The sequence below is a fragment of the Micromonospora sp. NPDC005257 genome (genome assembly GCF_042872445.1).
In the GTDB taxonomy this organism is placed as follows: Bacteria; Actinomycetota; Actinomycetes; order Mycobacteriales; family Micromonosporaceae; genus Micromonospora.
Genome location: NZ_JBIAKL010000004.1, coordinates 56,315 through 113,204, shown reverse-complemented (window position 1 = coordinate 113,204; position 56,890 = coordinate 56,315). Strand labels below are relative to the sequence as shown.

At 70.0% G+C, this 56,890-nt stretch carries 50 protein-coding genes and 3 pseudogenes (2 of these 53 cut by a window edge); 17 read left to right on the top strand and 36 right to left on the bottom strand.

The features are described from left to right. The 7 genes from ACFYO8_RS10225 to ACFYO8_RS10195 all read right to left on the bottom strand — a co-directional run. On the bottom strand, window positions 1-586 hold the 5' portion of the coding sequence (locus tag ACFYO8_RS10225; protein WP_387257013.1) for a type II secretion system F family protein. 287 nt of this gene lie to the left of the window's left edge; the window shows 586 of its 873 coding nt (coding positions 1-586); it begins with the start codon at window positions 584-586; the stop codon falls past the left edge of the window. Beyond that, window positions 586-1,434, bottom strand: coding sequence for a type II secretion system F family protein (locus tag ACFYO8_RS10220; protein ID WP_387257012.1), 849 nt, complete (start codon window positions 1,432-1,434; stop codon window positions 586-588). The genes ACFYO8_RS10225 and ACFYO8_RS10220 overlap by 1 nt, the downstream gene beginning before the upstream one ends. 2 nt (window positions 1,435-1,436) lie before the next feature. After that, entirely contained in the window at window positions 1,437-2,747 is a 1,311-nt protein-coding gene (locus ACFYO8_RS10215; RefSeq protein WP_387257011.1) for a CpaF family protein, read from the bottom strand. Continuing rightward, complete coding sequence (locus ACFYO8_RS10210; RefSeq protein WP_387257010.1) at window positions 2,744-3,478, bottom strand: MinD/ParA family protein; 735 nt, start codon at window positions 3,476-3,478, stop codon at window positions 2,744-2,746. The genes ACFYO8_RS10215 and ACFYO8_RS10210 overlap by 4 nt, the downstream gene beginning before the upstream one ends. Window positions 3,479-3,498: 20 nt before the next feature. Then, window positions 3,499-4,074 carry an SAF domain-containing protein gene (locus tag ACFYO8_RS10205; RefSeq protein WP_387257192.1) on the bottom strand — a complete coding sequence of 192 codons (576 nt, stop codon included), beginning with the start codon at window positions 4,072-4,074 and terminating at the stop codon, window positions 3,499-3,501. 101 nt (window positions 4,075-4,175) lie between these two features. Then, a complete protein-coding gene (locus ACFYO8_RS10200) occupies window positions 4,176-5,042 on the bottom strand; it encodes a hypothetical protein (protein WP_387257009.1) in 867 nt (288 codons plus the stop codon). Further along, entirely contained in the window at window positions 5,036-5,572 is a 537-nt protein-coding gene (locus ACFYO8_RS10195) for a hypothetical protein (RefSeq protein ID WP_387257006.1), read from the bottom strand. Before ACFYO8_RS10195 ends, ACFYO8_RS10200 begins: the two co-directional genes overlap by 7 nt. Before the next feature lie 342 nt (window positions 5,573-5,914). Between ACFYO8_RS10195 and ACFYO8_RS10190 the strand changes: the two genes are divergently transcribed. From ACFYO8_RS10190 to ACFYO8_RS10180, 3 genes are all read left to right on the top strand, one after another. Next, window positions 5,915-6,274 carry a hypothetical protein gene (locus tag ACFYO8_RS10190; protein WP_387257005.1) on the top strand — a complete coding sequence of 120 codons (360 nt, stop codon included), beginning with the start codon at window positions 5,915-5,917 and terminating at the stop codon, window positions 6,272-6,274. A gap of 94 nt (window positions 6,275-6,368) precedes the next feature. Beyond that, entirely contained in the window at window positions 6,369-6,719 is a 351-nt protein-coding gene (locus ACFYO8_RS10185) for a winged helix-turn-helix transcriptional regulator (RefSeq protein ID WP_387257003.1), read from the top strand. A 30-nt stretch (window positions 6,720-6,749) separates the two neighbouring features. Continuing rightward, window positions 6,750-7,466, top strand: a complete 717-nt coding sequence (locus tag ACFYO8_RS10180) for a prepilin peptidase (RefSeq protein WP_387257002.1) — start codon at window positions 6,750-6,752, stop codon at window positions 7,464-7,466. Between the two features lie 221 nt (window positions 7,467-7,687). Here the strand turns inward: ACFYO8_RS10180 and ACFYO8_RS10175 are convergent, their stop codons facing one another. From ACFYO8_RS10175 to ACFYO8_RS10155, 5 genes are all read right to left on the bottom strand, one after another. After that, complete coding sequence (locus tag ACFYO8_RS10175) at window positions 7,688-8,086, bottom strand: very short patch repair endonuclease (protein ID WP_387257190.1); 399 nt, start codon at window positions 8,084-8,086, stop codon at window positions 7,688-7,690. A gap of 95 nt (window positions 8,087-8,181) precedes the next feature. After that, on the bottom strand, window positions 8,182-13,059 hold the full coding sequence (locus tag ACFYO8_RS10170) for a helicase HerA-like domain-containing protein (RefSeq protein ID WP_387257001.1): 4,878 nt from the start codon (window positions 13,057-13,059) through the stop codon (window positions 8,182-8,184). Beyond that, complete coding sequence (locus tag ACFYO8_RS10165) at window positions 13,056-14,603, bottom strand: hypothetical protein (RefSeq protein ID WP_387256999.1); 1,548 nt, start codon at window positions 14,601-14,603, stop codon at window positions 13,056-13,058. Before ACFYO8_RS10165 ends, ACFYO8_RS10170 begins: the two co-directional genes overlap by 4 nt. Then, a complete protein-coding gene (locus ACFYO8_RS10160; RefSeq protein WP_387256998.1) occupies window positions 14,603-16,459 on the bottom strand; it encodes an ATP-binding protein in 1,857 nt (618 codons plus the stop codon). The genes ACFYO8_RS10165 and ACFYO8_RS10160 overlap by 1 nt, the downstream gene beginning before the upstream one ends. A gap of 17 nt (window positions 16,460-16,476) precedes the next feature. Next, complete coding sequence (locus ACFYO8_RS10155) at window positions 16,477-17,592, bottom strand: DNA cytosine methyltransferase (RefSeq protein WP_387257189.1); 1,116 nt, start codon at window positions 17,590-17,592, stop codon at window positions 16,477-16,479. A 355-nt stretch (window positions 17,593-17,947) separates the two neighbouring features. Here ACFYO8_RS10155 and ACFYO8_RS10150 point away from each other — a divergent pair, with 355 nt between their 5' ends. From ACFYO8_RS10150 to ACFYO8_RS10140, 3 genes are all read left to right on the top strand, one after another. Continuing rightward, window positions 17,948-18,646 (top strand): hypothetical protein, encoded by a 699-nt coding sequence (locus tag ACFYO8_RS10150; protein WP_387256996.1) that lies wholly within the window; start codon window positions 17,948-17,950, stop codon window positions 18,644-18,646. Next, window positions 18,643-19,752, top strand: coding sequence for an XRE family transcriptional regulator (locus tag ACFYO8_RS10145; protein ID WP_387256995.1), 1,110 nt, complete (start codon window positions 18,643-18,645; stop codon window positions 19,750-19,752). Before ACFYO8_RS10150 ends, ACFYO8_RS10145 begins: the two co-directional genes overlap by 4 nt. A gap of 1,001 nt (window positions 19,753-20,753) precedes the next feature. Beyond that, window positions 20,754-23,201, top strand: coding sequence for a tetratricopeptide repeat protein (locus ACFYO8_RS10140; protein WP_387256993.1), 2,448 nt, complete (start codon window positions 20,754-20,756; stop codon window positions 23,199-23,201). Window positions 23,202-23,409: 208 nt separating this feature from the next. On the opposite strand, the gene ACFYO8_RS10135 is transcribed toward ACFYO8_RS10140, so the two are convergent. Continuing rightward, complete coding sequence (locus ACFYO8_RS10135) at window positions 23,410-24,396, bottom strand: hypothetical protein (RefSeq protein WP_387256991.1); 987 nt, start codon at window positions 24,394-24,396, stop codon at window positions 23,410-23,412. A 629-nt stretch (window positions 24,397-25,025) separates the two neighbouring features. Between ACFYO8_RS10135 and ACFYO8_RS10130 the strand changes: the two genes are divergently transcribed. Further along, on the top strand, window positions 25,026-26,369 hold the full coding sequence (locus tag ACFYO8_RS10130) for a hypothetical protein (RefSeq protein ID WP_387256990.1): 1,344 nt from the start codon (window positions 25,026-25,028) through the stop codon (window positions 26,367-26,369). 87 nt (window positions 26,370-26,456) lie between these two features. Here ACFYO8_RS10130 and ACFYO8_RS10125 read toward each other — a convergent pair whose 3' ends face one another. The 3 genes from ACFYO8_RS10125 to ACFYO8_RS10115 all read right to left on the bottom strand — a co-directional run bounded on the left by ACFYO8_RS10125 (window position 26,457) and on the right by ACFYO8_RS10115 (window position 29,393). Further along, window positions 26,457-26,708, bottom strand: coding sequence for a hypothetical protein (locus tag ACFYO8_RS10125; RefSeq protein ID WP_387256989.1), 252 nt, complete (start codon window positions 26,706-26,708; stop codon window positions 26,457-26,459). A gap of 84 nt (window positions 26,709-26,792) precedes the next feature. Further along, entirely contained in the window at window positions 26,793-27,722 is a 930-nt protein-coding gene (locus ACFYO8_RS10120) for a hypothetical protein (RefSeq protein ID WP_387256987.1), read from the bottom strand. A 138-nt stretch (window positions 27,723-27,860) separates the two neighbouring features. After that, window positions 27,861-29,393, bottom strand: coding sequence for a hypothetical protein (locus ACFYO8_RS10115; protein ID WP_387256986.1), 1,533 nt, complete (start codon window positions 29,391-29,393; stop codon window positions 27,861-27,863). Between the two features lie 388 nt (window positions 29,394-29,781). On the opposite strand from ACFYO8_RS10115, the gene ACFYO8_RS10110 reads away from it, so the two are divergent. Together ACFYO8_RS10110 and ACFYO8_RS10105 are read left to right on the top strand one after the other, a co-directional pair. After that, entirely contained in the window at window positions 29,782-30,297 is a 516-nt protein-coding gene (locus ACFYO8_RS10110; protein WP_387256985.1) for a hypothetical protein, read from the top strand. A gap of 3 nt (window positions 30,298-30,300) precedes the next feature. Continuing rightward, window positions 30,301-30,837: pseudogene (locus ACFYO8_RS10105) on the top strand (NAD(P)/FAD-dependent oxidoreductase); the annotation flags it as partial. On the opposite strand, the gene ACFYO8_RS10100 reads toward ACFYO8_RS10105, so the two are convergent. Genes ACFYO8_RS10100 through ACFYO8_RS10085 form a run of 4 tightly spaced genes read right to left on the bottom strand, consistent with a single transcriptional unit; the run spans window position 30,816 to window position 33,731 of the window. Beyond that, entirely contained in the window at window positions 30,816-32,225 is a 1,410-nt protein-coding gene (locus ACFYO8_RS10100) for a hypothetical protein (protein WP_387256984.1), read from the bottom strand. The pseudogene ACFYO8_RS10105 and the gene ACFYO8_RS10100 overlap by 22 nt on opposite strands. Continuing rightward, on the bottom strand, window positions 32,222-32,788 hold the full coding sequence (locus tag ACFYO8_RS10095; protein ID WP_387256983.1) for a hypothetical protein: 567 nt from the start codon (window positions 32,786-32,788) through the stop codon (window positions 32,222-32,224). The genes ACFYO8_RS10100 and ACFYO8_RS10095 overlap by 4 nt, the downstream gene beginning before the upstream one ends. Then, entirely contained in the window at window positions 32,785-33,276 is a 492-nt protein-coding gene (locus ACFYO8_RS10090; RefSeq protein ID WP_387256982.1) for a hypothetical protein, read from the bottom strand. The genes ACFYO8_RS10095 and ACFYO8_RS10090 overlap by 4 nt, the downstream gene beginning before the upstream one ends. Continuing rightward, window positions 33,273-33,731, bottom strand: coding sequence for a hypothetical protein (locus ACFYO8_RS10085; RefSeq protein WP_387256981.1), 459 nt, complete (start codon window positions 33,729-33,731; stop codon window positions 33,273-33,275). The genes ACFYO8_RS10090 and ACFYO8_RS10085 overlap by 4 nt, the downstream gene beginning before the upstream one ends. A 166-nt stretch (window positions 33,732-33,897) precedes the next feature. Between ACFYO8_RS10085 and ACFYO8_RS10080 the strand changes: the two genes are divergently transcribed. Together ACFYO8_RS10080 and ACFYO8_RS10075 are read left to right on the top strand one after the other, a co-directional pair. Continuing rightward, window positions 33,898-34,245, top strand: a complete 348-nt coding sequence (locus ACFYO8_RS10080) for a hypothetical protein (RefSeq protein ID WP_387256979.1) — start codon at window positions 33,898-33,900, stop codon at window positions 34,243-34,245. After that, window positions 34,242-35,360, top strand: a complete 1,119-nt coding sequence (locus ACFYO8_RS10075; protein ID WP_387256978.1) for a HigA family addiction module antitoxin — start codon at window positions 34,242-34,244, stop codon at window positions 35,358-35,360. The genes ACFYO8_RS10080 and ACFYO8_RS10075 overlap by 4 nt, the downstream gene beginning before the upstream one ends. A 565-nt stretch (window positions 35,361-35,925) precedes the next feature. Here the strand turns inward: ACFYO8_RS10075 and ACFYO8_RS10070 are convergent. The 3 genes from ACFYO8_RS10070 to ACFYO8_RS10060 all read right to left on the bottom strand — a co-directional run bounded on the left by ACFYO8_RS10070 (window position 35,926) and on the right by ACFYO8_RS10060 (window position 38,961). Further along, a complete protein-coding gene (locus ACFYO8_RS10070) occupies window positions 35,926-37,131 on the bottom strand; it encodes an IS110 family transposase (protein ID WP_387256976.1) in 1,206 nt (401 codons plus the stop codon). A gap of 363 nt (window positions 37,132-37,494) precedes the next feature. Next, window positions 37,495-38,643 (bottom strand): hypothetical protein, encoded by a 1,149-nt coding sequence (locus ACFYO8_RS10065; protein WP_387256975.1) that lies wholly within the window; start codon window positions 38,641-38,643, stop codon window positions 37,495-37,497. Window positions 38,644-38,649: 6 nt separating this feature from the next. Beyond that, entirely contained in the window at window positions 38,650-38,961 is a 312-nt protein-coding gene (locus tag ACFYO8_RS10060) for a hypothetical protein (protein ID WP_355049059.1), read from the bottom strand. A 61-nt stretch (window positions 38,962-39,022) separates the two neighbouring features. On the opposite strand from ACFYO8_RS10060, the gene ACFYO8_RS10055 reads away from it, so the two are divergent. From ACFYO8_RS10055 to ACFYO8_RS10045, 3 genes and pseudogenes are all read left to right on the top strand, one after another. Beyond that, the gene (locus tag ACFYO8_RS10055) at window positions 39,023-41,371 is read left to right on the top strand and encodes a DEAD/DEAH box helicase family protein (protein WP_387256973.1); all 2,349 of its coding nucleotides are present in this window, start codon (window positions 39,023-39,025) and stop codon (window positions 41,369-41,371) included. Between the two features lie 94 nt (window positions 41,372-41,465). Next, entirely contained in the window at window positions 41,466-42,032 is a 567-nt protein-coding gene (locus ACFYO8_RS10050) for a hypothetical protein (protein WP_355049061.1), read from the top strand. A 2-nt stretch (window positions 42,033-42,034) separates the two neighbouring features. Continuing rightward, window positions 42,035-42,433 (top strand): annotated as a pseudogene (locus tag ACFYO8_RS10045) (nucleotidyl transferase AbiEii/AbiGii toxin family protein); the annotation flags it as partial. Here the strand turns inward: ACFYO8_RS10045 and ACFYO8_RS10040 are convergent. The 10 genes from ACFYO8_RS10040 to ACFYO8_RS09995 form a co-directional block, all read right to left on the bottom strand. Continuing rightward, window positions 42,416-43,621 (bottom strand): IS110 family transposase, encoded by a 1,206-nt coding sequence (locus ACFYO8_RS10040; RefSeq protein WP_387256971.1) that lies wholly within the window; start codon window positions 43,619-43,621, stop codon window positions 42,416-42,418. The pseudogene ACFYO8_RS10045 and the gene ACFYO8_RS10040 sit on opposite strands and share 18 nt — an antisense overlap. Before the next feature lie 528 nt (window positions 43,622-44,149). After that, the gene (locus ACFYO8_RS10035; RefSeq protein WP_387256970.1) at window positions 44,150-45,280 is read right to left on the bottom strand and encodes a fatty acid desaturase family protein; all 1,131 of its coding nucleotides are present in this window, start codon (window positions 45,278-45,280) and stop codon (window positions 44,150-44,152) included. Between the two features lie 59 nt (window positions 45,281-45,339). Next, entirely contained in the window at window positions 45,340-46,836 is a 1,497-nt protein-coding gene (locus ACFYO8_RS10030; protein WP_387256968.1) for a glycoside hydrolase family 130 protein, read from the bottom strand. Beyond that, window positions 46,833-47,798, bottom strand: coding sequence for a glycosyltransferase (locus ACFYO8_RS10025; RefSeq protein WP_387256967.1), 966 nt, complete (start codon window positions 47,796-47,798; stop codon window positions 46,833-46,835). The genes ACFYO8_RS10030 and ACFYO8_RS10025 overlap by 4 nt, the downstream gene beginning before the upstream one ends. Before the next feature lie 83 nt (window positions 47,799-47,881). Then, window positions 47,882-49,018: a glycosyltransferase gene (locus tag ACFYO8_RS10020; protein WP_387256966.1), complete on the bottom strand. Its 1,137-nt coding sequence runs from the start codon at window positions 49,016-49,018 to the stop codon at window positions 47,882-47,884. Window positions 49,019-49,137: 119 nt separating this feature from the next. Beyond that, window positions 49,138-50,151: a glycosyltransferase family 4 protein gene (locus ACFYO8_RS10015; RefSeq protein WP_387256964.1), complete on the bottom strand. Its 1,014-nt coding sequence runs from the start codon at window positions 50,149-50,151 to the stop codon at window positions 49,138-49,140. Beyond that, window positions 50,148-50,321 carry a hypothetical protein gene (locus tag ACFYO8_RS10010; RefSeq protein WP_387256963.1) on the bottom strand — a complete coding sequence of 58 codons (174 nt, stop codon included), beginning with the start codon at window positions 50,319-50,321 and terminating at the stop codon, window positions 50,148-50,150. The genes ACFYO8_RS10015 and ACFYO8_RS10010 overlap by 4 nt, the downstream gene beginning before the upstream one ends. Window positions 50,322-50,610: 289 nt before the next feature. Further along, window positions 50,611-51,396, bottom strand: coding sequence for a SigB/SigF/SigG family RNA polymerase sigma factor (locus ACFYO8_RS10005; RefSeq protein ID WP_387256961.1), 786 nt, complete (start codon window positions 51,394-51,396; stop codon window positions 50,611-50,613). A 157-nt stretch (window positions 51,397-51,553) separates the two neighbouring features. Continuing rightward, window positions 51,554-52,285, bottom strand: coding sequence for a GAF and ANTAR domain-containing protein (locus ACFYO8_RS10000; RefSeq protein WP_387256960.1), 732 nt, complete (start codon window positions 52,283-52,285; stop codon window positions 51,554-51,556). Between the two features lie 93 nt (window positions 52,286-52,378). After that, on the bottom strand, window positions 52,379-53,098 hold the full coding sequence (locus ACFYO8_RS09995) for a GAF and ANTAR domain-containing protein (protein ID WP_387256958.1): 720 nt from the start codon (window positions 53,096-53,098) through the stop codon (window positions 52,379-52,381). Between the two features lie 582 nt (window positions 53,099-53,680). On the opposite strand from ACFYO8_RS09995, the gene ACFYO8_RS09990 reads away from it, so the two are divergent. From ACFYO8_RS09990 to ACFYO8_RS09980, 3 genes and pseudogenes are all read left to right on the top strand, one after another. Next, window positions 53,681-53,998, top strand: a complete 318-nt coding sequence (locus ACFYO8_RS09990; protein ID WP_387256956.1) for a lipopolysaccharide assembly LapA domain-containing protein — start codon at window positions 53,681-53,683, stop codon at window positions 53,996-53,998. Between the two features lie 3 nt (window positions 53,999-54,001). Further along, window positions 54,002-54,580 carry a DUF5994 family protein gene (locus ACFYO8_RS09985; RefSeq protein WP_387257188.1) on the top strand — a complete coding sequence of 193 codons (579 nt, stop codon included), beginning with the start codon at window positions 54,002-54,004 and terminating at the stop codon, window positions 54,578-54,580. Beyond that, a pseudogene (locus ACFYO8_RS09980) lies at window positions 54,577-55,465 on the top strand (SPFH domain-containing protein). The gene ACFYO8_RS09985 and the pseudogene ACFYO8_RS09980 overlap by 4 nt, the downstream one beginning before the upstream one ends. 67 nt (window positions 55,466-55,532) lie before the next feature. Here ACFYO8_RS09980 and ACFYO8_RS09975 read toward each other — a convergent pair. The 3 genes from ACFYO8_RS09975 to ACFYO8_RS09965 all read right to left on the bottom strand — a co-directional run. Then, window positions 55,533-55,988: a hypothetical protein gene (locus tag ACFYO8_RS09975; RefSeq protein ID WP_387256954.1), complete on the bottom strand. Its 456-nt coding sequence runs from the start codon at window positions 55,986-55,988 to the stop codon at window positions 55,533-55,535. A gap of 272 nt (window positions 55,989-56,260) precedes the next feature. Then, entirely contained in the window at window positions 56,261-56,746 is a 486-nt protein-coding gene (locus ACFYO8_RS09970) for a universal stress protein (protein ID WP_387256953.1), read from the bottom strand. A gap of 37 nt (window positions 56,747-56,783) precedes the next feature. Continuing rightward, a protein-coding gene (locus ACFYO8_RS09965) for a hypothetical protein (protein ID WP_387257186.1) crosses the window boundary here: on the bottom strand, window positions 56,784-56,890 show its final stretch. 415 nt of this gene lie beyond the right edge of the window; 107 of the gene's 522 nt are visible here — the last part of the coding sequence; its start codon lies off the right edge, out of view; the stop codon is at window positions 56,784-56,786.

Genomic DNA, 56,890 nt, shown 5'->3' with positions numbered 1-56,890 from the left:
GCCGGGCGGTGGCCACGGCACGGTTCAGGCGTCCGGCGGCCCAGCCGTGGGTGTCGGCGCAGGCGTCGTCGAGGGCTTGTTCGAGTCCGGCGCCGCCGGCGAGGGAGATGACGACGAGGTCGAGCACGGCGGACAGGGCGTAGCGCAGCTCGTCGCGGCGCCGCTGCGCCTCGGCGTGCGCGGTGGTCTCGGCCAGCCACCAGCCGCCGGCCGCGCCGGCAAGCGACGCCCACAGCGGCATGCCGGCGGCGAAGCTGACCCCGCCGGAGGCGAGGACGGCCATCGCGACCGGGGGCAGCAGGAGGCCGGCGAGGACCGCGAGGGCCTGGTCGGCCAGGTGGGTGGCGGTCGGCCGTCCGAGTACGGCGAGGTCTGCGCGCATCCGCTGCCGGGGCAGGCCAAGGGCGCGCAGGGGCGCGGCGAGCAGCCGGGTCCTGGCCCCCACTGGTTCTTCCGGGGCAGCCGGGGTGCGGCGCAGGGCGTCGAGGGCCTGGGCGAGGCTGGGCCGGGCGGGATGAAGGCCGGTGCCGGCCAGGACCAGACCGAGCCCGGCGATGACGCCGCACGCCACCACGAAGGCGGCCATCACGCCACCTGCCCGGGCTGGTCGGCCGATAGCACCCGTGGTGGCTGCGGGACGCGGGAGGCGCGGGCCAGCCACCAGAACCCGCCGGCGAACACCGCGCCGACGACGAGGAGCACGAGCTGTCCGGTGACGCTGCGGTAGGGGGCGAGGAACCCGCGGTTGAGCAGGATCAGCCCGGCGACCATCGCGACCGACGTGCCGGTGATGACCCGGGCGGCGGTGCGGGTCGCGGCCCGTTTGGTGGCCACTCGCATCCGGATGCCGGCGAGCTCGCGGGCGGTGGCGGCGAGGCTGGTCAGGCACTGGGACAGTTGCCCGCCGTGGTAGCCGGCGGCCTGCGTCAGGGCGCGCACGACGAGGTCGGCGGTGGGGTCGGCAAGGTCGGCGGCGAACGCGCGCAGCGCGTCGGGCAGCCGTGCTCCGCCGCGTACCGCCCCCGCGAGGGCCTGCACCTGGGGGCGGATGGGCTGGGGGGTGACAGGGGCGGTGGCGGTGATGGCTTGCTCCAGGCCGGCGGCCGAGGACAGGGTGTCGCGCAGCAGCTCGGCCCAGGTGGCGATCGCCTCGATCCGGGCGATCGCGCGGGTGTGTTCCCGGTCGGGGCCGAGGACGCGGGGCAGCGCCCACACCGCGGCGGTGGTCAGCAGCGCCGCGACCGGCCAACGGGTCGCCGCCGCGGCGGCGAATCCGGCGACGATGGCCGCGAGGAGCCGGGTGCGGTCGGCCGACGTCCACCGTTGCCGTGTCCGGGTGGTCGGGGTGCCGGGTGGGCGGCGGCGTAGCCCGTCGGCGACGAGGATCAGGCCGGCGGCGCAGCCCAGGCCGAGCAGGATCGGCAGCAGATCCATGCTCACCACCGGTCCCGGACGAGGAGGTTCGGGTTGAGGCCGGCGGCGGTGAGCTCGTCGAGGGTGTCGGCGCGGATCGGCGCGGCGGGGACGGCGCGCCGGTCGGGGCCGGGGCGGTAGATCTCGTTGGAGGGGACCTGGGTGCCGTCGGTCTCCAGGACCTGACGGATGGAGGACACCACCCGGGTGCCGTCGGTGGCGACGTCCAGGTGCACGACGAAGTCGACGGCCTGGCCGATGAGCACATTCGCCGCGTCGAAGGTCAGCTTCTCCGGCGCCTGCATGACGTACATGGCCAGCCGGGTCAGCGCCTGCTTACTGGAGGAGGCGTGCAGGGTGCACATGCTGCCGTCGTTGCCCTGCGACATGGCCAGGAGCATGGGTACGGCCTCAGCGCCGCGGGTCTCGCCGACGATGACCCGGTCCGGGCGCATCCGCAGGCCCCAGCGCACCATCGTGGACATGTCGATGCCACCGACGCCTTCGAGGTTCGGTTCCCGCTGCTGCAGGGCGGTGGTGTTCGGGTGCGCGTCGGTGTCCTCGTCGAGGCCGAGTTCGTAGGCGTCCTCGACGGTGACGATCCGCTCGTGCGGGCTGATCGCGCTGGCGGCGGCGCGCAGCATGGTGGTCTTGCCGACGCCAACGCCTCCGCAGATCACGATGTTCTTGCGCGCCCGCACCAGCGCCCGGATGAGTTCCCGCAACCCCACCGTGATCTCCCCGCGGTGCAGCAGGTCGTCCAGGGTCACCCGGTGCAGGGTGTTGCGGCGGATCGACAGCGAGGGCCGTTTCGCCACCGCCATCACGGCGAACAGGCGTTGCCCGCCGGGCAGCCGCAGCGACAGGCCGGGCGAACCGCGGTCGAAGCGGCGCTCCTCCTGCCCGCTGCGCGCCGCCGCGACCCGCACGAGGTCGACCAAGTCGTCGTCGGAGGCGGCGACCGGCGGCACTCGCTGCACCTGCCCGTCGGTGGTGCGGATCCACACGTTGTCGCAGCCGTTGGCGAAGATGTCCTCCACCCGCGGGTCGTCAATCAACCTCTGCAAGCCGCCCAGGCCGGTGAAGCTGTCCCGCAACGCCCGCGCCAGGGCCGCCTCGGCCTGCGGAGTGAGCGGGACCCGGCCGGCGGAGATGTCCTCGCGTGCGTGGACGACGAGTTCCTCCGCGATGTATCCCGCGATCACCGCGTGCCGCTCGCCGTCGGGAAGCTGCGCGCCGTGCGCGGCCAGGCGGTCACTGACCCGGGCCCGCAGCCGCGCCACCACCTCCGGCGGCGCCGCGGTCGTGCCGCCGTTCAGCGTCGGGGCGGTCACCGCACGACCTCCAGCGCCGCACCGGCGGGCTGCCCGCCGGCCGAGACGGACGCGGCGAGAGCGCGCAAAGCTTGGGCGAGGCGGGTACGTGTCCACGCCCGCCCCGTCATCCGCCCGGCGAGGACACCCGCGCCCCACCGGTCGGCGGGCATCTGCGCCCACACCGGGACACCGAGGCGCCCACTGATCTCCGCCGGGGTGTAGGCGGACCTGCCGCAGACCGCCAGCCCGACACCACCCGGCCGCGCCGCGGCACGCAGCGCCGGCAAGCGGGTGTCCAGGTGATCCAGGTACTCCGTCGACCCCGAGGTGACCAGCACGACCGCGTCAGCGGAGCGCAACAGACCCCATGCCGGGCTGTTGGCGTAGAGGCGACCCGCGTCGGCGACCACTACCGACGCCAACCGCGCGACCGCCTCGGCCTGGCCGGCGAGGACCGACACCGCCCCCGCGGCGGTCTCGGCCGCCCCCGGCCCGACGAGGACGTGCAAACCCAGCGGCACCTGCTGCACGTACGGTGCCGCCCCGCCGGTGTGCCCGCCGTGCCGGGCCGCCGCCGCCAGGGACGCCAGTCCCGGCTCCTGCGCCAGCCCGAACCGCGCCGCGACCACCCCGCCACCGGGGTCGGCCTCCACCAGCAACGCCGGACGGTCCGGCCACAACGCCGCCATCCCCAACGCGGCCGTCGACGCGCCCGGCGCGCCGGACACCGACGCCACCACCACCAACATCTCCCGCGCCTCCTCACGTCTCACTGGGACGGGCCGAGCTGCACCAGCGACACGTCCCCCGGGGCCGCCGCGACCGCTTCCGCCGCATCCGCAGCGAGCAGCACCGTCACCAACTGCGTGCCCACCTGGTCGGCGCCCGCCGCCACGGACACGACCGTGGCCACCGCCCGGCGTACACCGTTGTTCTGCTGCGGCGCCTGCTGCCCGCCTCCGGTCGGCGGGGCGACCAGCACCACCACCCGCGACCCAGCGGTCAGGCTCGTCGGGGCCCGGCCCGGCTTGACCGGCACCGCGATCACCGCCTGCCCCGGCGCGGGCCACGCCGCCGGCCCGACCTGTGCCGACACCAGCAGGCTCCCTGCCGCCAGCGGCACCGCCGCCGAACGGCCGACGATCCCGCCGCGCCGCTCGGCCGGGACCAGGTCCAGGCCGGACGGGTTCGCCACTCGCACCACCCGCACATCGGCGTCGGTGATGACCTGACCCGCCGGTACGTCCCGCGCGACGGCGAGGAACTGCTCGTCGGCGTGCCGGCGCAGGTCCACCTGCCAAAACGTCACCACCGTCGCCAGGACCAGCAGCAGCCCGGCGACCACACGCCGGCCGCTGCGCCGCCCCACCCGCCGCGTACCGGCGGACACCGGCGGCAGATCCGCAGCGGCGCTGCTCCCCGCGCGGGGACGGTCCGTGGTGACGCTCACCGGGTACCTCCGACGATCGCCTGGGACTCCGCCACCCGCACGGACACCGTCGAAGTCGTCGTGAGCGGGGCGAGAGTGCCCCCACTACCGGCGCCAGACCAGGTGACCGACCACGTCACCGTCGCCCGCAGCCGGAACGCCGCCCCCGCCGCGGCAGCGGACGAGGAGGTATAGGTGTGCCCACACGGCGAGGACGCCCGCGGGTCGGTTCCCGACTCCCACGGCTTGCCCGGACCAGTGCACGTTAGATCCTCGCTGCCGTCGCCGAAGGACCACACCACCTGCGTTGGCGTCGCGGTGGCGGTGACCGACACCCCTGGCACCGACGCGGTCGCCGAACGGGCACCCCACGTGGCCGGGTCCACCCACAGCCAGACCGGCACCTGCACCAGCACGAACGGCGCGGTGGTGGGATTCGTGTGAATCTGCGGCGAGGGCAGGCGCAGCCGAGAACGCGCCGCCTGCGCCAGCGCCGCCAGGTTCACCGTCGGCGCCTGGTCCAGCCACACCGGCACGTCCTGCGACCCGAGCCCGCTGGCTACGCAAGTCCGCGAATACCAACCCCCCTCTGGGCCCTTGCCCGGCGGGGGCGGAAGACCCAGATCGACCGGCGCCCAGTAGCAGCCGTCCTCGCCGCCGCCACCCGAGCCGTCACCGGAACGGCCGCCGCCCTGGCTGCCGCCGCTGGAGCCGCCAGGGCCACCGGGGGTGCCGGCGTTGATTTCGCATTCGGGAGCCGACGGGTTCTGCGTGCAGCTGACCCCGCCGATGCCGCCGTCGGCATGTGCCGGGCTTCCGGATGCCAGCACGACCGCTGCCGCGCCCGCGGCGATCAAGGACTGGACGGCGCGACGCATCAGCACGACCCCACGTCCTGGACGCCGAAGCTGGTGACCTTCCAGCCGCCGGCCGCGAGGTTCGTGACCGTGGCCCGCGCACTCCGCCGGCCCCCGGGCACGTCGTTGATCGGCTCACCCGCCAGGTTGTAGACCAGGAAGGCGCTGTCGTCGATGCAGTCAGTGACCGTCACCGTCGCGGGCGAGGCGGTAAGCGCGACCTCGGCCACCTGTGGGTTCAGGAGGTATTTGCCCTTGAGTACCTGATTTTTGCTCCGGTAGCTGACCAGGCCGTTGCGCAACGTCTTCAGCGCGCCGTGGCCGGCGAACCTGCTGAGGTCAGGCTCGTCGGGGTTGGCGGTGAGGCCGGCCTTCGCGTACGCGGCCCACATGCCGCGGTACGCATCCAGCGCTGCGCCTTGGGCGGCGCCGCGCGGATCCTGGCTAGGCGCGGGAACAGTGACGGAGGTGGTGGGAGAGGTTTCTTGCCCAGTGTTCCCGGCGTCGCACGCTCCGGTGCCGACGGCCAGGCACAGGCCGATCGCCGAGCCCGCCACGCGAGAGCGGCGGCCTCGCGATCGAACGGTGGAAGTTCGCTGTCTGTTACGGCTCGTCATCTGCCGCCCTGCCTCCTGATGGTTCCTGGCGACAGCGACGCGGGCCCGCCCCGCTGTCGTGGAAGTTGCACGCACGGATGCCTGAACCCACCTCTACACCCGGCCCCCACGGTTACCGCAACGTGCTTACCTGCCGGTGATTACCGTCAGGTACTCACCTCGGGGTTATCGAGAATGCGAGTCTTTCGGTGCAATACGATCGGTCGGTGTCGGGTTCGCGACACTATGCCCGCAGGGATCGAAGGCCTTAGAATCCTCAAAAATCTCAAGGGAGCGCGCATTATGAGCCGCACCGCCGAGGGTCCTCAGCCCGCCGACCTCGCTGCGGAGCTCGCCAGTCGGCCCGCAGCCATCGCGACTCTCGTGACGTTGCGTGACTGCATTGCTGCCACTGTCGGTGACCTCGGTGGCGTGGACGAAGCCTCCCGCGAGGCGCTACGGGCCGACCTGTGCTGGCTCGCGGCGACCGGACTTCTGCGGCGTGAACCGCACGGCAGTTGGGACGTGGTCGCCACCACGGGCGCCTATCGCCTGTCCACTATGGGGAACGCTCTGGCGGACGCCCTGAATGCGCTTGCGGAAGGCTGCCGCCACCTTGCCGGCGCACCAGCTTTTCAGCGACGTGACCCGATGCCTCGATGATCTCCACCTGACTCAACGTGAATTCAATGTTCACGTAGAGCAGTCGATCCCCTAGACTCGTCCTCTGGCCGACCTTGACGGGGAGGGGAGGCGGATGGACGACGACCTTCACGTTGTGCACGAAGCAATCAGGCTGTGTGCCCAGCGGTGGACCCTGGAGATCCTCACGGCACTCGGTCAACGGCCGATGCGATTCTCGGAGCTGCTGCGCGAGATCCAACCGGCACCGAGCTCCAAGTCGCTCAACGATGCCCTGCGCCGCCTACGCGACGGCGGCCTGGTGCACCATGCCGACGACGCGGGTGCCGGCACCTACTCCTTGACTGCCGCCGGCACGCACCTGCTGCCGCTGCTCTCGTCGTTCATGCGCGAGATGCGCCGCTGGTCGGACACCTATCGCGACGGCTATGCCCAACCAACCGGTGCGGACGCGGGAGCGGCGTAGGCCCATCTCGCCCCACAATGGCAACGGCCGATGAATCCCACGGTGCTGGGGCTGGCGCTCTCCGGCGGCGCCCTCGCCGGTTTGGTGCTGCCACACGCGTACATCTGGCTGGTGGCCAAGCCGCAGGCCAGCATGGACCTACCACCGTCCCGGGCGGGCGTAAGCGGCACCTCGGCACCCCTCTGCGGGCCCGTCAGGAGCGCGCTCATGCTGGTGGCCGTCTCGGAGTTGTGTGGCATCGGGCTGGCTGTTGCCTCCGCCGGCCTGGCCTGGATGCTGCGCGACGTCCCCGGCGGCCTGCCTCTGCTGGCGGTATGGCTGGTAGTGATGCACACCGGCGTGCTGCTAGCCGCCGTCGACGTCGCGGTCCGCAGGCTGCCCACCCCCGCGATCAGCGCCGCCGCCATAGCCGTCGGGGTCGTACTGGCCAGCCAGGCAGCGACCACGGGCCAGGCCCACACGTTGGTCACCGCCGTGCTCGCCGCGGCGGCGCTCGGCGGCCTGTACCTGACTTTGGTCATTGTGGCGGGCAGCGGGATGGGTCTGGGTGACGTGCGGCTGGCCGCGCTGCTCGGCGCGGCATTAGGCGCTGCCGGCTGGCCGGCGGTGTTCCTCGGCGGCCTGCTGCCCTTCCTGCTCGCCGCTCCCGAAGCACTGGCGCGCCTGGCGCTGCGCCGCGTGCACACCATCGCCTTCGGCCCCTATCTGGTCGGCGGGGCACTGATAGCTGCTATGGTCAGCAGCTGATCACGGCCGATACAGCGTGTGTTGCGCGTGCTCCGTACGTATAGAGCGGGCCGCCGGCGCCCTGACGACGGCAAGTTCGCGGTGTTGGCCATGGCGGAGCCAAAGCTCTTCCTATCACTGCCCTGCGGCGGCGTCGCTGTGTGACAGTCCCGTCCTGTCCCGCTTGGGCGGTGCTCGAAGCGGTGCCGTATCGGCTCACCTACGTCCGCGAGGAGACCGGGCTAAGACTGGCGGCTGCCCGACCGTCGCCGCTTGTGCACGCTGCTGGCGATCCGCTCGGCGGCTTCCCGAGGGTCCTCGTGCTCCCACACGCGGATGACAAGCCAGCCGTCGTTAGTTAGGAGACCGTCGGTGGCGATGTCTCGGGCCTGGTTCCGTGCGACTTTTTCCGACCAGTAGTCGGTGTTGGACTTGGTCTTCCTGCTTCCGTGCTGTGGGCACCCGTGCCAGAAGCATCCATCGACGAAGACGGCGACTCGGGCTGGGCCGAAGACGATGTCAGCGCGACGACGGAGCGATCGTGTGGGTGCGACGTCGACTCGGTAGCGCAGTCCGGTGGCGTGCAGCAGGCGTCGTATCGCAATCTCGGGCTGGGTGTCGCGAGTCCGCTGCCGCTGCATACGGCCGCGCACCCCTGGGCTGCTTGCCCAGGAGTGCGCGGCCGTGTCGTTCCGGGGCGTCCGGTTCGCGGTGGCAGGGCGCCCTTGGTGCTTCTTCATTGCCCGGTTGCGGCCTCCTCGCCGGGAAGTCCGAGTTCGCGGCGGTCGCGGTATGCCTGGGCCATGCGCAGCAGCCGGGGCTTGGTCCCGCCGAAACTGACCAGGGCTTCTCCCTTGCCCAGGGTCCGAATCTGCTCGGCCAGGCGCGAGTCGTTCGGGTTGAGCTTTCGGGCGGCTGCGGCTGCGACCGTGGCGTCCGGAAGGCGGAAGCACACCTTGGTCTGGGCGTTGGTGGCGACGACGTCGGGCAGGTCCCCCGGCTGCTGAGTGGCGAGCACGACGCCAAGGCCCTTCGAGCGGCCTTCGCGGATCATGGTATCGATGGCCTTGAAGGCCGCGACTCGGTGGGCCTCGTCGACTACGGTGACGTACCGGACGGAGTTCGGTACGGGCGGCAGGGACTGCACTCGCAGCAACAGGGCTGACAGGATGAACCCGGCGGCTAGGACGGTAGTTTGGCCGTTGCCGGGGATCCGGCTCAGCCCGAAGACGACGTTGTGGTCGATGACTTCCCCGAGCGGAGGCCCGTCGCGGAACAGTTCGTTGTGGGTCAGGTCGCCGATCACTCCGGACAGGTCAGCGTCGAGTTCGTCGTCGAGGAGCCGGAGCGTCGGCCACCGTCCTTCTGCCCGCCCGACGGCGTAGGCACTGCGCAGCGCCTTCTCCAGCTTCGCCCGCTGCCTCACGCCCATTCTGGTGAACGACTTAGTGGCGACTTCGACGGTATCGCGCAGTTCGATGACGGCGGTGTTGACCGCGCGCTCACTGAACTCGCCCAAGGCGAGGGGGTTGTACGGCGCGCCGTCGTTCCACAGGTCGAGGAACTTCGCGCCGGCCAGGTGGGGGAAGCCGGTCTCGTCGCTGTAGTCGTTCTTGAAGTCGGCGATGCCGAACTTACTCCCGCTGTGGTGGGCGAGCTGCGCGAGTAGGCTCATTGTGAACTGCGTCTTGCCCATACCCGAGCTGCCCCACACCTCCACGTGGCCGTTCTGGAGCACTCCCTGCTCGGGGCCGGCCGGGTGCCAGCGCACCTCCTCGCCCGTGGTGGCGTCCCAGCCCAGGACCGGGGCGCGGAACGGGACCGGTTCCGTGGCGGACGTAGTCGGCTGCGTGGGCCTGCGCGGCTCCTCGGTCGCGCTCGGCTCGGAGGTGCGGGCCTGCTGCGGCTCAGTACTTTGAGGGTTCGGCGGCGCGGCCGTCTCGCTTGGCGCGGGCCGGGCAGGCCCGGGGACGTCAGCGTCTCTGGTTGTGTCGGCCGGCGGCTGCGCCTGTTCTGCGGGCTTGGCCTCGGGCCTGCGCCGCGTCCGTCCGCCCTTGAGAGGCGGGCGCTCGGCTTCGACGGTCCTCAGGTCCGTGATGCGCACCTGCGCGGCTTCGAGCAGCAGGTTTTCGGTGAGTTTGATGCTGTGCAGCACCACCGGGACGATGTCGCTGGCCACCTCCCTCGGGTAGTACCTGTCGAACTCTTCGACGTTGGGGCCGAAAACCAGGCCGACGCCCGCCCACTCCAGGGTCCCCGTGCCGGTTCGGAACGCCTCAAGCGCCGCCAGTTCTTCGGCGTCGAGCTTGAAGCGCGACTCCCGTGCCACCGAGTAGGCGGCCTCCGCGATGCGGTTAAGCCACAGGCGGCTGTGGATGGACCCGGGCTCGGGGTAGGCGGCCCACCTAGTGGCCGCGAGCGTCTGGTTGAGCTGGTCGAGAGCACCGGCAGCGGCGTCGGTTTCGTCGCTGCGCCTGGCCTTCACCTCGATGGCCGCGACATGGACCCCTTCCTCGGAGGGGTCGAGTGCGATTGCGAGGAGGTCCGCGCGGCGGCTGGGGAACCAGTGCCGGTATTCGTCGAGGCTGACGAGCAGGACGCGGCACCCCGGCGGCAGAGGCCAAGGGGTGGTCGTGCGGGCAAGCAGCGAGAATGCCACGACGTGGCCGACCAGTTCATTGATGCCCGTGCCGCTGGTGGCGGCCTCGAGGGCCAGGATGCCGTAGCCCTGGCTCGCAACCTTGCGGAGGTCAGTTCCTACGTTGAAGGCGACGTCCCGGTCGGCGACGATGTTGGCTGCACGCAGGCTGCGGCCGATGGCGCGGTCTGCCGGGCCACCCGACTTCTGACTTAGCACCAGCGACAGCGGGCTGTCGCCACCGAGTCGGCGCTCCTGGTGCAGGATGGCGATGCGGTGGGCGCCGAGGGCCTGCTCGAGGCTGTCGCGGGTGGCGTAGCGGTCGAGGGTGGCTACCCAGAGCGCGAGGTCGTGGACCTCCCGAAGCTGCTCGGCGATGTCCATGGCCCCGGTGCGGACCTCCGGCACCGGGATCTTCTCGCCTTCCTCCGGCCAGGATTCGTCCACAGCCGCCTGCAGCTTCAACCACGTGATGCCGGCACGCGTCGTAGCGGGCGGCATCAGCAGCATGCGCCGCTCCTTCCCAGGCCGCTGCGAGGTCCGGGGAGCGAAGAGGACTTCAGAGTCCTCCCGCGGTGCGGGCACTTCGGGGAACTCGATCTGCAGCCGGTTCCCGCCGTCGCTGATTCCGGTCACCAGCGCGAGGTGCACTGCCGGGTTCGGCGAACCCGGCTGCTGCAGGACCTCGCGGGCCCGGGCGAGGCTGTCGAGGTAGCGCAGCTCCAGCACGTCGCGGCTGTCGCGCAGCTCTTCGTCCGCACGTGCGAGGGTCTGCCAGTGCGGCCTGTCGGTCGGCTCCTCCCCGACGCAGAACACCTCGACCTTAGCGACGGTGCCGCGGCCGGTCTTGCGGCCGATCAGCTTGACTGCCTGCGAGACGAGCAGGTCGGCGGCGCCGGGCCCGTAGGCCAGGCAGCGCAGGTGCCCGGCTGCCTCAGGCTGCAGCGAAAGCAGCCGGACCACGACCGAGGTCAACGCCGCGCCAGCGTAGCCGCTTTCGTCGCGGGTGTTGGCCCCGCCGTAGAGGCTCCAGAGCCGCCCTTCGCTGGTGGGCAGCATGGCTTTGTCCCGCAGGCGCGCGCGAACGTGGGCGGGGTGGTGCGAGGCTGTCGTGCGGGCGATTCCAGCGGCCGTCGCGGCGACAGGCTTGTCGTCGCTTGCGTCAGCCGCGTCGAGCAGGGACCACAGCGCGTCGAGGTACTGGGCGAGCCACTCGGCCTTCAGTGGCGCGAAGCCGGTGAGAGCCACGCAGTGGGCCGGGCCCTCGACCGCCCCCGCCAGCGAGAGTGCCTCTGCCACCTCGGCCTCCGCGCCGGGTGCCTTGTCGTTGCCGGCGGCAGCCCAGCTGGTAGCCCACCTGCGCAGGGGCTGAGGGCTGAGCCCTTCCTGCAGCGACAGCTGCGCGAGCTCGCGCAGCTCGTGCGCGAGCGGCTTCAGTTCATTCGAAACGGGCTGCGGACTCGGTGCCTCGTTGCTGCAAAACGACGAGAGGGTCGGCTCGTCGGTCGCCACCAGGGTGAGGGCGGTCTCCTCAGCGAATAGCAGCGCGGCGCGCAGCAGTGCGGCGTCGTCGAGGTCGGGCCGCCAGTCGACTTGGACCGTGCTGCCGTCGGCGGCGTGGAGCCGCAGCTGCAACAGCGCGAGTTCCCCCGAGGCGAGGTCAGCGTCGTGGAAGGAAGCCTCGACGGTCTTGTCGGTGTCGGCCGGCTGGAGGAGAAGGCCGTCAACTTCGACACCCCGGCTTTCGAGCCGGCGCATCAACCCGCCCAGCCGCAGCCGCGCGCAACCGAGGGTGATGCACCGCACCGCGCCGCTGCGGTTCGGCTTCGCGTTTTCTGCCGACGGCTTCGGGCTGAGGAGGCTGATGCGCTTCAGCGGACCGCCGAGCTGCTGCACCGCCTTAATCAGGGCGCTCTCGGGGCAGGACGGGTTGCTGCCGCTGATGGCCTTGTCGCGCAGCAGCTTCTCGAGCTTGATCCTGGTCGGCCTGTCGAAGATGCCGTGGGCTTGGGCTTCGTCGAGGTCGAGCAAGTCCCGCGCGGCGTCTCGCTGCTGAGCGGAGCGGCGCAGTTCCTCTGCGCGCGAGTGGTACCTAGGCCAGGGCAGCAGCGCAACCCGCTCGTCCTCGTGCCGCCGCTGGTAGTCGGCCAGCGCCTGCAGCGCGACGTCGGCGAGGTCCTTGGTGCGCTGTTCGAGGATCTCGCGTGCCTCGTCGAACTCCAGCTCCTGGAGCAGCTGCTCGCTGCCGGACTGCAGCATCGTCATCACGGCCGCCGCGACGGCGTTCGCCTCCGCCGGCTCGTTGCGCAGCCTGGGCCGTCGGCCGAGGACCGTCTCGGCGCGCCGGCGAATTTCCGTGTAGGCGCTGGGCCTCAGGACGTCGTCGCTGGTGCGGCGGGCGGCGAGGGCGAGGTTGTCGCCGATGCGGTCGGCGTCGACCCTCTCGCCGGTGGCGGTGTCGGCGAAGGCGCCCAGGGCGGGCAGGCTCTTCAGGGGGTCTTCACCGGCAGCGACCAGGTCGAAATATGCCGCTACCTGCGCGGCGCTCGGCTTGTGGGCGATGCCCACCCGGGCGATAGCCTCTCGCACCGCCCGCACCGGGCCGTCGAGGCTGGCGGCCGGTTCTTGGCGGGCAATCGTGACCAAGCCTTCGGGGGAGTCCAGGAGCACGCCGGGCGACACGTTCTCGAACAAGTTGAGGCCGCTGCGGTCCGGGACCTGCAGACCTTCGCACAGGACCAGCACGATGCCCTGCGGGTAGCGGTTGCGCAGTCCCGTCCCGGAGCCCGACAGCGCGTGGGCGCCGAAGCGGCGGGGGCAGTCGGACACTACGGCCAACGGCGGGAGCCCCTCACTCCACGCCGCCGCCATGCCCAGAGCTAGGCTGGTCGGGACACCCTCGACTAGGACGAACTTGGAGCTTCCGCCCATGTTTCTGATGTGTGCGGCCAGTGCGCCGCCGAGCCGCTGACTCACATCGACCGCCTCTGCGCGCGCTCGCCGACAACGGTGGTCCGGTCGGACAAGCTCAGCGCCAGTCCCGCCTCGCTCATGAGCCTCTCGGCCCGGCGGGCGTTGCGCTCGAGGCCGGCCCCGTCGACCTGGCCGCGCAGGCTCGTCGACGCTGCCGACTCTTGGTTGATCACCAGTCCCCACTCCTGCCGCACTGCTGCGAAGAACTCGTTGCTGGGCATCGGCATCCGGCTCGACAGAGCGCCCACGAGGGCAGCCAGCAAGTCCGGCGTAGCTGTCAGGTAGCGGTAGCGGGTCCCAGCAACGAGCCCCACCGACTCCAGCAGAACCCGGAACCCGTCCTCAGCCCGGCCGTAGTTCGCGCTCTCCACCGACGTGCGCGCCAGCCGCAGGTACTCGTCGTCCGCGCTGCGGGCGGTCAGCTTGGTGAGCTGGTGCAGCAGCCCGTCGGGGCCCTTCTCTCCGTCGAGCTTGTTGCGCCGGTTCTCGAACTCGTCGGCCCACACGACGGTCTTTCTCTCCACCAGCTGGCGCATGATGCGGGCGACCGTGGAGATCGTCGCCTCGTTGAGCCGGATCCGGGCCCGCCGGTACGACTCTTCCGACCGCTGCCGGACCCGGTCCTGCGCCCGCGGCCCCCCGCCGAAGCTCAGCAGGAGGAAGCGGTCTTCCTCGGGTGTCGATGTGGCGTCCCAGGCGACCCTCAGGGCATGTACCGCCAGGTCCAGCGCGAGAATGGTGCGCAGCTGCCAGAGCTTGGCCGGCCCGCTGGCGCTGCCCTGGCACATCACCCCCTCGGCGTGACGACACAAGCTAGCCGCGAGCGGCTGCAGCAGCTCGTCCTCGCCCCGCTCCCAAGCTGCCTTCTCGTCCTCTTCGGTGTCCGGCGTTTTGGTGGTGAACGGCACGTCGGTCTGCAGTGCCGATTCCAGGCGGCGGCTGATGTCGGCCAGCGGACTCGGCCCCGTCAGGGCCTCGCGGATGGCGGAGACAGCACGCGCTCCCTGCTCGGCCGCCTTCGGGTCGGTCGGCGCGAGCAGCAGGCGGGCGAGGGTGATCCCGCTGCCGCGCATGTACACCTTGCGCACTGTCCAGTCAGGTCGGCTCGGCGCCTTGCGCGCGTCGTACCACAGCAGCGACTCGTGGAACGGCCGCAGCAGCCACGCCCCCGGCTGGCCTCGCTGCGTGTCCGGGTCGACGAGCCCCTGCAGGGCGCTCTGGGCCAGCGCCAAATTGGCACTGTTGCGGACATCGGAACCCGACGCGAGCAGCTTGCCGTACAGGTTCGGCGTCATGTTGTCCTCGCCCGCGCGCCCCTCCCGGCCTGCCAGGAAGTTGGTGGCGAGCGCCAAGCTTCGCAGGGCGAACCGCTGCCGCTTGGGGCTGCGCAGCTCGTCGCTGCTGGCCGGGGCGCGGTAGCTGTTCTGGGCAAGCGTGAGCAGGGTCTCCGCGCACAGCTGCGGAGCCCGCTCGTCGCGGTCGGGGTCCAAGCCGAACAGCACCTGTGCGACCCGGCCGGGGGTGAGGTTCCGGTTGTCGAGGAGCACTACGCCCTCCGAGAGGTCGTGAAGTACGGCAGGTTGACCTTCACCAGTGCCGGCGGGTCGGAGTCGGGATCGGCGACGCGGATGGCGTCGCCGGCGGCCTCCGCCGAGGCAAGCCGGCTGTAGAAGCCGCGCAGGTCGTTCATCTCGGCGACGCCCTGGCCGACGGGTCCCTGGAAGTCGGCGGCCTCGCGGATGGCCTCGTACATCTTCGGGCGGATCCGCAGCGACAGGTCGTCGCGGCTGTCCACGACCAGCTCCACGTCGACGTGGTCGACATCCAGCAGCCGCTCCACGAGCCCGCGGTCGGGCACCCGCACAGACAGCCGCTCCAGCGGGACGAGTCCGTACACCAGCGAAGGCCTCGCTGGTCGGAAAGAACCGGGGTCGCGGGCGAACAGGCACGCGGGGTCCGGCACGACGAGCCCCTCGTGAGGGCTGGAGAACCCGGTGACGAGGAAGTTCAGGCCACGCACCACCTCCGAGACTTCGATGACGACGTCCTCACTGCGGGCGGCCTTCTGCGCCAAGCGCACGAGGTCCGCAACATAGCGGTATCCCAGCAGTCGCCTCGACGCGACGTCGGCGCCGCCCAGCGCTTGGCTGGCCTCGAAATAGAGGCGCTGGCGCCACAGCACCTGAGCGGGCGCGTTGCTGTCCCGGTCACCGGACACGAGCGCGTCCAACCCGTCGTCTACCTTCGTCGGGTCTTCGCTGGTGCTGACGAGCTCACCCAGGTGGTGGAACGTCATGGTCCCCTGCTTGGTGCGCACCCGGTCCTGCGGCGAGCGGCTCCCAGCCAGGGCGAGGCTGCCGTCGGGCCCGTCCTCGACCAGCGAAGGATCGCCGGCGAGCAGCCGAACCACGTCGGGCGCTCCGGTGGTGTCCCGCAGCCAGCCGTCGATCTCCAGGTCGCTGACGTGCCCCAGCTGGGCAGTGCGCATCCCCGCCATCAGCGGCGAGCGCTCGATGGCATCGAGGGTCAGGCCCCCGCCCACGACGCGGGTGAAGTACCCGTCGGTGGCGGTGAAGGCGGCCCTTTCCATGTCCCGCGTTGCTGTCTTGACGTGCTTGCACGTCCGGTCGCCGACGACGGCCCAGGCAAGCACCGACAGGACCTCCCGGATCGTCGGCACCGCTTCGCCGGCGCCAAGACGAACCAGGGTTCGTAGCTGCTCGCGCACCCGCGGGTCCCGGAGTGCTTCGGCGTTGCTGCGCATGGGGCAGCTGCCGAGGTCGAACGGGCAGCCGGCGCAGCCGGACCACAGATCTTCCCGCACGAGGAAGTCGAGCAGGGCGTCCCACAGCCCAGGCGCGGTCGGGCGCTGGCGGTTGACGTTGACCACCACCAGCTTGCCGACCTCAGCCGCCCCGCTGCGCAGCGCCTGGTCGAGGGCTGTGGCGAGGTCTTTGTGGTCGAGGGTGTCGAGCGCGTCGCGCAGGACGCCCTCGTTCGCGCACACCAGATACTGACCGGACCCTGTCGCCAGGCCCGTGAGGACCGCCTGCAGCGTCGAACGCCGCGCCGCGTCGTCCGGAAGCCCCGAGAGGTCCTTGACTACCCAGCGGCTCGAAGCAACCTCGCACAGGTCGTCGCCTTCGGGAAGGTCGCCACCGACAGCGCGGGAGTACGTCTCCGCCACTGCGGTCTTGCCCGTGCCGGCGTTGCCGGTCAACACCACGGCCCCAGCCTGCCCGGACTCGGCCCACGTGGCGACGTACTGAGCCAAGCGGGTGGGGACATCTGCGCCCAGCGCCTCGCCGAGGCGCTGGAAGTGTTCGCGGTAAGCGCCGGCCTGGTCGGCGCTAAACACCGACAGCGACCGTAAGGCGGCGACAGCGGGCAGTTCGTCCGACACTTCTCGGGGGTCTGTCACTAGCCGGCTGCCTTCCTCTCGGCTTGGCGCTCAGGTTGGGTGGTGTGTCCTGCCAGCCGGCGTAGAGCGTTCAGCTCGGCTGCCCTGCGGGTCGGCACGCCTGCTGACAGCAGCACCTGAGTCAGCGCGTCAACGATCTCCTTCGCTGCCGGAGGCGGGACAGCGTTGCCGATCTGCCGGCGGACGCGAGCGTACGCCGATGCCCGGTTGCGCACCGTCCCGTACTCGAAGACGAAGTCGTCGGGAAAGCCCTGCAGCCGCGCCTTCTCGCGGTTGCTCAGCCGCCGCGGCTCGACGTGGTGGTAGCCGTGCGTGCCGCCGCCGCCGCCCGCGATCATGGTGTAGGCCGGCTTGTCCGGGTCCAGCCGCCGGTAGACGTGGCTGATTAGCCCCTTGACCGCAGACGGGTGCCCCTCGGGGATGACGCCGTAGTTCGCCCCGGGCGGGATCAGCTCGAGCCGCTTGACTACCTCGGGTCCGTCGAGCCCGCGCTCGTGGTTCGGCGCGTCGTCCGGGATGGGACTTGTGTCGAGTGCGTCGGCGACTGTCACGTGCCGCCCGGCGTAGGGCTCCGGGATGATCGGCGGCCGAACCTTCAGGTCCCGGCGCACCCCGACGACGATCAGGCGCTCGCGGTGCTGCGGGACGCCCAGGTCTGCCATATCGATGACCTGGGCCGACAGGTCGTACCGCACACCCGGCCCGTTCCTCGGGCCGCTCACGAAGCTCGACGGCGACCGCAGAGCGTGCCGGACGAGGGTCCACGCAGCCCCGTGGTTGGCGGAGAGGAGGCCCGGCACGTTCTCGAGCACGAAGGCTGCCGGACGCAGCCCGTCCAGGAACCGCGCGACATGGCGGAACAGGTTGCCTCGCGCGGTTTTCAGGCCGTCGTGGTTCCACAGGGTGGAGTAGTCCTGGCACGGCGGCCCGGCGAGCAGGATGTCGCAGGGCACGTCTGGCACGTCGAGCTCCGCGATATCTTCGGCAACGATGTGCCGCCCCAGGTTGCGCCGATACGTCTCGACGGCCCACGGCTCGATGTCGTTTGCCCAGACGACGCCCACACGCTTGGTCTGCTCCGCGCCGAGGTCCATACCGCCGCAGCCGGAGAACATGGAAACCGCGGCGTAGCGACCAGCTGGCCGCGCCATCAGAGCCCGCCGCCCGACCCGACGGAAAGTCCGTGGCCTGCAGTAATCCGTCGGTGTTCGCCGACCGGTATCGAGGTCGCGTGTCGCGGGGTCTTCCTGAGCATGGGTTGCACCCTATCGGCAGCCTCCGACAGGAGGCAGGCGACCCGCAGGCATCATACGCACCCACGCTGCCGGTCGGGCTGCGATCAGGGACAAGGCCGCGAAGGCCCGCGCCGCAGCTGGGCTAGCAGGCGTGGGTGGCGTCCCGCAGCACCCGACTCGCGACCCGGACTTTACTTTCACAACATCAACTGAAGTACCTGCTATGTTTCCGTTCGTGGATCACCTGAGCGAAGCCGTCGCAACCCTCGGCAAGAACGGCGTGCTCACTCCCCTCGCGGACCTAATCCGGCAGGTGTACCGGAGGGCAGCTGACCGACACGAGCCAGACCTGGGCGACGACGCTATGAGCTTCGGTACCACGGTCTGGCGCAACCTGACGAACCTGGGAGCGGCGCAGTTCGGCGGCCTGGCAGGCGTCACTGCCCGGATCGAGGACAACTCGTTGGAGATCCTCTGCGCGGGCTACATAGTGCGGCTCTACTCCCTCCAGGGCGGCACCGGCGCGAGCGTCGAGTCGATCCGCTGGGAAGGCAGCGAAGCCCGGCTCGGCGGAGCCGTCGAGAACAGTCGAGGCGGCCAACTCGCACTGGACGACGACGAGCAGTTCCCCGAGGCGTTCACCGGTGTGGTTCCACGCCGGCGCCACGTTCGTGTCGCGCACGCGGGCGACCTCGACACCGGCGAAGCGGTCGCCTACCTCGGACTGCCGCGGGACAACCGCGACGGGGGATCCCCCTGGTTCGAGGTGCAACTCTGGATCGGCCAACCGGCTAACCCGGTGCTGGTGGCCACGGGCGGCAGCCCTGCAATCCCAGGTCCCGCGCTGCCCGGCGAGGCGCCGATCCCGGAGCTCGAGGTCATGGTCCGGCCGAAGCGGCGCGGTGACGGCGTGCGGCTGTCAGCGCTCGCGTGACGGCCACCCGCGAACGGGGAGAAGCACCGGCGCTGGCAGCGGCAGCGTTTCAGCCCCACGCGCTGACGCTCGCCCGCCGGTGGCGACGGATCCGCAAGAAGGAGCTGGCCCGCCAGGTAGGGGTGACTGCTGCCGCAGTGAGCCAGTACGAGCTGGCGCAGTCCCGCCCGTCGCCCGCGACGCTGGCCCGCCTCGCGCTCGCTCTTGCCGTCCCGGTCCGGTTCTTTGCCGCCGGCATTCCTGCGCCGGTGATGGCGGGTCACGCGCACTTCCGGAGCTTGCGCATTACGACACAAGCCGAACGGGACCAGGCCCTCGCATTCGGCGAGATCGCATGGCGTGTCGTTGACGCTGTCGAACAGCACCTACAGCTGCCGGTGCTGCGGCTGCCGTCGATCGACTTGCCAGAGGAAGCGTCCAGCCGCGACCTCGAAGCGGCGGCGGTAGCCGCCCGCCACGCCCTCGGTCTGGGCGACGAACCCGTGCCTCACATGGTTCGACTGCTGGAGGCGGCCGGAGTTGTCGTGCTCACGTTGCCAGACGTCTCCGAGCGGGTTGACGCCTTCTCCCACTGGTACGGGTCGCGGCCGTTCGTGTTCCTCAGCCCGAGCAAGAACGACAAGGCGCGGTCACGGATGGACGTGGCCCACGAACTCGCTCACCTGCTGCTGCACCACGACGCCGAGCCCGGCAGCCAAATACTCGAGCGAGAAGCGACTGCCTTTGGGTCGCAGTTCCTCGCACCGAGCCGCCAGCTCCGCGACGAGTTGCCCACCCGACTTGACTTCGAGCAGCTCCAGCGAACCAAACGCCGTTGGGGCCTCTCACTCAAGGCGCTCGTCTACCGAGGCCACGCCATGGGCATCTACAGCGACTACACATACCGGCGGGCCATGAACATGCTCGCCGAGTGGGGCTACCCCGAGCCAGCAGACCTGGGACACCGCGAACAGCCCTCACTGCTCGGCAAAGCCGCCGCTCTCCTCGCCGAGCAGGAGCACACCGTGACTTCTGTAGCAGAGCAGGCAGGCATGTCCTCCGACATGCTTCAAGCGGTGGTGTCGGCAGGATCGGAAATCACCCTGGGGCTCGACGTCGAGGCATAGTCGGTGCTCCGCCTGAAGTCCTGACGTGTACGGCTGACGTCGTGCCAACGTCTTCCTCCTCAGTAAACTCGTACCGAACCGAGCACTTAGCTGTGCTCCTCCCGACGGCGCGGCGAGTAACGGAGGAGCCGGGCAAACGACCGGTGAGCGGGTGTCATGCCCATGATCCGCTGCCGAGGGCCGGTCGTGCACAGGCCGCAGGCCGGACGCGTCCCTCCCGAATGCCGGAGTAGGACGTTCGACGCCACTGGCCAGCTCGCGGCCGTCGAATCCACCACGGCGATGGCAAGAAGGACCGCGGTCGCTGCGGCCAGGATTCCCAGGACGGTCCGTTCGAAGCCGTCACGAAGGGGTTCTCCGCGAATTTAGTTGTCGAAGGGGAGGCGTAGTAGCGTTCGCACTGCGATCGAGCGATCGCCATCCGTGAATGAGCCGTAGACTGGGCTCATTCGCTAGGAGGTGGCCGCGGTGCCTCGTCGGAGCCAGCAGTGGGTGTGGGCGGGACGGGTTGTCTTTGGTGTGCTCGTTGCCGGTGTGGTGGTGTACCTGGTCGTAGTTGGATTGGACAAGGCCGACAAGACGGCCAGCAGCATCGGCGCGGTCGTGGCGTTGGTTGCTTTGGCAGTTCCGTACCTACTACCACCACGGCAGAGTGGAGGCGTGTCGGTGCCCGATACGGACCGGGTAGAAGAGAGTGGTAAGGCCATCGCCAAGGCTGGTGGACGAGCCAACACCGGAGCAGAGACCGACGCCAGGGACCGGTCGGCACAGGTGGTCCGTTCAGGGGACGCGACCGCTGAGGGGCCAGGTTCAGTTGCCAACACCGGCATCCAGCGTGGCTCACAGTAATGGCCACCAGCGGAGCCGCAGCGGACGCGGAGCCTACTAGGGCCAGCGTTACCGATTCCGGCAGTGCGCGAGCGAACAGGGGTGGTGTAGCCAACTCCGGCATCATTCTCGGTGGTGTCAAGACCGAGTACCACCAGCACCAGGCTCCTGCAGTGCCGCTGTGGCCGGTGGTGGTGGGGCAGCCTCCGGCATTGGCATCGGCGTTCCAGCCAAGGGAGGGCCTACGGGAGAAGATCCTCAACACCCGCCGCTGCGGTGATGACGTGGTCTTGACTCATCAGGCTCGAGACCATGACGGCAACGCGCGGGTATTGGCTGGTGGCGGAGGGGTAGGTAAATCGCAGCTGGCGGCGTGGTTTGCCTGGGACGCCATCAACGGGCGCGCGACGGACCTGGTGGTATGGGTCAATGCCGCCAGCCCTGATCAGGTCATCACTACCTACGCCCGCGCCGCGGCGAAGGCCGGTGTTCCCGGAGCCGACGGTGCTGACCCGGCCGCTGACGCGACGGCGCTACTCGAGTGGCTGAACAGCACCGAGCGGACCTGGCTGTTCGTCCTCGACAACATCACTGACCCGGCCCTACTCGGCTGCTGGTGGCCGCCGCAGCGGCCCACCGGCTGGACCCTGGCCACGACCCGCCTGCAGGATGCCACCCTGGTCAGTTCCGGCCGGAGGAAGACTGACGTCGACGTGTACAGCCCGAGTGAGTCGCTGATGTACCTGACCGACCGGCTTGCCAGTGTCGGGTGCGCCCACCTGCTCGACGACCAAGCCCCGAACCTTGCCGCCGCGGTGGGGCATCTACCGCTGGCATTGTCCCACGCTGCCGCTTACATGATCGCTCAGGAGGAGGGGTGTGCGAATTACCTGGCCCGATACAAGAGTGGTGGTGAACGGCTGCCAGACCTCATGCCCGCCAGCGCAGACCCCGACGCCTACGGGCGGCCCGTGGCCGTCACCCTGCTGCTCGCTCTAGATGCCGCCGATGCTTCCGCACCTGTCGGGCTGGCCCGCCCCGCCCTAGCGCTGGCCGCCATGGCCGACCCGGCAGGGCATCCCGACGCACTATGGTCCACCCTTGCGGTCACCGAATACCTGTCCACCCACGGTCGGGATGACACCAGCGAGCCCGTCACCGCCGACGAGGCGTGGAAAGCGATGCGGCTGCTACACCGCTACGGGCTGCTCATCCACACCCCCACCGACACCACTCGCGCCGTGCGCATCCATGCTTTGACCGCCCGCGCCACCCGGGAAACCACCACCGATTCCGTATCGGTCGCCCACGCCACCGCCGACGCGCTGCTGCAACTGTGGCCAGACGCCGACCACGCCACCACCGATCTCATCAACGCGCTGCGCGCCAACACCAACACCCTGGCCGACATCGCCGGCGATCTACTCTGGCAACCCCACGGGCACCCACTGTTGTCCAGGGCTGGCATCAGCCTGCTACGCGCCGGCCTGCACACGCCCGCCGTCGCTTATTGGAAGCACATGACCGAACAGGCGCTCCGGCTGCTCGGTCACGAGCATCCGAACACATTGACCGCCCGTGCCAACCTCGCCGCCTCTTATGGGCAGGCGGGACGCATTACCGAGGCGATCACCATTGAGGAGAAGGTGGCCACCGACAGCGCACGCCTTCTCGGTGGGGAGCACCCGGACACGCTGGCCGCGCATGCCAACCTGGCGACTTCCTATCGACGGGCGGGGCGCACTACCGAGGCGATCATCCTCATCAAGAGGGTAGTCGCTGACTACGTGCGGCTACTCGGTGATGAGCACCCTCACACATTGAGTGCCCGTGCCAACCTCGCCGCCTCTTATGGGCAGGCGGGGCGCACTACCGAGGCGATCACCATTGAGGAGAAGGTGGCCACCGACAGCGCGCGCCTACTCGGTGACGAGCACCCGGACACACTGGGCGCCCGTGCCAACCTCGCTGTCTCCTATCGGCAGGCGGGGCGCACTGCCGAAGCGATTGAGCTCCTCACGAAGGTGGTCGACGACTTCGCAGGCCTTCTCGGCGATGAGCACCCCGATACGTTGGCCGCCCGCGCCAACCTCGCTAGCTCCTACCGGCAGGCGGGGCGCACTGCCGACGCGATCACCATTGAGGAGAAGGTGACCGCCGGCCGGACGCGCCTTCTCGGTGAGGAGCACCCGGACACGCTGGCCGCCCGCACGAATCTCGCTGTCTCCTATCGGCGGGCGGGGCGCACTGCCGAGGCGATTGACCTCTTAACGAAGGTGGTCGACGACTTCGTGCGACTCCTCGGTGAGGAGCACCCGAGCACCCTGATCGCCCGCACGAATCTCGCTGTCTCCTATCGGCGGGCGGGGCGCACTGCCGAGGCGATCGACCTCTTAACGAAGGTGGTCGACGACTTCGTGCGACTCCTCGGTGAGGAGCACTCGAGCACATTGACCGCCCGTGCAAACCTGGCGGCCTCCTATCGGCAGGCGGGGCGCACTGCCGAGGCGATTGATCTCCTCACCAGAGTGACTGCCGACAGTACTCGGCTGCTGGGCGATGACCACCCCAACGCGGTGGCGGCGGCTGGCGCTCTGCGGGAATGGAGAGGCGAGGCCTGACGCCTGCTGTTCATTCAAAGGATACGGGCTCCTCAGCTGGAGGCCGTTGTGCGCATTGGTTGTGCTCGACTGGCACTAATGTCTACGCTGCCACGGTTCGTTCAGAGGCAGATAGCTAATCGGATGTCGACGACCGTTGCAGCACAGCGGGTACAAAAACAGCAGGCCGGGCGGATCGTTTCCAGCCGCTCGATCCTCGGTCGAGTTGTCATCGATGATCGTCCGCCGCTGGGACGAGATCCGGCCCGCCGGTGTGGGCAGCCGCCTGCTCAGGGCCAACGCACTGGCCCTGCCCGGCATCGCGGCACCAGTGTGGTTGCTCGATCCGGTCGTCGCCGCCTGGAAACGTGACGAGGAGGAACGCGTCCTCGGCTCGGGCTTCCAACACGTACTCCCGCAGGTACCAGTCTCCAAACAAGGCGTTGCAGGAAGGGCAACTGAAGGCGGTGTAGGAACCTCTGGCGGTCGCGACGTAGCGGGATCCGAGGTTAGCGAGCGGCACGCCCACACGATCCGCCTCCATCGCCACGCGGCGACGCACGTCGGGCCGGGCTTCCGGGCGGTCCTGTGCCCAGATCAACGCATGGCGGGTCTCGGCTCTCGTTCCGCACGGTCCGTCGATGACCTCCCGTTCCACCTCCCAGAACAGCGAGACACCACTGCACCGATAGCAGGGATACTCGAAACAGGACACCTGCGTGATGGCCGGCTGGCCGGTCGCCACGTGGGTACGAAAATCGATCCGGCCGGTGAGTAGGCCGATGACGGCGTCGGCCAACGGCAGGGCGGTGCCGTTGACGACTGTGGTGACGCTGTCGGCAGCGAAGGCGGTGTGGAACACGGGCAGGTCGCGTCGTGGAAGCGGGACGCTGCGCTCGTACCGGGTGAACCACACGCCGTGGACGCCGTCGGCGGCATACCGGTGCTGACGGTGTTCGAACTGGTCCCCGGTCTGCGCGCTCCACTGGACTTCGAAGGCGAACTTGCTGGTTCCCCTGCTGGCCAGAACGTCGGCGACCCAACCGTTCCCGCGCGCCTCCGGTTCGGCGTCCCACTCGGCTGTTCGAGCGGCCTGCACGATGATGTTCTTGGCGTAAAGGTGCTGACCGGTTTCGACTCGATGGCTCGCGCAGTCGCTCGCTGCCCTGTGCGCAAAATGCCGCACACCGAGCTTGCTCGTGCGCAGGTACGCCACAGCGCCACAGTGCGGCAGCCGCACGGAACACCGGCCCGCCCGAACGTCCGTCCGTAGCGACTGCCATTGCTCGTCGGACAGCAACGTGCTGACCGTCCGTACGCCATCGACCATCGCGAGAAGAGGCACAGGTACATGCTCAGTGCCGGGTACGACAGTTCCATAATGCTGTGCCCAGCCGTTGTCGTAGCCCCCACCGGCAACCATTGGCAGGGCACGGGCGGTGTCTGAAGCCCCGCTCGCCGCGACCACGTCCTGTCACGACGACCCAACGGCAACCCTCGGGTTGGCCGATCCCTCGGCTCGTCAGCGTTGGTTGATGAGCAGGACGAGCCGAGGGCGTGGGCAACTTGAAGCGCTTGACACAGCTCCCTCGCGACTCCCCGAGCACCTATGGAAGCGGCGACGACCGCGGAGTCTCACACCGCAACGCATCGGACGTCAATAGCGGCGCGACAGGCTCGCCGCTGTCGACGCTCTTCTGGACATCGCCGTGATGTCACTGGCCGCGGGTCGCTTCCGGCGCGAGCACAGTGCCGCCGGCGCTACGCAGCGGCGAACTCGTTTGCCGATACGGTGAGCTGTCCGGATGATGCGAATGCCAGCCCGTCGGCAGTGCAGGAGGCACGGTGCGCGCCACGTTGATGGATCGTGCGGACGGCGATCAGATCGACCTCATCCTGACGCATCCGGCGCACCAGGAGACCCTGCGCGCATTGATCGATCTGATCCGGACATTACGCGCCTGCCGCTCTGCCGAGGAGTTGTACCACTTCCAGAGTCGGCTCCGTGGCATGGTCCTCGACACCGAGCAGCGTCGTTCCGCGATCAGCCGGCAGATCAAACGACTGGATAGGCACAGCAACCTCACCGCTGACGCACCCGAACTCGGCACAGCCCTCGACCGCACCGACCGGGAATCCTGGATATTGGAGAGCGACGTCTACGAGCGGATCTGGCGCCAGCTCAAGTCGATCGCGGACGCACTCGCCTGGAAAGTCTTCGGCTACCAGCGCAACATCATCGTGGCGCTGTCGCGCGCCGACGCCCCCGGCCCGATGTACGGCAAGACCGGCCTGGCCGCAGAGCTGGAGGTCATCGAGACCGCGTGGCGCGAGAGCCAAGAGTTCGTGCTGCACCACGACCTGACCAACGTCATCCGTGTCGGCGACGTCACCGTCCTCGACCGTGACGGCTGGGCCTGGCTCCGCGAGATCAAGACCAACCAGCGGTATCGAGTTCCTGCCCAGGAGCGGCTGCTGGCCGACACCTCTCAGGTCCTCGCCGACGAGACCGGCAAGTTGCCCAGCGGCTACGCACCGGTGCGCACCACCATCGACTACCGCACCGACCTGGCGGGCCTGCGTGACATCCTCGACTTGGCGCATGCGCGGACGGGTATCGCCGGAGGCGTGGTCTCGTCCGGCCGCGCGGTCGTGGCGGCCAGTCAGTTCACCGCCGCCGGCCGGTACACCGCTGAGGAGTTCGGCACCCGATTCAGCGCCGAACTCGCCCGGGTCCGCCGCCGCATCGGCGCCGACGACCCTGGGCACACGCTGACACTGCTGAGCATCGACCAAGCCGGTCGTACTCTCGTGCGCCCACCCTGGGCGATCTACCCGATCAAAGCCGAGGTCGCGGCCAGCCTCATCGCCGACGGCATGTTCTTCGCCGTCTGCATGAACCCGAACAAGATCATCGAATCGCTGGCCAAGGCTGGTGTCGAAGCGTCCTGGCTACAACGCCTCGACGGCACCGAGGACCCCTCGAAGCCGTTGTTGAACGTCGCCGTACGGTCGGGCAACCGGCTCTGGTCGACATCCCTGAACTTCGCCGCGATCGCGGAGCTGATGCTCGAGCTGATCGATCTCCGCACCTGGAGCCAGCAGGTCGCCGCGATGCTCAGCGGCGAGTTCGCTGCCGGCACGCGGCCCTGGCCGTGCTTCGCCAGGGAGGCCAGAGTCTGGGCCTGATTGCCCGGACGCCAGCTGTTTCGCTCGGTGCCATCGCCCGGCGGATCGGATCGGCTCGCGAAATGGCAATGGCGCCGTCAGACAAGGTTAGGCCGTCGTGATCAACGCTGAGCGTCTGTTCTCGGCGCTGCCGGTCAGCAGGGTGAACTCGTACTCTCCCTCGCCCTCGGGCGTCATCGCGTAGCCGGAGTACGCGCCGGTGAGCGCGGGTGGGGGCGTCGCAACGGTGTGACGTGAGATGTACGTCCAGGCGTTGTCGACCAGCCCTACGCACGCGATGTCGTGGGCCTTGGCGCAGTTATCGGCACCACTCTGGCGTCCGCTGGCGGCCACCACCACCCCCACCCCCTTCTGGGCGCCGGTGGACTGGACTGAAGCTTGGCGAGAAGCACCCGAACATCGGACCGTTTGTGCGACGGTTGTTTACCACCAGCGGCGCCTGACCCTGATCTCGCGTACGGGTATCTCGGAGGGGTGTAGAGGACGTTCGACGACGGGGCGCATCGTGTGGGGTGTAATGCGGTCGCGTTCGTGTTCCTCGGCGAACCGGGCGGCCTGTTCGTGTTCGCCGAGGTTGTCCAGGGCCTTCAGGAGGTCGGTTATCAGGATGTCGAGGCGGTGGGTTTCGGCTTCGGCGGCGAGGAACCGTTCGTGGTGGGTGACTGCCCGGTGGCCGCACCACTGGCGTAGTAGTTCGTGACGGGGCCGGTCGTGGCGGCGGTACCAGTCGTACTCCCATTCCGGTGAGGTCGACCGGTTGTCGCGGCCGACGCGGTGCTCGTCGCCGAACTTGCATTTGTGGCGGGACTGGGCTTCCTGCTCGATGACGAGGTCGAGGACCTGGGCCGGGTGGGCGCGGCACGTGGCCTCGACCAGTTGGAGGGTGCCGGCCGGTGACAGGATGGTCCCGCCGTCGTGGTCGAACCATTCAGCCGAGGCGAGGATGTCGTCGATCGGGCCGTCGATGATCTCGCTCAGCCGGGCCCTGTCGTGGATGTCGGTGGCGCATGACACCGGGGACCAGAGCAGTTCGGCTACGTCTTCGCTGATCAGGAGGCCGAAGATCTCCTCGATGCAGGCTTCCTCGGTGTGATCGAGGCTCTGATCGTCGATGCGTTGCCAGTTCGCCATCAGCGCGTCGAAGGTTCCGACCTCGTTCCACGGCACCCGCAGCCGCGATCCGGGGACCTTCTCCACCCGTTCGTCGGGGTCGTCGAGGAATCTGATCTCGAGGCGGGCGCTGGTCTTCTTCGGTTCGACGGCCAGGATGCGGACGCGTTCGGACGGTGTCTGGTCCGACTGCCGGTACGCCCATTCGTCGCCGACGGTGAAGCGGGAGGGGTCGATTCTCATCCAGCCGTCCTTCGGGTGAGCGTCGCTTGTTGCGTGGTACCGGGTCGTGCTGGCGGTTCGCGCCGCGATGGCGGCAGGTCCCGGCGCAGGCTCGTGCGCATCCGGCCGGAGGGTGGTGGAGGTTGAGGTGGACGCACTTCAGGCGCCGCGGTCGAGCAGCCCGTGGTGCCACGATTCGGCCTGTCGGCGGATGCCGGCGTGGGCCTGCCGGTCGTGATCAGGGCGGTGCTCCTTGCGTGGTCCGTGGGGGCTCCAGTCACCGAGGAACGGGCGCAGATCGTCGGGTCCGGGTTCGGGGTTGTAATCGATGTCAGCTAGCACGCGGGGATTGCGAATGGGGTCGATCCGGTCGGTGGCGGCCCTGCCCCACGCGACCCAGCTGGCGAGGTACCCGCCGACGCCGGTCCGCCCCTCGGCCGCTTGTTCAAGGGCGGTACAGAACGCGCGGATGCCGGCTGCGGTGGTCCACGCCTGGTAGGCGTTGCGGAAGGTGTCCGCGCGGATCTTGTCCGCGGCCTGGACGCGGGCGTCGGCCATCGCGGCGTGCCATCGGGCGAGGGTGGCCTCCTCCTGCCGTCTGCGCTCGGCCGCGGCTTCCTCCTGCCGCCGCCGGTGTTCGGCCTCGGCCTTCTCCCTCGCGGCCTCGGCCGCCCGCCTTTGCTGTTCGTCGGCGGTGACGCCAGCCTCGAACCCTTGGATGATCTGCGCGACGCGCTGTTCCAGACGTACGCGTGCGGTGTCGGTCCAGGTGTCCCGGTTGTCGTGGCCGGCCCGGGCGATCTCCAAGCGGAGCCTGCCGGAGTCGACGACGTCGAACTCCGCGGGTTTCATCCACGGCCGCAGGCGCAGCACCTTCAGCTCCTCGGCGGTGGGTTCGTGCGGGACCTGGTCGCGTTCCTCGGTCAGGGTGACCGTGCGTCGGACCTGCCCGGCCTGGAGGAACACCCGCGGGTGTTTCGCCTTGGTGTTGACCCCGAGCCGGTGCCCACGCCGGGCCGCCTCGCCGGCGAGTTGCCGGATCAGCAGCAACGCCCGGGGCAGTAGGTCCGGGCTGACGGCGATGTTGGTCGGATCGGCTTCGAGAGCGCTGAACGCCAGATGCGGGTCGGTGGTGACACGTCGGGTGTTGAGCCGGATCCGGTTCCAGTCGGTCTCGTCCGGACCGGCATCGGTGTACAGGCGGATGACGATGTCCCCGGCGTCGCGGCCGGTGTGGCGCAGATGGTGACCCGATGGCACAAGTCCCTGCTGCTTGAACGCGTGAATGATCCGGCGGTACCGGGCCCGCGTTCCGCTGTCGGGACTCTCGATACGGACCATGCCGCCCTCGTGCTGTAGGCGGTCGAGCAGGTCGCGAGCCGATCGCAGCAGGTCCGCCGACGAAGCGCCGCCGGTGATGTCGCCGGGTGCCGGCGTCTCGGACCGCGGGAGAGAGGCGCGGTGGTCGGGATGATCGGGATGGTGGCCATGCTCGAGGTAGAAGCGACCGGCGTCGGTCGAGCACGCCCTCCACACCCCTGCCTTGCGTGTCACCGTCACCAGGTTCCGGTCCTGGAGCGCGCGCGCCGACCGGCGGTACTCGACGCCGTCCGGGCCGCTGAGGTCATCGCCGCCGTGGATCCGGCGAAGCAGGTCGAGCTGCCGCTCATTGAGCGAATCCCATCGCTGCACCACCCGACAGTAAGGGGCACGGTGTACTCGAAGGAGCTGAACACGGCGGTAATGTGGCAGCCCGGTCCGGCAAGGCGGCCGAACCGGCCTGCTGCACCTCTTCCTGCGAGGGCAGCACCGCACCTGTGGGGAGCACAAGACCCGCTCATTCAGGGCGGCTGCGTGCTGACTGCCGTCGACCTCGGCCTCCTGGCTCATCGCCGTGTGAAGGCGGAGCGCCGCTGTCATGCGGGGAGCTGCCAGCGGCCGTCGAACGACAGCCGACGTCCCGGACGGAAGCCCTAAAGGCTCTCGTCCCGACCCGGCCTCCTGTCGGTGGCCGGGCGTACCGTGGCCTTGCTGGTGGCCTCAGCTGGCTTCGAGGAACATGAAGGGAAGTGGGCGGATCATGAGTGCGCTACCTGATCTCATCCCGCTGACCGAGGGCGTAGCGATTTTCGGGGGCGGAAACGCGTACTCCTGGTACCGCGACCAGGCGCATCGAGACGGAACTGTATTCATGGGCGGCCAGCGAGTACCGGTAGTCAAGGTGTCCGGCCGATGGATGATCTCCAGTAAAGACGTTGCGCAGGCTGTCGAAGCCGTTCGTCGCGAGAGGACCGAGATCGCCCAACGGACCACCGACTACGAAGCCGGCGTCCTGCACGAAGGGTCGATCGAGCTGACGGGCGGACGCCACTACACCGTCCGGGGATCGTTTCACCTGCTGACGGTTCCGCAGCCCATGGCTCCGGCGGACAGTTGGTGGATCTGCAACACCTGCAGGCGCTCGGCGATGATGCAGCACGATCCAGACAGGGAATGCCACCGCTGTCGGGACTGGAGCCCGTGCTCGAACGACTGCACACTGGTCGGTGTTTCCTGTCCGACATGCGGGACGTCTCTGGCGCTGCAGCCCGCATGACGGTCCTGCGCCACCTGCGACGGGTTCTTTTTCCGCGGCCAGGACATCGCCGTCCTCCACGGCGGCAACATCGCCGTGGAGGAAGCCACCTTCCTGGCCCGCTTCGCCCGCAGCGTCACGGTCATCCACCGCCGCGACACCTTCCGGGCCAGCCGCAGCGTGGCCGACCGGGCGCTGAGCAACGACAACATCCGGGTGGTACGGAACAGCGTCGTCGAGGAGATCCTCGGCCACGACGGTGCCGTCGCCGGAGCCCGGCTGCGGGACGTCCAACACCGGCCAGACCCCGGGTCCTGGACGTCACCGGCGTGTTCGTCGCCATCGGCCACGACTCCCGCAGCGACCTGTTCCGTGGCCTGGTCACCCTCGACGACGACCGCTACGTCACCATCGACTGCCCGGGCACCCGCACCAACCTGCCCGGCGTGTTCGCCGCCGGTGACCTCGTCGGGCACGCCTACCCGCCAGGCCATCACCGCAGCCGATACCGGCTGCGCCGCCGCCCTGGACGCCGAGCGCTACCTCGCCACCCTGTCCTGACTCCCTTCACCCGCCGCCGTCCCTGAGATGGCCGGGCGTTGGTCACCTTCGGGCAAGAGGCGGCCGCCGATCACATCGACCTCGCGGGTTGCCGGTGCGAGATCGACGTCGTTGGCTTGCAGGTGCAGGTTGATCACGTCGAAGCCGTCTCCGGACAAGGTGGCGCGGGCGCCTTGGGCGGCTGCGAGGCATGCGGTGACGACGCCGACGAAGGCGGCGCCGACGGCGGTTCCGGCGAGTTGGACGGATCCGCAGGGATCGCGTTGCTCCAGGTCGGCGAGGGCGGCCGTGGCAGCACGCCGTTGCTGGGGAACGCCCTCCTTCCAACCGAGGACCTGGTCGCTGGGGACCTGAGCGGGGAATCGGCGCAGGAGCAGGGCGTTGAAGTCGGCCGGTCCGACGCCGAGTCCGGCGTCTATGGCGAGCTTCCAGCCGACCTCGGAGATGAGCCTGCGGGGGTCGAGGCTGTCGACGCCGAGCAGCGCGACATGGTGGTCTTCGGTCAGGACGCGGCTGGTGTGATCGAGTCGCCGGTCGAGGATGACGACGTTGTAACCGGCCCGATCGAGGACTGCCGCGGCGAGACGGGTCTTGCGGACCGGGTCCGGCTTCACGGGGGTGAGGAGCCCGGTGCTGTGGTTGGCGTCCACGACTCGCTGGGTGTCTTGCAGGACGATCTCGACCCGGGGCGGGTCGGTGTAGGTGAGCCAGGACATCACCCAGGCGTAGGCCTGGCCGAGGTGACCGAGGCCGACGATCCACCAGGCTGCCGGTGCGTGGGTCAGCTCGGGCCCGTCGGTGCCGGTCCCCGGCTGCCAGAGGTTGACGATGATGGTGCGCCAGCCGGCGTCGCTGCCCGGGCGGTTGCGGATCGCGCCGAAGGCCTCGTGCACACCGAGTGCCCCGGCGGCGATGGCGGCCAGGACGTTGCCCTCGACAGCGTGGCCGGCCCGGGTGTCGGCCGGGTGGACGTGAGCGGTCCAGCCGCTCCATCCGGCCCGAAGCCGGACCCCGCCGTCGGGTGCCGGCAGCGTAGCGTCGCCGAGATAGAGGACCGGCCAGTCCGGCGGGACGTCGGTCAGGTCATCGGCGTGCCGGGCGCCTTCCTGGTCGATCATGTCCGCGATGCTGTACCCGCGGTGCGGTCCGGCGGCCAGTGGCCGATGGCCGTCGGTGATCACGATGACCTGGCCGAACGCGCGAACCGCCGTCGCGACGGCCGTGCACAACGCGGCCTGGCTACGCACGTCCGAGGCCGCGCTGTCCGCGACGATGGCCAGTCCAGTCGCGACGTGCGCGTCGAGCGCCGCGTCGACGGTCGCCTGCGTTCCCTCGTGCACCGCCAGCAGGGCGGTGCGGTTGAAGATGTCGGTGATCGAGGTGGTCATCGTGTCTCCTGACGCTGCTGGCGGAAGCGGAAGCAGGACAGCAGCCGGCGCCACCACGGTGTACGTACAGCAGCCAAGCGCGATTCGGGCACGAGCAGGAGCTCGGCGGCTTGTTCTCCGTAGAAGGAGACCCAGTCGCCGTTCACACGCAGGTGGACCCCGAGCTGGGACACGTCGGTGACGTCGGCCGCGAAGTGCGGGACGATCAGCGCGACGTGGCCGTCCCGGGCGACCATGGGATGCGCGGCGTCGACCCGGCTCTGCTGTACCCGGTGGGCCGGGTGGGTGTGGATGTCGCCAACCACGCGCAGCCTGTCACGGCGGCAGAGGTCCTGCAGAGCGGTGTAGCCGGCGGCGTGGAAGTCGATCCGGCCGGTCAGGCAGTCCGGATCGAGGTCGTCGTAAAACGCGATCGCCGTGACCGGCTGGAGCAGCTCCTCCTCCGGGTGGGCCCGGTCGGTGAGCAGGAACGCGCCGCTCTCGCGGTGTCCCTGCCCCCGCTCGGCGAGCCCGGCGAGCAGGACGTCGAAGAGGTCAGGTTCGATCGTCAGACGGGCGGTCACCGGTCAACGCCCTTCTGGGGCATCGTCGCGCAAGACAGCTCCCGGTGCAGCTCCCGCAGGTAGAACCCGATCGTGCGGTTCGCGTTCCAGCACCGCTCCGGGCGCTCGCTGGCCCAGTTCGAATGACTCGTGATCCCGACTCGGTCGCAGGCCAGGTACGGCGCGTTGTTGTTATCCGGCGACCAGTCCGGGCGAAAGATCTCCGGGTTGCGGCCGGAGACCGGCCACTCGGCCATGGGAAGCGGCGTGTCCGTGTTGATGTCCCAGGGCTGCCCCGCCGGCGCCTGGAGCGGATAGTCCTGGACGTCGAGTCGCATGCCCAGCTCCGCGTCCTCGCCGACCGCGATGATCACCGTCAGGAACGGCCAGGTGAGGTCGACGACGCGCCAGGACCCAGCGTCGACACCGGCCTCGATGTCAGCGGCCTGCAGGTGCCGGCGCAGACGTCGCAGGTTCGGGTCGACGCCGGGCTCGAGCGCCGCCGTCATCCCTGCGGCCGGACCGTGTGGACCAGGTCGACCATGGCGCTGCAGGTGCGCTTCGGGACGATCGTGGTGACCGGGGCGTTCAGGTCAAGGTCCTCGGTGCCGCCCGGGACCCGCAGCACCAGGTCCGCGGCGTCGGCCGCACTGATCTCGAACACCTCGATGGCCCGCTTGCGGACGCGCCGCAGCCGGGTGGAGGGGTGGACCTTCACCACCTTGTCGACACCGGCGTAGCCAACGGTCACCGCGATCTCGCGGCAGGTGGTCTTGGCCAGATGCCCCGGCCGGCCCCCCAGGGCCCCCTCGACGCTCGCCGTCACGTCCAGCTCGGACTCGTCATCAACCAGGAACACCTTCTCGTCCTCCTCCAGGCCGAGAAGGTCGCTGAGGCGGAGATCCGGCTCGACCTCCTGCGTCTGGGCAGCTCCGGCCCCGGCGGCATACACGTGAACACGCATGGCAACTCCCTACTGACTGTGCGGATATGGTCGAGTCGGTTAAGCCCGACTCGCCTGGAGGCGAAGATACCGGAGATAAAAGTCGCGCACAAGGTAAAGATTTTTGGCAGGATGGCGGGGTGCCTCCGCCGCTTGCCAGTCACCGGCTGCGGGATATATTCGGGCGGTGCTCGTGACGGTGGCCGACCCTGACCTCTCGCAGGCCCTCTGCGTCCACGCTCTGCTCGTGGAGACCTGGCGTGACGCAGCCCGCGAGGTCATGACCTTGCTGCAGGTCCTGCACACGGCGGCGCCGACGCTGGCCGACGTCCTCGCGCTCGGCCTGATCGCGTTGGCGGCCTCTCCGGCGACCCGGTCGGCGCTGGTCCTGAGGTACCGCCGGGTTAGCCTCGTCGCGCGAGGTCTGCGTGAGGACGGCAGCGAGGTGCCCTCTGCGCACGATCACCCGCAGGAGGTCGTCCGCCTGGAAGTCCAGCAGATTCACGTGGCCGCGCTCGCGGAGGCCGCTCGATGAGCGACATCACCGAGTTCACGCCCGACTGGTGCATGCATCCGGGTGAGCTGTTGGCCGAGGTGCTCGAAGAGCGGGGCCTGCGCCAGTCCGAGCTTGCCGGACGCACCGGCTTGTCCGCCAAGCACATCAACCAGATCATCAAGAAGTCGGTCGGGATCAGTCCGGACGTCGCCATCCTCCTCGAGCGAGCGCTCGGCACGCCCGCCGACTTCTGGATCCGGGCGGAAGCCAAGTACCAGGAGCACGAGAGCCGCCACAAGGCCGCTGCCGCACTCGACTCCTACCGCGACTGGGCGGCTAAATTCGACCGACCGACCCTCGAACGGCACGGCATCCTCAAGCCGGCCGACTCGGACACCACGGTGGTGGACAAGCTCCTCAAGTTCTTCCAAGTCGCCACACCCGCCGCGTACGAACGGACCTGGGTGCGGCCGTCCGTTTCGTTCCGGCGCAGTCAGGCATTCACCATCGACGAACCGAACACCGCCGTGTGGTTAAGGCTCGTCGAGCTCTCCGCCGACGCCGTGCCCGTTGCGCCGTTCAACCCGCGACTCCTTCGCAAGGCCGCCAAGGCGCTACCAAAACTCACCACCATGACCGTCACGAACGGCTTCATCGCCGCGCGGGCGGCACTCGCCGAAGCCGGCGTCGCGCTTACCTTCGTCCGCGAAATTCAAGGCACCCGCGTCTGCGCCGCCACATGGTGGATAACCGGAGACCGGCCAGCTATCGGCATCACTGCACGACACAAACGCCCCGACAACTTCTGGTTCAACCTCATGCACGAGGTCGGACACGTCGTCCTGCATCCGCGCCGGGAAAGCTACCTCGACCTGGAACCTATCGACCTCGACGACCCGGCAGAGAGCGAAGCCAACGAGTTCGCATCCGGCCTACTCTTTCCCGGTGATGCGAGTGAGCGAATCGTTCGAGCTCGTAGCCACCAAGACCTCATCCTCATCGCTGCCGAACTCGGTGTGGGCGTACCCAGCGTTGCCGGGCGATACGGCAACCTCACCGGAGACTGGAGAACCTTCGGCAGGCTGCGCACGACCATGAGCGAGGACGACATACGAGCCCTCGAAGCCGCAGCGACGCACCCGAGTCGGCCGTAGACGTAGGTGCAACCCGCAAGATTCGGCTCCCGCGTCCTCAAACGGGCTGGGCGGTCACCAGTACCCACCCGAGGCGGCTGCGAACCGGCCTCGCCGTGCAGAACCGGACCGCCCACCCCGACTTCCCCCAATACCTCATCGGACGAGTCGCCTGGGCCGGTCATCACTACCCGGCACGCGCAGCCAAGCGTGCAACGCTGCCGGCCCAAGCACTTGCGACACCGTAGACTGACGCGGCGCGGCAACTTCGCGAAATTTGGCAAGGACGCGTCGAACCGACCGAAGCATGGCCTGAGCAGGACTTACGCCCGCCCTGCTGATCTTCAGCAAGCGAGCACAGCAACGGGCGCGTGCGACCCATTATTGTGAAAACAGAATAGGAACCCGCAGGTCATCAGCCAATGGGTACAGATAGAGCGTCGTCTTAGGAAACCGATGCTCTATCCCCTGAGCTACGAGGGCGCGAGGGCCTAGTCTAGCGACCTGGGGGTTCACCTGGGGTGGCAGGGAGTGGCCCACGTTCACCCACGTTCCCGGGCCGCCGTTCTCCCAGCCCAGGGAGTCTCTACGCGAGTTCGCACAGTGCCACCTCTGCTGATCTTGGTTGTTTGGGCTGGTAGGGAGTCTTGTCGCGGATGCAGGCCCAGAGGACGTTGAGGCGTTGTCTGGACAGGGCGGCGGTGGCTTGGCGGTGGGTCCTTCCTTCGGCTCGTTTCTTGTCGTAGTAGGCGCGGGATCGTGGGCAGTGGGTCAGGGCGGTGAAGCTGGACATGCTGAACACCCGGCGTAGCCCGCGGTGGTAGCGGTGGGGCCGAACCTGATGACCCTGGCGGCGCCCCGAGTCGCGGGAGATCGGCGCGAGCCCGGCGTGCGCGGCGAGTGCCGCGGCGCTGGGGTAGGTGGTCAGGGTGCCGGCGTGGGCGAGGAACTCGGCGGCGAGGGTGGTTCCGATGCCGGGCAGGCTGGTGATGATCTCTCCCAGCTCGTGCTCGGCGACGATACCTGCGATGGTTTCCTCGATGGCGGTGATGCGGTCGCTGACCGCTTCCAGGTCGGTGGCCATCTGCGCCAGGATCCCGCCTGCGGTGGCCTCCCCGGCGACGGCGACGGTCTGTGCCCGAGCGGCGGTGAGGACTTTGGCGGTGAGGGCCTTGGCTGCCCGCACGCCGTGCTGGCGTAGGTAGGCCAGGATGCGGTCCTCACCGGCGCGGCGCAGTCCGGCGGGGGTCTGCCACTGCGCGAGGAGCCGCAGAGCGCCCTTGCTGCGCAGGTTGAGCGTCTTCTCCAGGGCCGGGCTGACCATGGTCAAGAGGTCCTGGATGCGGGCGGTGATGCGGACCCGGTCGGCGACCAGGTCGAGGCGGCGAGAGACGAGCAGCTTCAACTGCTGCTGCACCCTGTCGGCCAAGGTGAGGGTCGGTAGATCGCCGCGCATGCGCAGGGTCTGGGCGATGACGTAGGCGTCGTGGGCATCGGTCTTGCGCTCACCGTGGAACGCCTCCGCCATCCGTGAGGTGACGGTGCCGCTGACGTAGCGAACGTCCGCACCCCGATCGAACAGGACCGCCAGCAGCAGTGACGCCGGTCCGCCGCGGAGGTCGACGGCCCAGCGGATCGGCTTGCGTCGTTTGCCGAGCCGCCCGACGATGCCGGAGATGGCCTGCTGGTCGTTGGGGATCTTCTCGGACAGAACTACGGTGCCGTCGTCGTCGACGACGCACACGTGGTGGTGGGTCTTGCCGACGTCGACGCCGGCCCACAGGCTGCCCATCGGGCATCACCCTTTTCGGTTGTCTGGTCAGGGGCGTGGACCCGCCGCGGTTCAGTAGCCACAACTTCGGAAAGGGCGATCGGTCGCAAGTCTCCATCCAGTGCTGATACAGCGGTTGTCAGCGAGGGCCGGGGCGTCCCACTCCTAGCTGGCCATGACATCGGCAGCACACACCCAGACAGTCACCCGGCCCTCCGGGTCCACCCTCGTGAACGACACGGTTCGATGTCTGGTTGCGGGTCCGGGCGAACGCCCGGAGCCTCCTGCCATTGGCGTCGGCTGTCCGGAGCGTCCCCGATACGCCGCGGTGGCCTCACGACCTTCCCACACTCTGGCGAGGGTCACCGGGCCGCGAACCGTGCGTCAGGTGTCGAGGCCGGCGAGGTTGAGGCGTTCGAGCAGGCTGGGCTTGCGGGCGTGCACCGCCCGTAGCTCGGCCAGCCGCTGTCGGAACGATGTGCTGTCTCCGTCGCGTTCGCCGAGATCGCGTAGGTCGACGAGGAGCTGAACTGCGGTGTCGTACTCGCGGGGTTTCTTCGTGGCGATGAGTTCGTCAACCCGCTGCCATGCGGCGGTTTGGTCGACCGCGAGAGCGTCGAGGTGTCGTTGCCGGGCGGCTGCGGCGGACCGTTCCCGGCGAACCCGCTCGCGTTCGCGCTGGTCGGCGTCCCGTCGTTCCCGTTCGGCGCGCAACTTCGCGGCGGTGGCGAGTAGTCCCCCGGCGGTGCGGGCGGCCGTCGGGGTGGCCGCGTCGGTGGGGTGTGCGTCGCGGTAGCGGCGCAACAGTCGGCTGCGTAGGTGGTTGTCGCCGCCGGTGATCAGGTCGGTCAGGATGGCGTCCTTGTCCCGAGCGGGCAGCCCGACGACCCAGGTGCGTAGTTGCGCAGCGGTCGGTTCACCGGCGGCGGCTGGCGCTGACCCGGCCGCCGCAACCGCGATCAGATCAGAGTCGATGCGTAGGAACTCGGCGACAGCGGTGAGGGGCGCGTCGAGGGTGCCCAGTCCGGCGGGGACGGGCGGTTCGGGCTCGTCGTCGGCGATCTCCTCGGACTGTACGCAGCGCAGCCAGGCCAGGTAGAGCAGGCGCAGGTCGCCGGCGGCGAGGCGGGCCCGGACCGGGATGATCGAGGTGAGCAGACCGTGGCCGTCGAGGTCCCACTCGTCGGTGCCGTCCTCGTCGTCGTGGAGGTCGATGATGATGTGCTCGCCGGCGGTCCACACGGACGCGCTGTCGCCCTGGCAGTAATGGGCGACGGTTGCGGGGTCGAGCAGGTGTTTCGGTAGCCGCAGCATGAGCTGGTGGGTTCCCCAGTTGGCCAGGTACAGGTGGGCGTCGAAGTACCGTTCCATCAGCGTGCGGGGGTTGCCCTTGAAGTTGCCCCACTCGTAGGTGTTGACGAAGCTGGTGGCGGTGATGTCGGCCCGGGTCGACAGCGACCGCAGCTCGGCCCGCTCCCGGCCGGTGAGGGGCCGGTCGACGGCGATGAATTCGTAGTACTGGTACTCGCTCATCGTGGCCTACCTTCCGGCCCAGTGCCGATAGACGTCGATCCAACCGGCGCCGTCCGGCGCGGGGGTGGGTAGCGGCAGATCAAGGAGGTCGATCCTCTGCCGGTGGCGACCTCGGGCGCAGACCGCGACGATGCTGTCAGCGGTCAGGTCGACCTTCCGCACGGTGACCTCGACGCCGAGGACGGTGGTGGTGAACGGCACCGCCAGATGCTCCTTGATCATGGCGAACAGGCCGGTGAGCTGCTCGTCGTCGCCGTACGCGTCGACGGTGGCTTCCTCGATCATCGCCTGCAGCGTGGCGTTGCCCTTCGATGCCATCGGCGAAGGATAGCGGACCGGTCTCGCGGTGCCCGGAGCCTGATGCGCGAGGATGGTCGGCATGGGTTCGGTAGCCGAGTTCGTCGATCTTCGGCGGGAGGTGGAGCGGTTACGGGCGGAGAACGCCCGGCTGGCGCGTCTGCTGGAGCTGCGCGGCCAGGACACGTCTGCGGCGCCGGAGCAGTTGTCCGCGCCGGTTGAGCCGCCGGGGCTGGTCACCATGGCTTCGCCGACTCGGGACAAGCTGGCGATGTTCGTCGACCGGTTCCGGGCACGGGCCGACGTGTACGCCGTGCGGTGGGACAACGTCCGTACCGGTGCCGCCGGTTGGATGCCCGCGGTCGCGGGCGGTTGGCGTAAGGGTATGGACCGGCGGGGTGCCGCCTACCTGCACCGGACGACGGAGGTCGTCGCGGCGCATCTGGTCGGCGACGTGTTCATGGGCCTGTACCCGCTGATGCCCGGCAACACCTGTCATTTCGTCGTGGCCGACTTCGACGGGCCGACGGCGATGCTCGACGCCCTCGCCTACGTGAAAGCGGCACGAGCCAGCGCGGTGCCCGCCGCGATGGAGATCTCCCAGTCAGGCCGCGGCGCCCACGTGTGGATCTTCTTCACCGGCGCTGTTCCCGCGGCCACCGCGCGCGCCGTCGGCACGGTCCTGCTGCGCGAGGCGATGGTGCTGCGCGGGTCGATGGACCTGCGGTCGTACGACCGTCTCTTTCCCAACCAGGACGTCCTGCCCGAGGGTGGCTTCGGCAACCTCATCGCCGCACCGCTGCAGGGCCGCCGCCGCAAGGACGGGCTGACCACGTTTCTCGACCTCGGCACCCTCGAGCCGCACGCGGACCAGTGGGCGTTCCTGTCGACGCTGGACCGGCTCAGCCCCGGCGACGCCGAACACGTCGCCCGGCAGGCCAAGCAAGCCGCCACCGGTGCCGACGTCGCCACGATGAGCCGGTCCGCCGCGACCCAGGTCCACCCTCCGCTCCCTCCGGTGGTCCACGCGGAGGTAGGCGCCGGGCTGAGCATCGACGCCAGACAACTCACCCCCGCCGCGCTGGCGACGTTCAAGCACGCCGCCGCCATGGCCAACCCGAAGTTCTACGAGCTGCAGCGACTCCACAAGTCCACCTGGGACACCCCACGCTTCATCCAGGGCTACGACCTCACCCTCGATGACCGCTTGGTCCTCCCGCGGGGCCTGCGGCACACCATCGCCACGATCGTCGAGCGCGCCGGATCCCGGCTGGCCGTCACGGACGCACGAAACCCCGGGACCGAGATCGACGCCGCGTTCACCGCCGAACTCACCAGCAGGCAGGCCAACGCGGTCGGCGCACTTCTCGCCCACGACGACGGGATCCTGGTCGCCCCACCGGGCTCCGGCAAGACCGTCATGGCCTGCGCCGTGATCGCCGAACGCAACACCTCCACCCTCGTCCTCGTCGACCGCAAAGCCCTCGCTGACCAGTGGCGCACCCGGATCCAACAGTTCCTCGGATTGAGGCCGGGGCAACTCGGTGGCGGCCGACGCAAGCTCACGGGCACGGTGGACATCGCGCTGCTGCCCTCCCTGGCGCGGCGCGACGACGTCGCCGCCCTGACTCAGGGGTACGGGCACGTCATCGTCGACGAATGCCACCACCTCGGCGCCGCCGCGTACGAACACTCGGTCAAACGGATCGCCGCGCAGTTCTGGCTCGGTCTCACCGCCACCCCCACCCGACGCGACGGCCTCGGCCAACTCGTCACCTGGCAACTCGGACCCGTCCGGCACACCCTGACCGACGAGGAACAAGGCACTCTCGCGGCAGCGATGTACACCGACGCCGGACCCCGTCGAGCGCTGTTCATCCACGAGACCATCTTCCAGCCCGGCGACGTCGACCTTGACGCCCCCGGCGCGCTCGCCGAGGTACACCGGCGACTGGCCCTCGACGAGCCCCGCAACACCCAGATCGCCGAAGATGTCGCCGTAGCCCTGACCCGCGGTCGCAACTGTCTCGTCCTGACCCGACGGGTCGCCCAGGTCGGGGCACTCACCGCTCTGCTCGCCGCACGCGGACACCAGGCGCTCGTGCTCCAAGGCGCGATGAGCACCAACGAACGGCGGACCATCGTTCACCGGCTCGACGGCGCCAAGACCGGCGACGGCCTGCTCGTCATCGGCACCACACCGTTCATCGGTGAAGGCTTCGACGCCCCAGCCCTCGACACCCTCTTCCTCGCCGGCCCGATCTCCTACGACGGCCTACTCGTCCAGTGCGCCGGCCGCGTCATCCGCGCCGCACCCGGCAAGGACGTCGCCGAGGTCCACGACTACCACGACCCAGCCACCCCCATCCTCGCCGCCTCACTCCCACGCCGCATGCCCGGATACCGGACACTCGGCTTCACCAGGACATGAACGCATCCCATCGCGATCATCATGACTGGTCCGCCGGCTACAGAGACATGACGTAAGCCAAGCGCGCTGGGCCTAGCCTGGTAGGCTAGCGGTCATGGGCCGGTTCTCCGAGGATGAGTTGCAGGCGGTTGTCTCCCGGTATGAGGCGACGCGGGCCGCCGCGTTGACCGAGCGGGACGAGCAGCTGCGGGCGTTCCACGCGGCCGGGTGGCGGCCGGTGGATCTGCAGCGGGTCACCGGATACAGCCGGGAAACGATCCGTCAGGCACTCCGACCGGAAGTCCGGCGGGCGACAAACATCAACCGGCGCAGGACATCACCCCAGCCACCAGCGGACTACCAGCCCTACGGCGACCGGAAGCCTTATGTGATCGCCGAAACCCTCGCCGCGCTGCACGGCCCCACCAAGGGCATGGTGACGCTTCCGCGTCACCTCGACTGGTCCGGGCACGCCGAGTACGACCTGAACCGGCCCGCACGCCTGGCCAGCATGTACAAGGTAGTGCTCACCGAAGCCAGCACGGTCGAGGATCTGCACGCCTGGCTCGATGCCGGCCTCCTCCGGCGGCTCTGGCCCACCCTCTGGCTGCCACCCCGGCTCCGCCAGCGCTGGGAGGAAGCCTTCCCCGAACTCGCCGCCACCCGCAGCGACGCGGCGTAGCGGTGGACCCCTTCCACGAACGCCTCGCCCGCACCGGGCTCGCGGCGGCCGATCGCTACGGCTTCGCGCTGGCCGGCGGTTACGCGGTTCAGGCCGCCGGGCTTGTCGAGCGGCCCAGTGAGGACGTTGACCTGTTCACCGCGTGGGACCGTCGCGACGAGTTCACCGCCGCGGTCGTCGCCGTCGTGCACGCCTACCGCGGCGACGGCCTGACCGTCGAGACCGAGCGGCAGTACGACACCTTCGCCCGGCTGGCCGTCACCGACGGTGTGCGGGCTTCCAAGGTCGAGCTCGGCGTGGACTGGCGTGCCAACGAACCGATCCTCATGGCGATCGGACCGGTACTGCACCCCGACGACGCGGTCGCGAACAAGATGGAGTCTCTACGCGAGTTCGCACAACGCCATCTCTGCTGATCTTGGTTGTTTGGGCTGGTAGGGGGTCTTGTCGCGGATGCAGGCCCAGAGGACGTTGAGGCGTTGTCTGGACAGGGCGGCGGTGGCTTGGCGGTGGGTCCTTCCTTCAGCTCTCTTTTTGTCGTAGTAGGCGCGGGATCGTGGGCAGTGGGTCAGGGCGGTGAAGCTGGACATGCTGAACACCCGGCGTAGCCCGCGGTGGTAGCGGTGCGGCCGAACCTGGTGACCTTGCCGACGGCCTGAGTCGCGGGAGATCGGCGCGAGCCCGGCGTGCGCGGCGAGCGCCGCGGCACTGGGGTAGGTGGTCAGGGTGCCGGCGTGGGCGAGGAACTCGGCGGCGAGGGTGGTTCCGATGCCGGGCAGGCTGGTGATGATCTCCCCCAGCTCATGCTCGGCGACGATGCCGGCGATGGTTTCCTCGATGGCGACGATGCGGTCGTTGACCGCTTCCAGGTCGGTGGCCATCTGAGCGATGATCCCGGCCGCGGTGGCCTCCCCGGCGACGGCGACGGTCTGCGTGCGCGCGGCGGTGAGGACTTTGGCAGTGAGGGCCTTGGCTGCCCGCACGCCGTGCTGGCGCAGGTAGGCCAGGATGCGGGCTTCGCCGGCACGGCGCAGGCCGGCAGGGGTCTGCCACTGCGCGAGGAGCCGCAGAGCACCTTTGCTACTCAGGTTGAGTGCCTTCTCCAGGGCGGGGCTGATCATGGTGAGCAGGTCCTGGATGCGGGCGGTGATGCGGACCCGGTCGGCGACCAGGTCAAGGCGGCGAGAGACGAGCAGCTTCAACTGCTGCTGCACCCCGTCGGCCACGGTGAGGGTCGGAAGGTCGCCGCGCATGCGCAGGGTCTGGGCGATGACGTAGGCGTCGTGGGCATCGGTCTTGCGCTCACCGTGAAATGCCTCCGCCATCCGTGAGGTGACCGTGCCGCTGACGTAGCGCACGTCCGCACCTCGATCGAACAGGACCGCCAGCAGCAGCGCCGCGGGTCCGCCTCGTAGGTCGACGGCCCAGCGGATCGGCTTGCGGCGCTTGCCGAGCCGCCCGGCGATGCCGGAGATGAATTGTTGATCGTTGGGGATCTTCTCGGACATCACCACGGTGCCGTCGTCGTCGACGACGCACACGTGGTGGTGGGTCTTGCCGACGTCGACGCCGGCCCACAGGCTGCCCATCGGGCATCACCCTTCTCGCTCGTGCTGGTCATGGGGCGTGGACCCGCCGCGGTTCAGTAGCCACAACTTCGGAAAGGGCGATCGGTCGCAAGTCTCCATCCAGTGCTGATACAGCGGTCATCAGCGAGGGCCGGGGCGTCCCACTCCTAGCTGGCCATGACATCGGCGGCACACACCCAGACAGTCACCCGACCCTCCGGGCCCACATCAGCAAACGACACAATTCGATGTCTGGTTGCGGGTCCGGACGGACTCCTGGAGTCTGCTGCCGTCGGCGTCGGCTGTCGGGGCGTCACGCCGGTACGCCGCGGCGGCCTGAGGACCTCACCCGCCCTTTGGCGATCGCGGCCGGGCCCAGCAGCGAGTCCGTGCTCTGCGGTAGCCGGTCCGACCCGGGGGCGAGGTGACCCTGAGTGGGAAGCTGGGTGACACCCCTCAGCCCGTGCGCGGAAGAACGTCGGCATGGCTGGGCGTAAGGGCACCCGGCGCTGTCGTCCTACTCGACCCCCCGGGCCGATGACGCGCACGTCATCGAAGATCGACGTTCTGCATTTCGCGCAGCCGCGCCGCCGGTCCCGTCGGTCCGGTCGGCTCGACGGGTGACGCGGATTCTCCGGCCGGCCGGGCGTTGCGCCCCACGCGGTGCAGGTGGCGCAGCGCCTGGCGATACGAGTCGAGCAGGCCGGTTTCGACGTAGGGCAGGTCGTGCTCGCGGCAGAAGGCGCGGACGATCGGCCGGGCGTGGCGCAGTGCGGCGCGGGGCATGCTGGGGAACAGGTGGTGTTCGATCTGGTGGTTCAGGCCGCCGAGCAGAAGATCGACCAGCCGGTTGCCGCGGACGTTGCGGGAGGTGAGGACCTGGCGGCGGAGGAAGTCCACCTCGTCGTCCGCACCGAGGATCGGCATGCCCTTGTGGTTGGGGGCGAAGGCGCAGCCCAGGTACAGCCCGAAGAGGCCCTGCTGCACGACGACGAAGGCCACCGCGCGCAGCGGGGACAGCACCACGAAGACCGCGGTGAGGTATGCGGCGGCGTGCAGCCCGAGCAGCAGCGCCTCCCGGCCACGCCCCCGGTAGGTGGACCGGGACAACGCACGGACGCTGGCCACGTGCAGGGCCACGCCTTCGAGCAGCAACATCGGGAAGAACAGGAGCCGCTGGTGGCGGGCGAGCAGCCGTCCCGCACCGCGCCGCCGGTCGGCCTGCGCCCTGGTGAACGCGAGAGCTTCGCCCGCGATGTCGGGGTCGCGGCCCTCGGTGTTGGGGTGGGCGTGATGGCGGTGGTGCTTGTCGACCCACCAGCCGAAAGCGAGCCCGATGGCCAGGTTGCCGTACACCAGCCCGACCAGGTGGTTGGCGCGGCGGGACCGGAAGATCTGCCGGTGGCCGGCGTCGTGGCCGAGGAAACCGCTCTGGGTGAAGACCACGGCGAGGTACGCGGCGGTGACCAGTTGCCACCACGAGTCCCCCGCCAGAACGAAGATCGTCCAGCCCTCGGCGACCAGCACGGCGTTGACGGCGATCAGGACCAGGTAGTAGGTCGGGCGCCGCTCCAGCAGACCCGCCTGGCGCACCCGACTCAACAGTTCGGCGTAGTCGCTGCCGTGACGGCGCTGCGACCCCGGCGGCGCCGCTCCGATGGTCTGGTCGATGGTGCTCATGGATCCTCCCGGCATGGACGCTCAACGCGTCGCCGGGGTCCGGGGCGAACGCCCCCAGCCTACTCCGCCGCCTGCGCGGCAGGGCGGTACGGCGATCGCACCATCGCCCCGATGAGCGCGGCCACCGACACCGTGGCGAAACCGACCCGGGCGTCGCTGGCCCCGTACGGAAACCACAGCTCGCCGGCGTGGACCAGGCCGCCGCAGGAGTAGACGACGTTGGGTACGTATCCGTCCCGGTCGGCCTCGTCGGGTGACAGGAGCGCGCCGGGGAGCCGCGCGAGGACCCGTTCCGGTCGGTGCAGGTCGAGCAGGAGCGCGCCGATGGCGTACCGGCGCATCGGTCCGACGCCGTGGGTGAGCACGAGCCAGCCGGCGTCGGTTTCGATGGGGGATCCGCAGTTGCCCACCTGGATCAGCTCCCAGGCGTCCCGTGGGGCGTGCAGGGGCACCGGTTCCTGCCACCGGTTCGCACCGTCCAGGCGGGTCAGGCCGATGGTCTCGCCGTCGGCGCGGCACAGGGCGAGGTGCCGGCCGCCGACGGTACGGGGGAAGAGCGCAACGCCCTTGTTGCGGACGCCCGGCCCGCGCATCGGGGTGCTCCCGAAGTGGCGCAGGTCGCTGCTGGCCAGCGCGCGGGTGGCGATGTGCCGTCCGTCGTAGGCGGTGTAGGTGGCCCGGTAGACGGGTCCGGACTCGTTGGTGAACCTGACGAACCGGGCGTCCTCCATGCCGTTGCTCTCCGCCGGAACGGCCGGCCAGAGCACCCGTTGGTGCAGGGCGGAGTCGGTGGGGAAGGTCGTGGCGTAACTGGCGGCGTTGGTGCGGCGTACGTGTTCGAGGGTGTCCGGCCCGGTGCTGCGGGAGAGCAGGTCCGTTGGCAGATCGCCGAGCACCCGCTCGAAGGTGGCCTCGTCGTACCGCTCGGGCAGGGCGTCCAGCACGGTGGCGGTGATCTCGTTGTCGCAGTCCACCTCGGACAGGCCGGCGGCGAGGAGGTCCCGGCGGTGTCGTATGGCAATCCGCTGCCCGATGACCGGCGGGCCGGACCGGTCGGCGACGGCGAGTCGGCGTCCGGGTCCGAGGACCGCGGAGGCGAAGCCGATGGACGACAGGTGTCCCTCGCCGATCTGGCGCAGGCTGATCGCGACCCGCAGCTGCCCGGCGTCCAGACCGCCCTGGTCCGGGTGGATCACCATCGACGGGTTGCACAGCGCGGCGGCCTCGACCGCGTACTCGTGGCTGAAGTAGGCGCCGATCAGGAGCCGGGTGGTGGAAGGTAGGTCGCGGGCCCGGGCGATGCGGTGCCGGACGAGGTCGTAGTGGTGTTGGAAGGTGCCGTCCAGGTCGCGGTGCCGGGTGCCGAAGCGGTCGAAGGTGTCCCGCAGCAGCCGGCCGGTCTCCTCGTCGTCGAGGTGCGCGACGCGGGTGATGAGCGCCGCCGCGCGGCTGCGTACCAGGGCGGCGTCCTCGCCCGGGACGAAGAGTTTGACGACGACCCGGCGTGGCTCCGGGGCGAGGGTCACGCCGTGCCGGACGGCCAGGGTCCCGGTCACGACCACCGCCGGGCGTGCTGGAGGGTGGAGATCAGCGCGAGGGTGGATTCGGCGCCCTGGTTGAGGTTGGGTCCGTGCGCGGTCAGCCCGTCGTAGCCGCCGCCGGTCGCCGGATCCCACATCCGCGTGCCGACGTCGTTCTCACCCAGGAACCACCCCACCGCCTGCCGCACCCCGACCTCCCAGCCGGGGTCGCCGGTGACGTCGGCGGCCGTGGCGCAGGCGTCGGCGAACGCGGCGACCTCGATCGGCTGCTGGTCGTGGCTGCGCCGCGGCGCACCGCGTTCCCAACCGCCGGCGGGTACGACCGCCAGGTGCCCGTCGCGCAGTTGGACGTCGCGCAGCCAGGTCAGCATCCGCAGGCCGTCGTCGAGGGACGGGCCGTCGTGGCGCAGTTGGCTGGCGGCGATGACGACCTCCGCGAGGGCCGCGTTGGCATAGGTCAGCCGTGGCTGTGGCCAGGGCCAGAGCGGGTCGGCTCCGGGGGCGCCGATCGTGTTGGCCGCGTCCGCCAGCAGTGCGGCCGCGGCGGCGTGGGCCGGGTGGCGACGCAGCACCTCGACCGCGCCGAGCCCGGCGAAGGCCATCGCGTGCGGGGTCAGGGCGCGTCTGGTGGCGCCCCGACCGAAGGCGACCAGCGCCTCCTCCCTGATCCAGGGCGCGGGGCTACGGGCCGCGGCGGTGCCCAGCCCCCACAGCGCCCGTCCCCACCAGTCGCCGAGCCTAGGCTCGTCGGTCCATCGCCGGTCGTGACCGAGGCGGTTGCGGAAGGCGCCGCCGACGTCCTGGGCGTGGGTCAGGAAGGCGAGGTAGCGCTCGGCGAGCCGGAGCACCTCCTCGGTGGGCTCCGGCTCGCGGCTGGTGACGACCAGGCCGCGGGCGACGTCGTCGGTGCAGTAGCCGTGCTCACGCCGGACGATGGCGTGCCGGGCGTGCTCGAACAGCCCGGTGTCGTCACTCATCCGGCTCAGGTGGGCGAAGCTTGGCCGGGGCGTCGGATGTCGGCGGCCGCTGCCGGGCCGGCTGGACAGACCGGTGGTCGCGGTCACGCCGACGCCGCGCTCACCGCGGGCTGACGGGCCGCGACGAGCCGCTCGGCGAGCGCGCCGTAGCGGGCCGCCACCGCCGGCCAGCGCAGGTCCGCGGCCAGCGGCCGGACCCGGCCGGCCAGCCGCGCGCCCAGGCCCGGTTCGGTCAGGATCCGCCGGATCGCGTCGGCCAGCGCCGCCGGGTCCTGATGGGGTACGACCAGACCGGGGCCGCCGGTGAGCAGCTCGACGGCGTGCGGGAAGGCCGTGGCGACGACGGGTACCCCGGCGGCCACCGCCTCGATGAGCACCCCCGAGGTGACCTGTTCGCGGGAGTCGTAGGGCAGGACGACCACGTCGGCGGAGCGGATCAGCCGGCCGAGGGCGGGCTGGTCGTGGTAGACGTCCTGGTAGTCCACGGCGTGGGCGATGCCCAGCTGCGCGCCGAGCCGGTGCAGTCCCGCCCGGTACGCCTCCCCGTGGTGCTCGATCACCTTGGGGTGGGTCCGGCCGGCGACGGTGTAGGTGGGGGTCGGTTCGAGGTCCTGCAACCGTGCGAGGGCCCGCAAGGACCACTCGATGCCCTTGCTGGGCCCGATGAGTCCCCAGGTGAGCAGGTGTGGGCGGGTCCGCCGGTCGGCGGGTACCCGGACATGGTCGGCGGCGCCGTGCGGGATGACCGTCACCTTGTCCGGACGTACGGTGTAGCCGACGAGCAGCCGGTCACGTGCCGTGTCAGTCATCGTGACGACCGCTCCGGCGGCGGTGACGATCTGCTCCAGCAGGGACTTCTGCCGGGCGGAGGGTTGGCGGAGCACGGTGTGCAGGACCACGATGCTCGGCACGGTGAGCCGGCGCAGCAGCGGCAGGACGTCCTCGCCGTCGGCGCCGGGGTAGATGCCGTACTCGTGTTGGACGACGGCCACGTCGAAGGTGTTCAGAGCCGCCGCGGCGTCCCGCCAGCCGGCCTGGGTACGGCTCGACCAGGTGTGCACGACCCCGGGTCCGGCCCGCAGGTCGTCGCCGCGGTCGGTGACCCGGACGATGCCGCCGCGCGTACCGTCGGCGGTCAGCTGGACGGCGAGGGCGGAGTTGAAGGTGGCCAGTCCGCATCGGGTCGGTGGGTGGGTGCTGAGGAATCCGTAGCTGTGCATGGTGTCGGGCCTTCCGGTTGTCGGCCGCCTCGAAAGGGCGTGGACGGCCTCACGCGGTGTCGGCGCACGCCGGCCAGCGTGTGTGGCCTGCGGAACGGGTTCGTGGGCGTTGATCGGTTTCAGCGGTGCGATCGGCGGGTGAGCTGGTCGTAGACGGCCAGGTAGTCGGTGACCATCCGGTCCGCGCCGAAGCGCTGCCCGGCCCGGGTCCGGCAGGCGGCCCGGTCCAGCCCGGCGGCCCGGGTGACGGCGTCGACGGCCTGCTCGACGGTCTGCGCGAGGAACCCCGTCACCCCTTCGTCGACGACCTCGGGCATGGACCCTCGGGAGTACGCCACGACGGGTGTGCCGCAGACCATCGACTCCACCACCGACAGCCCGAACGGCTCGTCGAAGGCGATCGGGTGCAGCAGCGCGGTGCTCGCGCCCAGCACCTCGGCACGGCGGTGCGGGCCGACCGAGCCGAGGAAGACGACCTGGTCGCCGTCGATGTGCGGGGCCACCTGTTCGGCGAAGTACCGCTCGTCCTGCACGATGCCGCAGATGGTCAGCGGCCGGCCGGCGCGGCGGGCGATCTCGATGGCGGTGTGGGTGCCCTTGTCGGGATGAATGCGGCCGAAGGCGGCCAGTCCCGGACCGGCGTCGCGGGTGAACGGCAGCCCGGCGGGGTCGACGCCGTGGTGCACCGTGGCGACGTAGTCGAGTTCGGCGCTCCGGTCGGCGTCGGAGATCGACACGTAGGACGAGCGGGCCCGGGCGTACGCGGGGAGGATCCCCGCGCCGGAGAAGCCGTGCACGGTGGTGAGCAGCGGCGCGCGGCAGTGCTCGGCGAAGGCCAGCGGCAGCCAGTCGAGGTGGCTGTGCACCAGGTCGAACTCTCCGGAGCGGGCCATCGTGTGGGAGACGTGCATCGCCTCCCACACCCGCCCGTCCATGCTCGGGTTGTCGGCGTACCCCCGGGGGCACACGCCGTCGAGGGTGGCCGAGGTGGCGGAGTCCAGCGTCGCGAAGAGGGTCACGTCCACGCCGCGGTTGACCAACCCTTCGGCGAGCAGACCGGTCACCTGCTCCCAGGGACCGTAGTGGTGGGGCGGTGTGCGCCAGGCGACCGGACCGAGCAGGGCAACCCTCACGGGGACGGCGCGTCGGCGAGGTCGGCCGGGTCGAGACGCAGGGTGGCGAGCAGCCCCACGTGTTTGGCGGAGTCCACCCGCTCCGGCAGCTCCCGCTCGATCCACTCGGCTCTGGTCTGCTGTCCGCGCTCGCGCAGCGCGGCAACGATCCGGTGTCTGGCGATCCTCATCGTCTATCCCCTCGATCAGTCGTTCGGGACGGTCGTGGTCAGCGGTCGGCGAACGTCGTGACGAGCACCAGGGGCAGGAGCAGAACGGCTACCAGGAGGAACACCCGCAGGCGGAGCGCGCGGCCGTCAAGGGCCCGCCTGACCCGCCCTTCGGAGGTCGAGGGGGTGGATGTCCCGCTGACCGGCGGCGACGACCCGGTAGCGGCGATCGGACGAACGACCACGTCATCGTCTCCTGGTGCTCTCGACGAATCGGCCTGACTGCTTGAGCGGTCCGGCCGGCGAATGGTCAGCGGAGCATCCCGGCTCTCAGTTGGGCCAGCGAACGGCTCAGCAGCCGGGAGACGTGCATCTGGGACAGCCCGACCCGGGCGGCGATCTCCGCCTGGGTCAGATCACCGTAGAACCGCATGGTCAGGATCCGGCGTTCGCGTGGGGGAAGAGCCGCGAGGAGCAGCCCGAGGGTGAGCTGATCGTCCACGGCCGTGTATCCCGCGTCGGCGGCGCCGCTGAGCGCCCGGCGGTCGGTGCCGTCGGCACCGGGCCGCGGTTCGCTCAGCGACGCCAGGCGGTAGGCACCGAGGGCGGCGACGGCGGCCCCGAGTTGGGCGACGGTCACCTCCAGGTCGTCGGCGAGCTCTCGATCCGTCGGTTGGCGACCGCGTTGCTGCGCCAGCCTGCCCCGGGCCTCGGGCACCTGGGCACCCAGTTCCTGGGCCGCACGCGGGACCCGGATGGCCCAGGCCGTGTCGCGGAAGTGCTTCCGGATGCCGCCGAGGATGGTCGGGACGGCGTAGGAGGCGAACGGCACGCCCCGACTGCTGTCGTACCCGTCGACGGCCTTGATCAGGCTGAGCGCGCCGACCTGTGCCAGGTCGTCGTAGGACTCCCCGCGACCGGTGTACCGGCGGGCCAGTCGACCCGCCATCGGCAGGTTCGCCTCGATGATCCGGTTCCGCAGCCGGGCCCGATCGGGATCATCGGCGTTCAGGAGTGCGCGGCGACGCAGAAGTCGTTCGCTGTCCCCGGTAGCCGGGTTCAGCGTCGGGGGGGAGGAGACGGCTGTGGATGTCACGGTGGAGGTGACCATTGTTCCAACGCCCCTAACGGGCTGGTGGCGGCGAGACCGGCGGCCACCGGGGACCCGGGCGACATCGTCACCGTACGCCTTCATCTGCCCGACCGCACCCGGACGGGTTTCTGGGCGTCGCACCCGGATGTCGAACCGGTCGTCAGCCGGACCGGTGGGTGACTGACGCCGGCGCGAACTGCTCGAAGCCGTCGACGACCGCCTGGGACAGCTCGGACAGTCGCCGGTTGCGGCTGCGGGCGCCGTCGCGCAGGATCGCGAAGGCCTGGCCCACGTCCACCTGGAGGCGTTCGGCGAGGATTCCCTTGGCCTGTTCGATCAGGACACGGCTGTTCAGGGCGGTCTGCAGCTGCTCGGTGAGGATGTCGCGTCGGTGGATGGCGCGGTGTTGCAGCAGTCCGATGGTGGCCACGCCGGCGAGCGCCTGACCGATGCGGAGCTTGTCCTCGTCGAGGGCCCCCGGCCGGACGTCGAAGAGGTTCAGCGCGCCGATCACCTCGGAGCGCAGGCGCATGGGCAGGGCGTGCACCGCGGCGAAGCCGACCTCGGCCGCGGCGGCGGTGAACCTCGGCCAGCGGGCGGTGGTCCGGGTCAGGTCGGCGACCGACACCGGTTGGCCGGTACGGAAGCAGTCGAGGCAGGGCCCCTGGTCGGTCTGGAGCTGGAACAGCTCCAGCAGTCGGGTGCGTTCGGAGGAGGCGGCGACCAACTGCAGCGTGTCCCGCTGGTCGGTCAGGAGCAGCCCGGCCGCCGACACACCCAGCAGCTCGACACACCTCTCGGTCAGCACGTGCAAGAACTCGATCACGTCGAAGTCGTCGACGAGAGTGTCGGCCATCTCCACGAAAACGTCGGCCAGCGGGGTCTCGGCCATGTCAGTCACCTCGTCAATCAGTGGTTCCACCGGTCACCCGACGGGATGGTCCGTACGACGCCGTCCTGGCGCCGATTCCCTAGTTCACTCATCTCAGTCACCAGGTGTCCCGGCCGGTCCGAGACGCAGGCGCCGGGCGACGACATCAGCTGCCACGTCCCGGAGACGCCGCTCCTGGGAGTACGCGTTGGCGCGCAACCGGACGAGCGCCACCGCCGCCGTCACTCCCAACTGGACCCTGATCATGCCAGTCGCCTGGTGCACCTCGGGGTGGTGCAGGCCGGTCCCCTCGGGCCACTGATCGTCCTGGTCCACCCCGTGGCGCGTCGCGTCGTCCAGCAGCACCGCGCATGCCGTGTCCGCCAGGACCAGTGCGTCGGCCAGTTGCTCCGCCCCGAGGTCACCGGCACCGACCCGGTAGAGGTCCAGGACACCGAGGCGGATCCCGCCCACCCGTAGTGGCAACGCGAATACCGCACCGGCCCCGGCGAGCACCGCGGCGGGCGCGAACACCGGCCAGCGGTTCCGGCACTCCGGCACGGTCAGATCGGCGACCAGGACAGGTCCACCGGTGGTCGCGTCCATACAGGGCCCCTCACCGAGGGTCAGGGTCAGCTCTTCCAGCTCCGACGCGGTCCGGTCTGTGGCGTACATCAGCTCGCGCGGCGTGGCATCGAGGACCACTGCGACGGCGGCGGAGTCGACGCCCGCGACCGAGACCGCCGCCGCGCAGACATGATCGACCGCGACGGCGCCACCCCGGGCGGCATCGACGAGGACAGCCCACAGCCGCAGCCGACGATCGACGTTCATCGGATCGCCGTGCCCCGGATTGCCCTTGTCCACTGCTGACTCCGACCCGGATCAGTCGTACGGACGCACTGCCGTACGGCGCCGAGGTCCCGGGCGACGGTCACACCGTATCCCGTGTGATGCCGCCACGCGACCGGCGGCCCACCGCACCGCGACGGCACCAGCGGCTGACGAGCCGATCGAGGCGCGGGAGCGTACGCTTGCGGTGTCGCTCGGGACCCCGGTGGCTGACAGTCCGCCGCTGGCGGACGCACCCCCACCGATCGAGGTCACCGTGTTGACCACCCGCCGCACCGCATCCACCGGTCAGGTCGCCGGATCTCCGTTGCTTTCCTGGCCAGGCACCTCTCTCGCACCGACACGTCGGACCGCGACAGTCCGTCGCAGGCCCGCCATCAACCAGGCCCGCCAGCGCACCACGGCTTCCAGGCGCGCCAGATCTTCATCGGAAGGCGGCGGTTCGTGATGACCGCACCCCGGAACAGTCATGTTCGATTCTCCCCGCCGGACGGCCGCGGCGGCACCGAGGCTTCTCGTGCGACGCCCCGGCGGCCGGCGGTGAAGCGCTCACGGGTCGGCGGCGTGTGGGTCGCTGCCGTGGTGTTCGCGCTCGTCCTCCTACTGCTCCTGATCTTCGTACTACAGAACGGGCAACGTGCCGAGGTGTCGTTCCTCGGCGCTCACGGCACCCTGCCGATGGGGGTGGCGCTGCTGCTGGCCGCGGTCTTCGGGGTCCTGCTCGTCGCCCTGCCCGGCACCGCCCGGATCGTGCAGCTGAGGATGCTCGGACGTCCCGGCACGCGGCCCGGCGGCCCGGCCGGGTCCGGTCCGAAACCTCCGTCGACGACCGGCATCCCTCGGGTCCCGCTGCCGCCCCGCCCGACCCGGGAGGACGGATGAGCCATCTCCGTCACGACGCAACGATTCGCCACGACCCCCGGGTCGCCGCTGTCCTCAACTCGGCTGGTCCTCGCCCCGGTCCGGGCTCGGGCGGTCCTGGACGGCGGGTGGTGGCCGCGCTCCTGGGACCCCGCCGCCGAACTCCCCGGTCTCGTCCTCGCCCTGTCCGAACGCCATGGTCGGATCCGGCATCTCATGCTCAACCTCCACACCTGGGACAGCAGATTCCGCCGGTTGACCGTCGGAGCGGACGTGGTCCGGATCGGCTGGTTCGACACCCTCGACCCCGCCCTGCTGGTCGCCACCACCGGCCGCGACATACAGGTCGACCTGCTGGTGGTGCCGCCCGCCACGCCACGGGCGGCAGCCGAGTGGGCGATGGCGACCGCCGCCGACCCGACCAACCTCAGGCACGCGCCCGACATCCTGGCCAGCGCACCGGTCGGGCCCTGGGCCGCGGCGGCGACCGGCTCCGCCGCGGACGCGGTGTGGGACAACGAAGGTGGCAGCACCGCTCCGATGGGCCGCCGCCCCGTCGATGACTTCTTCACCACCCCTCCCCGGACCGGACTGCCCTCATGAACGCTCTGCAGACAGTCATCGTGATCGCGCTCGTGGCGGTCGGCGTCATCGGTCTCGGCACCGCCGCCCGAGCGGTGCGGGTCGTCCAGCAGTACGAGCGCGGGGTGGTGTTCCGCTTCGGTGGGGTGCGCGAAGGTAGCCGTGGCCCGGGCCTCACCCTGATCGTCCCCGGGGGTCGACCGGCTGGTGAAGGTCAATCTCCAGATCACCACCATGAGCGTGCCCGCGCAGGACGGCATCACCCGCGACAACGTCTCCGTACGCGTCGACGCGGTCGTGTACTTCCGCGTCGTGGACCCGGTCAAGGCGCTGGTGAACGTGCAGAACTATCTGTACGCCGTCTCCCAGGTCGCGCAGACCTCGCTGCGCGCGGTGATCGGCCGCGCCGACCTCGACGAGCTGCTCTCCGACCGGGACAAGCTCAATGCCGAACTCACCGGCATCATCGACACACCCACCGAGGGTCCGTGGGGTGTCAAGGTCGAGCGCGTCGAGGTCAAGGACGTCGCGCTGCCGGAATCGATGAAACGCTCCATGCCACGTCAGGCCGAGGCCGAGCGTGAACGCCGCGCCCGGGTCATCGCCGCCGACGGTGAGTACCAGGCCGCCGAGAAGCTCGCCCTGGCAGCCGCCACCATGGCCGCCGATCCCGCCGCCCTGCAACTGCGACTGTTGCAGACGGTGGTGGAGGTCGCCGCGGAGAAGAACAGCACCCTCGTCATGCCGTTCCCCGTCGAACTGCTGCGGTTCCTCGACCACGCGACGCCCCCGCCGGCGCCGGTCGTCGCGACCCGTCCCCGGGTAGCGGAGACAGCGACGATGCCGGATGTCCGGCGGATCCTCCCCGAATCCGCGCCCACGACGGCCGCGCTGCCGGTGGGCTGACCGACACGAATGGCTGCTCGGCCCGGTGACCGCGTCGGTCACCGGGCCGAGGCCCGTCGGCAGCCGGTCATCCGGTGGTGGGTGGAACCGACGTGCCGAGCAGTGCCGGCGGCTCGCCGTCCAGCGTGGCGATCAGTTCGCGGCCGACGAACTCGTCGTTTCCGGCGCCGAGGGGCGGAGTGCGTCCATCGATCTCGCGAAGCCGTTCGACGGCCCGGCGATCGGCGATGGCCGTCACCCACGCGAGACCATCGACCTGACCGGCGGCGCACCTCGGCGCAAGCTGCCACACCTCGACGAACACCGCCCGGGTCACCGCGACGGCGACCGACGGGCGGCGCACCACCTCACACACCTGGATGAAGACAACGCGGACGAGACGGCGGTAGAGGCGACCGAAGGCGGCCCGGTCACGGTCGGCGACGCGCTTGACGAGGTCGTTCACCGATTCTGGACCGGGGACGACGTAGACAGGGGAAACAGGCATCCGATGCTCCTGGTGGTGTGCCTGCGGCTGAGGCACCACCAGGGACCAGGGCGGCCGTTACGCCCACCCTACGCCATCGCGCCAGCCACGAAGGTGGCTCTCAGCCGCAGTTGACCGACCGCCGCGGCAGCGGTGCACCGGCACCGCCCGCGACATCCCTGACGGGTCGTCGCGGGCGGTGCCGGTGCCGGGTTGCCGCGCCGCGCACCGGGCGCACGGCGCGGGCCCGGTCACCGGGCCCGGCTGCGACGAGAACCTCGAAGCGGCTGGGCACGATGGCACTCCTGGCGGCCGGATCAGGGCGTCCCTCAGCCGCTCCCGACCTCGTCGACCGTCCGGTCCGTCGACGGAACGACCACCACCGGGCACGACGCGTGCTGTACGCAGTGCTGGCTGACCGAGCCGAGCAGCATCCCGGCGAAGGCTCCGTGTCCCCGGCTGCCTACCACCAGCAACTGCGCCCCGTCCGCGGCGTCGAGCAGCACCTGAGCCGGGTGCCCTCGTACCACGTGGGTGGTGAACTGGACGGGCGCACCGCCTCCGGCCACGTCCGCGACCGCCTCCACCAGCATCTTCTCGGTGATCGCCGCGATGCTCACATCCTCGAACACCGCGGGCGACCACCCGTACGCGAATGTGTACTCCGCCGGGTCGTGCCACGCGCCCACCACGTCGACCCGTGCGTTGCTCAGCTCCGCCTGGGCCACCGCCCATCGCAGGGCGATCCGTGAGCCCGGTGATCCGTCGACTCCGACCACGATGCGCCGGTCATGCTCCTCGGCCTGGTCCGTCATGCCGAACTCCTCTCGGGAGGCTGTCACCTGAGGTCGTCTACTTCAGCCAGCCGGTGCGTCGCACCAGCGGGATCCGGGCCCAGAAGGTGCCCAGACCGAGGGTGTCGCCGGCGCCCGACAGGGCCAGGACGACCAGCACGGCGG

Excerpts from the sequence above, each read along its gene's own strand:
- ACFYO8_RS10220 (WP_387257012.1), bottom strand. The coding sequence starts at position 1,434 with ATGGATCTGCTGCCGATCCTGCTCGGCCTGGGCTGCGCCGCCGGCCTG.
- ACFYO8_RS10210 (WP_387257010.1), bottom strand. The coding sequence starts at position 3,478 with ATGTTGGTGGTGGTGGCGTCGGTGTCCGGCGCGCCGGGCGCGTCGACG.
- ACFYO8_RS10190 (WP_387257005.1), top strand. The coding sequence starts at position 5,915 with ATGAGCCGCACCGCCGAGGGTCCTCAGCCCGCCGACCTCGCTGCGGAG.
- ACFYO8_RS10185 (WP_387257003.1), top strand. The coding sequence starts at position 6,369 with ATGGACGACGACCTTCACGTTGTGCACGAAGCAATCAGGCTGTGTGCC.
- ACFYO8_RS10180 (WP_387257002.1), top strand. The coding sequence starts at position 6,750 with ATGAATCCCACGGTGCTGGGGCTGGCGCTCTCCGGCGGCGCCCTCGCC.
- ACFYO8_RS10175 (WP_387257190.1), bottom strand. The coding sequence starts at position 8,086 with ATGCAGCGGCAGCGGACTCGCGACACCCAGCCCGAGATTGCGATACGA.
- ACFYO8_RS10155 (WP_387257189.1), bottom strand. The coding sequence starts at position 17,592 with ATGTTCTCCGGCTGCGGCGGTATGGACCTCGGCGCGGAGCAGACCAAG.
- ACFYO8_RS10120 (WP_387256987.1), bottom strand. The coding sequence starts at position 27,722 with ATGAGAATCGACCCCTCCCGCTTCACCGTCGGCGACGAATGGGCGTAC.
- ACFYO8_RS10110 (WP_387256985.1), top strand. The coding sequence starts at position 29,782 with ATGAGTGCGCTACCTGATCTCATCCCGCTGACCGAGGGCGTAGCGATT.
- ACFYO8_RS10100 (WP_387256984.1), bottom strand. The coding sequence starts at position 32,225 with ATGACCACCTCGATCACCGACATCTTCAACCGCACCGCCCTGCTGGCG.
- ACFYO8_RS10090 (WP_387256982.1), bottom strand. The coding sequence starts at position 33,276 with ATGACGGCGGCGCTCGAGCCCGGCGTCGACCCGAACCTGCGACGTCTG.
- ACFYO8_RS10085 (WP_387256981.1), bottom strand. The coding sequence starts at position 33,731 with ATGCGTGTTCACGTGTATGCCGCCGGGGCCGGAGCTGCCCAGACGCAG.
- ACFYO8_RS10075 (WP_387256978.1), top strand. The coding sequence starts at position 34,242 with ATGAGCGACATCACCGAGTTCACGCCCGACTGGTGCATGCATCCGGGT.
- ACFYO8_RS10070 (WP_387256976.1), bottom strand. The coding sequence starts at position 37,131 with ATGGGCAGCCTGTGGGCCGGCGTCGACGTCGGCAAGACCCACCACCAC.
- ACFYO8_RS10065 (WP_387256975.1), bottom strand. The coding sequence starts at position 38,643 with ATGAGCGAGTACCAGTACTACGAATTCATCGCCGTCGACCGGCCCCTC.
- ACFYO8_RS10060 (WP_355049059.1), bottom strand. The coding sequence starts at position 38,961 with ATGGCATCGAAGGGCAACGCCACGCTGCAGGCGATGATCGAGGAAGCC.
- ACFYO8_RS10055 (WP_387256973.1), top strand. The coding sequence starts at position 39,023 with ATGGGTTCGGTAGCCGAGTTCGTCGATCTTCGGCGGGAGGTGGAGCGG.
- ACFYO8_RS10050 (WP_355049061.1), top strand. The coding sequence starts at position 41,466 with ATGGGCCGGTTCTCCGAGGATGAGTTGCAGGCGGTTGTCTCCCGGTAT.
- ACFYO8_RS10040 (WP_387256971.1), bottom strand. The coding sequence starts at position 43,621 with ATGGGCAGCCTGTGGGCCGGCGTCGACGTCGGCAAGACCCACCACCAC.
- ACFYO8_RS10035 (WP_387256970.1), bottom strand. The coding sequence starts at position 45,280 with ATGAGCACCATCGACCAGACCATCGGAGCGGCGCCGCCGGGGTCGCAG.
- ACFYO8_RS10025 (WP_387256967.1), bottom strand. The coding sequence starts at position 47,798 with ATGAGTGACGACACCGGGCTGTTCGAGCACGCCCGGCACGCCATCGTC.
- ACFYO8_RS10020 (WP_387256966.1), bottom strand. The coding sequence starts at position 49,018 with ATGCACAGCTACGGATTCCTCAGCACCCACCCACCGACCCGATGCGGA.
- ACFYO8_RS10010 (WP_387256963.1), bottom strand. The coding sequence starts at position 50,321 with ATGAGGATCGCCAGACACCGGATCGTTGCCGCGCTGCGCGAGCGCGGA.
- ACFYO8_RS10000 (WP_387256960.1), bottom strand. The coding sequence starts at position 52,285 with ATGGCCGAGACCCCGCTGGCCGACGTTTTCGTGGAGATGGCCGACACT.
- ACFYO8_RS09995 (WP_387256958.1), bottom strand. The coding sequence starts at position 53,098 with ATGAACGTCGATCGTCGGCTGCGGCTGTGGGCTGTCCTCGTCGATGCC.
- ACFYO8_RS09970 (WP_387256953.1), bottom strand. The coding sequence starts at position 56,746 with ATGACGGACCAGGCCGAGGAGCATGACCGGCGCATCGTGGTCGGAGTC.